The 55,884-nt window shown below is 65.6% G+C and carries 49 protein-coding genes, 1 tRNA gene and 1 pseudogene (1 of these 51 only partly in view); 20 read left to right on the plus strand and 31 right to left on the minus strand.

The genetic code is table 11. The features are described from left to right. Nucleotides 1-183, plus strand: a pseudogene (locus tag RTI28_RS26410) (IS110 family transposase); the annotation flags it as partial. A gap of 215 nt (nucleotides 184-398) precedes the next feature. Here the strand turns inward: RTI28_RS26410 and fusA are convergent. The 5 genes from fusA to RTI28_RS26435 all read right to left on the minus strand — a co-directional run bounded on the left by fusA (nucleotide 399) and on the right by RTI28_RS26435 (nucleotide 6,852). Next, nucleotides 399-2,504 carry an elongation factor G gene (fusA, locus tag RTI28_RS26415; protein ID WP_316923229.1) on the minus strand — a complete coding sequence of 702 codons (2,106 nt, stop codon included), beginning with the start codon at nucleotides 2,502-2,504 and terminating at the stop codon, nucleotides 399-401. A 160-nt stretch (nucleotides 2,505-2,664) separates the two neighbouring features. After that, nucleotides 2,665-3,831: a Gfo/Idh/MocA family oxidoreductase gene (locus RTI28_RS26420; RefSeq protein ID WP_316923230.1), complete on the minus strand. Its 1,167-nt coding sequence runs from the start codon at nucleotides 3,829-3,831 to the stop codon at nucleotides 2,665-2,667. Then, complete coding sequence (gene aroQ, locus RTI28_RS26425) at nucleotides 3,828-4,274, minus strand: type II 3-dehydroquinate dehydratase (RefSeq protein ID WP_316923231.1); 447 nt, start codon at nucleotides 4,272-4,274, stop codon at nucleotides 3,828-3,830. Before aroQ ends, RTI28_RS26420 begins: the two co-directional genes overlap by 4 nt. A gap of 15 nt (nucleotides 4,275-4,289) precedes the next feature. Next, the gene (locus RTI28_RS26430; protein ID WP_316923232.1) at nucleotides 4,290-5,666 is read right to left on the minus strand and encodes an MFS transporter; all 1,377 of its coding nucleotides are present in this window, start codon (nucleotides 5,664-5,666) and stop codon (nucleotides 4,290-4,292) included. Nucleotides 5,667-5,799: 133 nt separating this feature from the next. Continuing rightward, nucleotides 5,800-6,852 carry a Gfo/Idh/MocA family oxidoreductase gene (locus tag RTI28_RS26435; protein ID WP_316923233.1) on the minus strand — a complete coding sequence of 351 codons (1,053 nt, stop codon included), beginning with the start codon at nucleotides 6,850-6,852 and terminating at the stop codon, nucleotides 5,800-5,802. Nucleotides 6,853-6,943: 91 nt separating this feature from the next. Here RTI28_RS26435 and RTI28_RS26440 point away from each other — a divergent pair, with 91 nt between their 5' ends. Next, entirely contained in the window at nucleotides 6,944-7,888 is a 945-nt protein-coding gene (locus RTI28_RS26440) for a LysR family transcriptional regulator (protein ID WP_316923234.1), read from the plus strand. A gap of 161 nt (nucleotides 7,889-8,049) precedes the next feature. Here RTI28_RS26440 and RTI28_RS26445 read toward each other — a convergent pair whose 3' ends face one another. Together RTI28_RS26445 and RTI28_RS26450 are read right to left on the minus strand one after the other, a co-directional pair. Further along, a complete protein-coding gene (locus tag RTI28_RS26445) occupies nucleotides 8,050-8,694 on the minus strand; it encodes a TIGR04211 family SH3 domain-containing protein (RefSeq protein ID WP_316923235.1) in 645 nt (214 codons plus the stop codon). Between the two features lie 148 nt (nucleotides 8,695-8,842). Then, nucleotides 8,843-9,247, minus strand: a complete 405-nt coding sequence (locus RTI28_RS26450) for a hypothetical protein (RefSeq protein ID WP_316923236.1) — start codon at nucleotides 9,245-9,247, stop codon at nucleotides 8,843-8,845. A gap of 182 nt (nucleotides 9,248-9,429) precedes the next feature. Here RTI28_RS26450 and RTI28_RS26455 point away from each other — a divergent pair, with 182 nt between their 5' ends. From RTI28_RS26455 to RTI28_RS26475, 5 genes are all read left to right on the plus strand, one after another. After that, complete coding sequence (locus RTI28_RS26455; protein WP_316923237.1) at nucleotides 9,430-9,927, plus strand: PaaI family thioesterase; 498 nt, start codon at nucleotides 9,430-9,432, stop codon at nucleotides 9,925-9,927. 131 nt (nucleotides 9,928-10,058) lie between these two features. Then, nucleotides 10,059-11,561 carry an APC family permease gene (locus RTI28_RS26460; protein ID WP_316923238.1) on the plus strand — a complete coding sequence of 501 codons (1,503 nt, stop codon included), beginning with the start codon at nucleotides 10,059-10,061 and terminating at the stop codon, nucleotides 11,559-11,561. After that, entirely contained in the window at nucleotides 11,521-12,108 is a 588-nt protein-coding gene (locus RTI28_RS26465) for a DUF3156 family protein (RefSeq protein WP_316923239.1), read from the plus strand. The genes RTI28_RS26460 and RTI28_RS26465 overlap by 41 nt, the downstream gene beginning before the upstream one ends. A 243-nt stretch (nucleotides 12,109-12,351) precedes the next feature. Then, nucleotides 12,352-13,311: a transcriptional regulator FeaR gene (gene feaR / locus RTI28_RS26470; RefSeq protein ID WP_316923240.1), complete on the plus strand. Its 960-nt coding sequence runs from the start codon at nucleotides 12,352-12,354 to the stop codon at nucleotides 13,309-13,311. A 124-nt stretch (nucleotides 13,312-13,435) separates the two neighbouring features. Next, nucleotides 13,436-14,014 carry a helix-turn-helix domain-containing protein gene (locus RTI28_RS26475; RefSeq protein ID WP_316923241.1) on the plus strand — a complete coding sequence of 193 codons (579 nt, stop codon included), beginning with the start codon at nucleotides 13,436-13,438 and terminating at the stop codon, nucleotides 14,012-14,014. A gap of 111 nt (nucleotides 14,015-14,125) precedes the next feature. Here the strand turns inward: RTI28_RS26475 and RTI28_RS26480 are convergent, their stop codons facing one another. Then, entirely contained in the window at nucleotides 14,126-14,491 is a 366-nt protein-coding gene (locus RTI28_RS26480; RefSeq protein ID WP_316923242.1) for a cupin domain-containing protein, read from the minus strand. 209 nt (nucleotides 14,492-14,700) lie between these two features. On the opposite strand from RTI28_RS26480, the gene hpaR reads away from it, so the two are divergent. Further along, nucleotides 14,701-15,126, plus strand: coding sequence for a homoprotocatechuate degradation operon regulator HpaR (gene hpaR, locus RTI28_RS26485; protein WP_316923243.1), 426 nt, complete (start codon nucleotides 14,701-14,703; stop codon nucleotides 15,124-15,126). Between the two features lie 118 nt (nucleotides 15,127-15,244). Here hpaR and hpaI read toward each other — a convergent pair whose 3' ends face one another. From hpaI to RTI28_RS26525, 8 genes are all read right to left on the minus strand, one after another. Beyond that, on the minus strand, nucleotides 15,245-16,048 hold the full coding sequence (gene hpaI / locus RTI28_RS26490) for a 4-hydroxy-2-oxoheptanedioate aldolase (protein ID WP_316923244.1): 804 nt from the start codon (nucleotides 16,046-16,048) through the stop codon (nucleotides 15,245-15,247). Between the two features lie 14 nt (nucleotides 16,049-16,062). Continuing rightward, nucleotides 16,063-16,866: a 2-oxo-hept-4-ene-1,7-dioate hydratase gene (hpaH, locus tag RTI28_RS26495; protein ID WP_316923245.1), complete on the minus strand. Its 804-nt coding sequence runs from the start codon at nucleotides 16,864-16,866 to the stop codon at nucleotides 16,063-16,065. A gap of 12 nt (nucleotides 16,867-16,878) precedes the next feature. Then, a complete protein-coding gene (locus RTI28_RS26500) occupies nucleotides 16,879-18,183 on the minus strand; it encodes an MFS transporter (protein ID WP_316923246.1) in 1,305 nt (434 codons plus the stop codon). Between the two features lie 49 nt (nucleotides 18,184-18,232). Next, nucleotides 18,233-18,625, minus strand: coding sequence for a 5-carboxymethyl-2-hydroxymuconate isomerase (locus RTI28_RS26505; RefSeq protein ID WP_316923247.1), 393 nt, complete (start codon nucleotides 18,623-18,625; stop codon nucleotides 18,233-18,235). Between the two features lie 16 nt (nucleotides 18,626-18,641). Further along, nucleotides 18,642-19,499, minus strand: coding sequence for a 3,4-dihydroxyphenylacetate 2,3-dioxygenase (gene hpaD, locus RTI28_RS26510; RefSeq protein ID WP_316923248.1), 858 nt, complete (start codon nucleotides 19,497-19,499; stop codon nucleotides 18,642-18,644). Between the two features lie 143 nt (nucleotides 19,500-19,642). After that, on the minus strand, nucleotides 19,643-21,103 hold the full coding sequence (gene hpaE / locus RTI28_RS26515) for a 5-carboxymethyl-2-hydroxymuconate semialdehyde dehydrogenase (RefSeq protein ID WP_316923288.1): 1,461 nt from the start codon (nucleotides 21,101-21,103) through the stop codon (nucleotides 19,643-19,645). Nucleotides 21,104-21,108: 5 nt separating this feature from the next. Next, nucleotides 21,109-21,900, minus strand: coding sequence for a fumarylacetoacetate hydrolase family protein (locus RTI28_RS26520; RefSeq protein WP_316923249.1), 792 nt, complete (start codon nucleotides 21,898-21,900; stop codon nucleotides 21,109-21,111). Continuing rightward, entirely contained in the window at nucleotides 21,900-22,568 is a 669-nt protein-coding gene (locus tag RTI28_RS26525; RefSeq protein ID WP_316923250.1) for a fumarylacetoacetate hydrolase family protein, read from the minus strand. Before RTI28_RS26525 ends, RTI28_RS26520 begins: the two co-directional genes overlap by 1 nt. Nucleotides 22,569-22,731: 163 nt before the next feature. Between RTI28_RS26525 and hpaA the strand changes: the two genes are divergently transcribed. Beyond that, a complete protein-coding gene (gene hpaA, locus RTI28_RS26530; protein WP_316923251.1) occupies nucleotides 22,732-23,634 on the plus strand; it encodes a 4-hydroxyphenylacetate catabolism regulatory protein HpaA in 903 nt (300 codons plus the stop codon). Nucleotides 23,635-23,880: 246 nt separating this feature from the next. On the opposite strand, the gene RTI28_RS26535 is transcribed toward hpaA, so the two are convergent. Then, nucleotides 23,881-25,071, minus strand: a complete 1,191-nt coding sequence (locus RTI28_RS26535; protein WP_316923252.1) for an LLM class flavin-dependent oxidoreductase — start codon at nucleotides 25,069-25,071, stop codon at nucleotides 23,881-23,883. A 12-nt stretch (nucleotides 25,072-25,083) separates the two neighbouring features. Next, entirely contained in the window at nucleotides 25,084-26,307 is a 1,224-nt protein-coding gene (locus tag RTI28_RS26540; protein ID WP_316923253.1) for a lipase family protein, read from the minus strand. Between the two features lie 277 nt (nucleotides 26,308-26,584). Here RTI28_RS26540 and RTI28_RS26545 point away from each other — a divergent pair, with 277 nt between their 5' ends. Continuing rightward, nucleotides 26,585-27,655 carry a sigma-54 dependent transcriptional regulator gene (locus RTI28_RS26545; RefSeq protein WP_316923254.1) on the plus strand — a complete coding sequence of 357 codons (1,071 nt, stop codon included), beginning with the start codon at nucleotides 26,585-26,587 and terminating at the stop codon, nucleotides 27,653-27,655. On the opposite strand, the gene RTI28_RS26550 is transcribed toward RTI28_RS26545, so the two are convergent. Next, on the minus strand, nucleotides 27,652-29,265 hold the full coding sequence (locus RTI28_RS26550; RefSeq protein ID WP_316923255.1) for an inorganic phosphate transporter: 1,614 nt from the start codon (nucleotides 29,263-29,265) through the stop codon (nucleotides 27,652-27,654). The two genes, RTI28_RS26545 and RTI28_RS26550, sit on opposite strands and share 4 nt — an antisense overlap. A 135-nt stretch (nucleotides 29,266-29,400) precedes the next feature. Here RTI28_RS26550 and RTI28_RS26555 point away from each other — a divergent pair, with 135 nt between their 5' ends. From RTI28_RS26555 to RTI28_RS26585, 7 genes are all read left to right on the plus strand, one after another. Continuing rightward, complete coding sequence (locus RTI28_RS26555; RefSeq protein WP_316923256.1) at nucleotides 29,401-29,802, plus strand: DUF488 domain-containing protein; 402 nt, start codon at nucleotides 29,401-29,403, stop codon at nucleotides 29,800-29,802. Then, nucleotides 29,799-30,230 (plus strand): GNAT family N-acetyltransferase, encoded by a 432-nt coding sequence (locus RTI28_RS26560; protein ID WP_316923257.1) that lies wholly within the window; start codon nucleotides 29,799-29,801, stop codon nucleotides 30,228-30,230. The genes RTI28_RS26555 and RTI28_RS26560 overlap by 4 nt, the downstream gene beginning before the upstream one ends. Before the next feature lie 135 nt (nucleotides 30,231-30,365). Further along, nucleotides 30,366-30,719, plus strand: coding sequence for a helix-turn-helix domain-containing protein (locus tag RTI28_RS26565; protein ID WP_316923258.1), 354 nt, complete (start codon nucleotides 30,366-30,368; stop codon nucleotides 30,717-30,719). A gap of 134 nt (nucleotides 30,720-30,853) precedes the next feature. Then, nucleotides 30,854-31,495, plus strand: coding sequence for a UvrY/SirA/GacA family response regulator transcription factor (gene uvrY, locus RTI28_RS26570; protein ID WP_042125913.1), 642 nt, complete (start codon nucleotides 30,854-30,856; stop codon nucleotides 31,493-31,495). 2 nt (nucleotides 31,496-31,497) lie between these two features. Further along, entirely contained in the window at nucleotides 31,498-33,321 is a 1,824-nt protein-coding gene (gene uvrC / locus RTI28_RS26575; RefSeq protein ID WP_316923259.1) for an excinuclease ABC subunit UvrC, read from the plus strand. A gap of 33 nt (nucleotides 33,322-33,354) precedes the next feature. Continuing rightward, nucleotides 33,355-33,915 carry a CDP-diacylglycerol--glycerol-3-phosphate 3-phosphatidyltransferase gene (gene pgsA, locus RTI28_RS26580; RefSeq protein WP_316923260.1) on the plus strand — a complete coding sequence of 187 codons (561 nt, stop codon included), beginning with the start codon at nucleotides 33,355-33,357 and terminating at the stop codon, nucleotides 33,913-33,915. Nucleotides 33,916-33,981: 66 nt separating this feature from the next. Further along, nucleotides 33,982-34,057, plus strand: a tRNA-Gly gene (locus RTI28_RS26585). Between the two features lie 166 nt (nucleotides 34,058-34,223). On the opposite strand, the gene RTI28_RS26590 is transcribed toward RTI28_RS26585, so the two are convergent. The 7 genes from RTI28_RS26590 to RTI28_RS26620 all read right to left on the minus strand — a co-directional run bounded on the left by RTI28_RS26590 (nucleotide 34,224) and on the right by RTI28_RS26620 (nucleotide 46,105). Beyond that, a complete protein-coding gene (locus tag RTI28_RS26590) occupies nucleotides 34,224-35,006 on the minus strand; it encodes an SDR family NAD(P)-dependent oxidoreductase (RefSeq protein WP_316923261.1) in 783 nt (260 codons plus the stop codon). Then, nucleotides 35,006-36,190 (minus strand): acetyl-CoA C-acyltransferase, encoded by a 1,185-nt coding sequence (locus RTI28_RS26595; RefSeq protein ID WP_316923262.1) that lies wholly within the window; start codon nucleotides 36,188-36,190, stop codon nucleotides 35,006-35,008. Before RTI28_RS26595 ends, RTI28_RS26590 begins: the two co-directional genes overlap by 1 nt. 55 nt (nucleotides 36,191-36,245) lie before the next feature. Continuing rightward, a complete protein-coding gene (locus RTI28_RS26600) occupies nucleotides 36,246-38,357 on the minus strand; it encodes a 3-hydroxyacyl-CoA dehydrogenase NAD-binding domain-containing protein (protein ID WP_316923263.1) in 2,112 nt (703 codons plus the stop codon). Between the two features lie 27 nt (nucleotides 38,358-38,384). Further along, nucleotides 38,385-40,187 (minus strand): acyl-CoA dehydrogenase, encoded by a 1,803-nt coding sequence (locus RTI28_RS26605; protein WP_316923264.1) that lies wholly within the window; start codon nucleotides 40,185-40,187, stop codon nucleotides 38,385-38,387. 102 nt (nucleotides 40,188-40,289) lie between these two features. After that, a complete protein-coding gene (locus RTI28_RS26610) occupies nucleotides 40,290-42,077 on the minus strand; it encodes an acyl-CoA dehydrogenase C-terminal domain-containing protein (RefSeq protein ID WP_316923265.1) in 1,788 nt (595 codons plus the stop codon). 115 nt (nucleotides 42,078-42,192) lie between these two features. Next, nucleotides 42,193-44,844 carry a LuxR C-terminal-related transcriptional regulator gene (locus tag RTI28_RS26615; protein ID WP_316923266.1) on the minus strand — a complete coding sequence of 884 codons (2,652 nt, stop codon included), beginning with the start codon at nucleotides 44,842-44,844 and terminating at the stop codon, nucleotides 42,193-42,195. Nucleotides 44,845-45,016: 172 nt separating this feature from the next. After that, nucleotides 45,017-46,105, minus strand: coding sequence for a WYL domain-containing protein (locus RTI28_RS26620; RefSeq protein ID WP_316923267.1), 1,089 nt, complete (start codon nucleotides 46,103-46,105; stop codon nucleotides 45,017-45,019). Nucleotides 46,106-46,192: 87 nt separating this feature from the next. On the opposite strand from RTI28_RS26620, the gene RTI28_RS26625 reads away from it, so the two are divergent. Beyond that, nucleotides 46,193-47,071, plus strand: coding sequence for a hypothetical protein (locus RTI28_RS26625; RefSeq protein WP_316923268.1), 879 nt, complete (start codon nucleotides 46,193-46,195; stop codon nucleotides 47,069-47,071). Between the two features lie 39 nt (nucleotides 47,072-47,110). Here the strand turns inward: RTI28_RS26625 and RTI28_RS26630 are convergent, their stop codons facing one another. The 5 genes from RTI28_RS26630 to RTI28_RS26650 all read right to left on the minus strand — a co-directional run bounded on the left by RTI28_RS26630 (nucleotide 47,111) and on the right by RTI28_RS26650 (nucleotide 54,076). Then, nucleotides 47,111-47,359 (minus strand): hypothetical protein, encoded by a 249-nt coding sequence (locus RTI28_RS26630; RefSeq protein WP_316923269.1) that lies wholly within the window; start codon nucleotides 47,357-47,359, stop codon nucleotides 47,111-47,113. Between the two features lie 18 nt (nucleotides 47,360-47,377). Beyond that, the gene (locus RTI28_RS26635) at nucleotides 47,378-47,842 is read right to left on the minus strand and encodes a hemerythrin domain-containing protein (RefSeq protein ID WP_316923270.1); all 465 of its coding nucleotides are present in this window, start codon (nucleotides 47,840-47,842) and stop codon (nucleotides 47,378-47,380) included. A 96-nt stretch (nucleotides 47,843-47,938) separates the two neighbouring features. Further along, nucleotides 47,939-48,796 (minus strand): SDR family oxidoreductase, encoded by an 858-nt coding sequence (locus RTI28_RS26640; RefSeq protein ID WP_316923271.1) that lies wholly within the window; start codon nucleotides 48,794-48,796, stop codon nucleotides 47,939-47,941. A gap of 115 nt (nucleotides 48,797-48,911) precedes the next feature. Then, the gene (locus RTI28_RS26645) at nucleotides 48,912-49,829 is read right to left on the minus strand and encodes a DUF72 domain-containing protein (protein ID WP_316923272.1); all 918 of its coding nucleotides are present in this window, start codon (nucleotides 49,827-49,829) and stop codon (nucleotides 48,912-48,914) included. Between the two features lie 134 nt (nucleotides 49,830-49,963). After that, nucleotides 49,964-54,076: a CheR family methyltransferase gene (locus tag RTI28_RS26650; protein ID WP_316923273.1), complete on the minus strand. Its 4,113-nt coding sequence runs from the start codon at nucleotides 54,074-54,076 to the stop codon at nucleotides 49,964-49,966. Nucleotides 54,077-54,331: 255 nt separating this feature from the next. Here RTI28_RS26650 and RTI28_RS26655 point away from each other — a divergent pair, with 255 nt between their 5' ends. Together RTI28_RS26655 and RTI28_RS26660 are read left to right on the plus strand one after the other, a co-directional pair. Then, nucleotides 54,332-55,645, plus strand: coding sequence for an iron-containing redox enzyme family protein (locus tag RTI28_RS26655; protein WP_410479046.1), 1,314 nt, complete (start codon nucleotides 54,332-54,334; stop codon nucleotides 55,643-55,645). Then, nucleotides 55,645-55,884 carry the 5' end (the start) of a class I SAM-dependent methyltransferase gene (locus RTI28_RS26660; RefSeq protein ID WP_316923274.1) on the plus strand. The gene runs 714 nt beyond the window's last position, so the window shows 240 of its 954 coding nt (coding positions 1-240); its start codon is at nucleotides 55,645-55,647; the stop codon falls past the right edge of the window. The genes RTI28_RS26655 and RTI28_RS26660 overlap by 1 nt, the downstream gene beginning before the upstream one ends.

Below are 55,884 nucleotides of genomic sequence, written 5' to 3' on the forward strand. Positions count from 1 at the left end.
AGCGGCAGTCGGACCAGTACCTGGAAGCAGTTTTACGCGCACCATCTGGAGCGAGGCAAGAAGACGACTCAGGCGCTGGTAATCCTTTCAAGAAAGCTGGCTCGGCTGGCTTATGGCCTGATGAAGAGCCAAACGGACTGGAAACAGCAAATCTATACCGGAGGTGCAAAACCAGCTGGCTGACGGAGCTGCTGCGCAGCTCACAGCGATTAAATCTTTAAGACAGTCTTACACCTGGGAGCGCCCTCACAGGTGCGACAGCTCACGTCTTTGGAAAATGGGAAGGGCAGAAAAGGCCATCGGCAAAAAATTGCCTCCGGCCATAGAATCTCCCACAAGGCAATTGCAATCCTGTGCGAGCTTGCTCGCGAAGGGCTGCAAGGCAGCCCCAAAAAGTTCTACCCCTGCTTCTTGATGATCACATCGGCAATGCTCGCCGGCGCCTCGGCGTAGCGGGTGAACTCCATGGAGTAACTGGCCCGGCCCTGGGTCATCGAGCGCATCTCGGTGGAGTAGCCGAACATCTCGCCCAATGGCACTTCAGCCCGCACCACCTTGCCCGCCGGCGTGTCCTCGCTGCCCTGGATCAGCCCGCGACGGCGGCTCAGGTCGCCCATGATGTCGCCCATGAATTCCTCGGGCATCACCACTTCCACCTTCATCACCGGCTCCAGCAGCACCGCGCCGCCTTTCTGCGCCAGTTGCTTGGTGGCCATCGACGCGGCGATCTTGAACGCCATTTCGTTGGAGTCGACGTCGTGGTACGAGCCGTCGAACACCGCGGCCTTGAGGCTGATCAGCGGATAGCCGGCCACCACGCCGTTCTGCATCTGTTCCTCGATGCCTTTCTGGATCGCCGGAATGTACTCGCGCGGCACCACGCCGCCGACCACTTCGTTGATGAACTCCAGGCCTTCCTTGCCCTCGTCGCCCGGGGCGAAGCGGATCCAGCAATGCCCGTACTGGCCGCGACCGCCGGACTGGCGAACGAACTTGCCTTCGATCTCGCAGGTGTTGCGGATCTTCTCGCGGTAGGCCACCTGCGGCTTGCCGATATTGGCCTCGACGCTGAACTCGCGGCGCATGCGGTCGACGATGATGTCCAGGTGCAGCTCGCCCATCCCGGAGATGATGGTCTGCCCGGTTTCCTCGTCGGTCTTGACCCGGAATGACGGGTCTTCCTGGGCCAGCTTGCCGAGGGCGATGCCCATCTTTTCCTGGTCGGCCTTGGTCTTCGGCTCGACCGCTACGGAAATCACCGGATCGGGGAAGTCCATGCGCTCGAGGATGATCGGTTTGTTCAGGTCGCAGAGGGTGTCGCCGGTGGTGACGTCCTTCATGCCGATCAGCGCGGCGATATCGCCGGCGCACACCGCCTTGATCTCGGCACGCTGGTTGGCGTGCATCTGCACCATGCGCCCGACCCGTTCCTTCTTGCCCTTGACCGAGTTGAGCACGGCATCGCCGGAACTGAGCACGCCGGAGTAGACCCGGGCAAAAGTGAGGGTTCCCACAAAGGGATCGGTGGCGATCTTGAAGGCCAGGGCCGAGAACGGTTCGTTGTCGTCGGCGTGGCGTTCCAGGTGCTTGTCCTCGTGGTCCGGGTCGGTGCCATTGATCGACGGGATTTCCGAGGGGGCCGGCAGGTAGTCGATCACCGCGTCGAGCATCAGCGGCACGCCCTTGTTCTTGAAGGATGAGCCGAGGATCGCCGGGACGATCTCGTTGGCCAGGGTGCGCTGGCGCAGGCCGGCCTTGATCTGCTCGTTGCTCAGCTCGACGCCGTCGAGGTAGAGGGTCATGAACTCGTCGTTGGCCTCGGCGGCGGCCTCGATCATGTGCGCGCGCCACTCGCGGGCTTGTTCCAGCAGTTCGGCGGGGATCTCCTCCTCGCGGTAGCTGGTGCCCTGGTCGTCCTCGTTCCAGTAGATGGCCTTCATCTTCACCAGGTCGATCTGCCCGGCGAAGTGTTCCTCGGCGCCGATGGCCAGCTGGATCGGCACCGGATGGTGGCCGAGGCGCTGGTCGATCTGCCGGACCACGCGCAGGAAGTCGGCGCCCTGGCGGTCCATCTTGTTGACGTAGGCCAGGCGCGGCACATGGTACTTGTTGGCCTGGCGCCAGACCGTCTCGGATTGCGGCTCGACGCCGTCGGCGCCGCTGAACACCACCACCGCGCCGTCGAGCACGCGCAGCGAGCGTTCCACCTCGATGGTGAAGTCGACGTGGCCGGGGGTGTCGATGATGTTGAAGCGGTACTTGTCGGCGAACTGCTTGGTCGAGCCCTGCCAGAACGCCGTGGTCGCCGCCGAGGTGATGGTGATCCCGCGTTCCTGTTCCTGGGCCATCCAGTCCATGGTCGCGGCGCCGTCGTGGACCTCGCCCATCTTGTGGTTGACCCCGGTGTAGAACAGGATGCGCTCGGTGGTGGTGGTCTTGCCTGCGTCGACGTGGGCGACGATACCGATATTGCGATACAGCTCGATGGGAGTGGTGCGCGCCATGAGGGGTCACCTGTGCTGCGGTGTGGTAGGAGGTATTTCCACGGTAGCAGAGGCTGGGGGGATTGCCCGGGCTGGTGCCGGGCGGTGGGACTGCATTCTCGCAGGCCCTGGAGATCCCTGTGGGAAGCTGGCTTGCCAGCCCCACAGGGTTAGCGGTGGATCAGGCGACCTCTGTCCAGCGTCCCTGCGCCTGGTCGGATTTCACACAGGCATCGATAAAGCGCATCCCGCGCAAGCCATCCTCCGCCGTCGGGCACAGCAACGCCTGGGCCCCCGGCTCACGTTGCTCCCGGCGTGCGCGAATCCTTTCCGCCGCCTCGCTGTAGATAGTGGCGAACGCCTCCAGCAACCCCTCCGGCTGCCCCGCCTTGATCCGCGTCGACAGGCGCGCCGATTCGCTCAGCCAGGCCTCGCCACGGCGCAGGATCTGGTGCGGCTGGTCCTGGTAGCGCACTTCCAGGCGTTCCGGGTCCTCCTGGTGCCAGTACAGCGAACCCTTCGAGCCGAACACCCGCAACTGCAGGCCATGCCGATGCCCGGCGGCGACGAAGCTGGCCCAGAGCATGCCCCGCGCGCCGTTGCCCAGGCGCAGCTTGACGTGGGCGTTGTCGTCGCTGCCGCGACCCGGCACCAGGGTGCTGAGCTCCGCCGAGACTTCGCTGATCTCCTGCCCGGTGACGAAACGCAGCAACTGATGCGCATGCACGCCGACATCCGCCAGCACCGACGAAGCGCCGGCCTGGGCCGGGTCGGTGCGCCACATCAGGGCCTTGGCGCCCTGCTGCTCCAGGGCATGGGTGCCGAAGCCGGCGGCATGCTCGACCTGCACCAGGCGCACCTCGCCGATCACCCCCGCGGCGATCAACTCGCGGGCTTCGCGGATCAGCGGGTAACCGCTGTAGTTGTGCGTCAGCAGGTGCAGCGCCGGTCCCCTGCGCACGCGCTCCAGCAACTGCTCGGCCTCGGCCAGGCTGGCGGCCAGCGGCTTGTCGCTGATCACGTCGATGCCCTGGTCGAGAAAGGCCAGGCTGGCCGGCACATGCACGGCGTTCGGCGCCATGATCGCGGCGGCGTGGATACCGTCCGCGCGGGCCGCTTCGGCCGCCGCCATGCTCTGGTAGTCCGGGTAGACGCGGTCGGCGGTGATGCCGTAGGCCTCGCCGGCGGCGCGGTTGCGCGCCGGGTCGCGGGCGAAGACACCGGCCACCAGTTCGAAGTGGCCGTCCAGCTGTGCCGCGTAGCGGTGGGTGGAGCCGATCGACGACTCCAGGCCGCCGCCGACGAAGCCCAGGCGCAGGCGCTGGGTGGGATTACCGAGGGTTTTCATTCTTTGCTTCCTTGCAGTTGACGGGCGAAATGGCTGATCGCCAGGACGTAGCCGTGGGTGCCGAAACCGGCCAGCACCGACTGCGCCACCAGCGACACGTAGGAGTGATGGCGGAAGGCCTCGCGGCGGTGCACGTTGGAAATGTGCACCTCGATCACCGGCACTTCGGCAGCGATCAGGGCGTCGTGGATCGCCACCGAGGTGTGGGTCCAGGCGCCGGGGTTGATGACGATCCCGGCCACGCGGCCACGGGCCTGGTGAATCCAGTCGATCATCCGGCCTTCATGGTTGGTCTGCTGGAACTCGATGGCCAGGTCATGGCTGGCGCCGCTGGCGCGGCACAGCGCCTCGACGTCGGCGAGGGTCTCGCGGCCATACACCTCGGGCTGGCGCAGGCCGAGCATGTTGAGGTTGGGGCCGTTGAGGACGAGTACGGTCTGCATGGTCAGGGGTTCCGTTCAGGCGGTGGTGCGCAGGGCCTGGGCCCGCTGCGCGTCGTAGGTGGATTTGTCGAGGGCCACGGCGTCGGGCTTGCCCAACTGCTCCAGCGGCGTGCGGTAGGTTTCCGGGGCACTCCAGGCGGCGATGGCCGAGATCGCGGTGACCACGCAGGTGATCGCGCCGATCAGCAGCGGCACGTTGTCCGCGCCGGGCGGGGCGACAGCGGTGAACAGCGCCGGGAGCAGGGCGGTGATCATGTAGCCGATGTTCTGCGCCACGGCCATGGCCGAGACCCGGTAGTGGGTCTGGAACTGCTCGGGGAAGAAGCTCGGGAAGATTGCGTTGTAGCCCTGGTAGAGCGTGCCCCACATCAGCAGCGAGGCGGCGAAGGCCAGTGGCACGCTGTGGATGCTGATGGCGTACAGGTAGGCGAACGACATCAGCCCGCAACCGATGGCCGCGCCGATGATCAGCGGGCGCCGGCCGATGCGGTCGGAGAGGTTGCCGACGAAGGGAATCACCAGCACCGCGACGATATTGCCGACCACCGGGATCCACAGGTACACGCTCTTGTCGAAGCCCACGCCGTAGGCCGGCTGCACCGCGTAGGCGGCACCGAAGATGGTGGTGACCACCGGGATCACGTTCATCAGCGAGACGCCGAACACCACCAGCATGCCGCGCCAGCTGTACTTGAACGCTTCGCGGATCGGCGAGCGGCGGCGGCTGACGTTTTCCACCTTCTGCACGAAGGCTTCCGGCTCCTGAACCTCGCGGCGAATGATGAAGGCGGCGATCAGCACTGCGGCGCTGAGCAGGAACGGAATGCGCCAGCCCCAGCTGTTGAACGCCTCTTCCGGCATGAAGTACGCCAGCGGCAGGAAGATCGCCGCCGCCAGCACCTGGCCGGCCTGCACGCCTTGCAGGGTGAAGCTGGCGAAGAAGCCGCGGCGTCCGGGCGGCGCGTGTTCGAGGATCATCGAGCTGGCCCCGGCGATCTCGCCGGCCACGGCGAAGCCCTGGATCAGGCGCAGGACCACCAGCAGGGCCGGGGCCCAGTAGCCGATCTGGCTGAAGGTCGGCAGCAGGCCAACGGCGAAGGTGGCGATGCCCATGAGGAACATGCACAGCAGCAGGACATGCTTGCGTCCGCGGGTGTCGCCCCAGTGGCCGAGGACGAAGGCGCCCACGGGCCGTGCCAGGTAGCCGACGCCGTAGGTGGCGAGGGAGGCGATGATCGCCAGTTTCGGGTCGCCGGCGGGGAAGAAGATCTGCGGGAAGATCAGCGCGGCGGCCTGGGCGTAGATGAAGAAGTCGTAGTATTCGAGGGCGGATCCGACCCAGCCGCTGGCGGTGGCCTTGCGGGTCTGGCGGGTGTTGTCGTGGGTGCTCATGGTGTTTTCTCTTGTTGTTTTTATGGTGTTCTCTCGGGCCTCATCGCGGGCAACGCCCGCTCCCACAGGGTCAGTGGTGTGCACGCGATCCTTGTGGGAGCGGGCGTGGCCCGCGATGAGGCCCGAGAGGTCTCTACAACTGCTCGGTCGAAACGATCTGCCCGGTCCGCGCCGCCTCGCTGATCGCCTCGACGATCTGCAGATTGCGCAAGCCGTCGCGCACGCTCACCCGCGGCTCGACCTCGCCACGGATCACCTGGCAGAAATGCGCCAGCTGCCGCGCCAGTGGATCGGCCTCTTCGAGGCTGGCGACGCCGGTCTCGAACGGCTTCCACCACGAGCGCTGCTCGCCCGGCGCGTAGTACTTCAGGCGCATGCTCGGGATCGCCAGCGAACCCTGGGTGCCGGCCAGCACGTAGCAGTCCTCGTCGGCGTAGCTGGGGTAGTCGTGGTTTTCCCGCGCGGTCTGCTCCCAGCTGCGGGCGCAGGCGGCGGTGTCGGAGAGCAGGAAGGTGCCGAGTGCGCCGCTGGCGAAGCGCAGGCTGATCGACACCGTGTCCTCCACGGCGAAACCGCGGGTGGCACTGGAGGCCTGGGCCTGCACGGCGACGATCTCGCCGCACAGCGAACGCAGGTTGCCGATCTCGTGGATCATGTTGATCAGCACCGGGCCGCCGCCGGCCTCGCGGCGCCAGGGCGCGGCGTCGAAGTAGTCGTCGGGCTTGTAGAACAGGGCGCTGCCCATCACCGCCACCAGCTTGCCGAGCATGCCCTCGGCCAGCACTTCCCGGGCTTTCTCGAGGATCGCGCTATGGGCGCGGTGATGGCCGACCAGCAGTTTCGCCCCGGCCCGTTCGGCCACCGCCAGCAGGCGCTTGCCTTCGTCCAGGGTGTGCGCCACCGGCTTTTCGATCAGCGCGGGAACGCCGTGGGCGACGCAGGCGAGGGCGCCTTCGACATGCAGGTGATTGGGCGTGGCGAGGATCACGCCATCCGGCCGCTGTTCGCCGAGCAGGGTTTCCAGGTCGCCGTACAGCGGCACACCGAGGCTTTCGGCAAAGGCGGCGGTGGCCGGCAGCGGGTCGACGATGGCGGCCAGCTCGCACTCGGCGCTGGCCTGGAGCAGTTCGATATGGCGGCGGCCGATCAGCCCGGCACCGGCCACGGCAATGCGGATCTTCTTCATAGGGCTCTCTTGTTCTTTTGATGTCCTGCTTCAAGGCAAGGCAGGTTGTATGAGAGGCTAAATAAAAAGTCCCAGGAGATAATCGGGCGTAATGAAGAATCAGAATGTGCTCTCAGCGAATAATGAGCCGCTGCTGCGCGACCTGCAGCTGTTCTGCGAGGTGGCCCGGCGCTCCAGCTTCATCGCCGCGGCCAGCGAGACCGGGTTGTCGCCGGCGCATGTCAGCAAGCGCATCGCCACCCTGGAGGAGCAGCTCGGGGTCAAGCTGTTCAACCGCACCACGCGGCGGGTCAACATCACCAGCGATGGCGAGGCGGCCTTTGTCTGGGCGCAGAAGATCCTCGAGGACGTCGGTGCCATGGTCGATGCGCTGTCCGGTCGGCAGCGCGAGCCGCAGGGCACGCTGCGCCTGTGCACCAGCCTGCGCCTGGGCCGCGAACATATCGCGCCGATCCTCTCGCTGCTGCGCCGCCAGTACCCGGCGCTGGAGGTGTGGCTGGAGTTGCTCGACCGGCGCGCGGACCTGATCGCCGACAACTTCGATATCGATATCCGCGTCGGCGAGGTCCAGGAAAAGCACCTGATCGCCCACCGCATCGCCGAGAGCACACGGGTGCTGGCGGCGGCGCCGGAGTACCTGGCCCGGCGCGGTGCGCCCAAGGTGGCGGCGGACCTGGCGCAGCACGACTGCCTGCTGTTTCGCAGTCGCGACGATCGTTTCGGGGTCTGGCGCCTGGCCGGGCCGAACGGCGCGGAGACGGTGAAGGTCACCGGTCCCATGGCTTCCAACCACAGCGATATCGTTCGCCAGTGGGCCCATGACGGCCACGGCATCATCATGGCCTCGGCCTGGGACATCGCCGGCAGCCTGGCCAGTGGCGCGCTGGTGCGGGTGTTGCCGGGCTGGTACCAGTCGGCGGATATCTGGGCGGTGACGGCGGTACGCTCGTCGAGTTCGGCGAAGGTGCGGGCCTGTGTGGCGTTTCTCAGGGAGCAGCTGGCGAGCGGGCCCTATGCGTTGAACAGCGGGGGGTAGGAGTGATGCCAATGGGGCTGCGTTGCAGCCCTTTCGCGACGGTTCGGCGCCCCGACAAGCTCGCTCCTACAGTGGTTCGGTGCATGCGAATCCCTCGTAGGAGCGAGCTTGTCGGGGCGCCGAACCGTCGCGAAAGGGCCGCAAAGCGGCCCCAATGGATGTCAGGCCCAGCCGCTATTGCGCTTGCGGCCGCGGGTCAGCGCCGGCAGGATCAGCCCGACCAGCAGACCGGCCCCGGCAATGCCGCCGCCATAGACCATGTAGCGCATCAGCACCTGCTTGTTCTCGTCGCCCAGGCGCGCCTGGGTGTCACGCAGTTGCGACTGGGCCTGGGTCAGTTCTTCATTGAGGGCCTGGTTGCGCGCCTGCAGTTCGTCGACCAGGTTCTTGCGCGCGTCGAGGGTTTCCTGCATGCCCTGGACCCGGGTCTTCCAACTGTCGTCGATGCCTTTCAACTGTTCTTCCAGTTGCGTGACGCGCTGGGTCAAATGCGGCAGGCGCTCGGTCTGGCCGGGCACGCTCTGCAGGTCGCTGCTGGCGATCCACACGGTGTCGCCGGATTCGCCGCGGACCTGGCTGTAGTTGCCCTGGGTGGTCAGCAGCTTGACCTTCTGCCCGGATTTCAGGGTGCCGACCAGACGATGGCCGTCGGTAGGGCCGCTGCGCACGTAGGTGCTGAGGCTGTCGCTGACCCAGCGCTCGTCGCTGGCAGGTTCCTCGGCGTGGGCGAGGGTGTGCAGGAACAGGCTGGCGAACAGCGCGGGAAGCACGGCGGAGCGTGCGCGGAGAGGGCGAAGCAGGCGCATGGTTATCTTCCCCGAGAAGAAAAAATGAACACCGCCGACCGCATGCCTGCCGTCAGCGCAATGAAAAAAAGGGGATAACCGTTGGACGTCCCCGGTGGCTCGTCTTGAGCAAGCCACCAGCGCAAAGACCGTTTTTATCGCCTGGGGTTCACTGTCCGGCCTGCCATTGGGCAAACCGTTGGTCGAGGCGCGGGGCCAGCAGGTCATAGTGCTCCCAGCTGGCGCCGGGCTCGTCGATGCCGACGACACCGAGCAGTTGGGTGAGATCGTCGGGCAGCGACGGCGTGCGCTGGCCGAGGTAGTGCGCGGCGAAGGCGTTGCCCTGGCGGGTGAGGTCTTCGTCCACCAGCAGGCTGTCGCAGCACAGCTGGAAGAAGCGTGCGGGGGTCAGGCGGCGTTCGCCCAGGGCCTGGATCTCGGCGTCGTAGTCGGCCTTGAAGTCGCCGCTGAGCAGGTCGTGGGTCGCGCTCCAGGCGAGGAACAGCCCGGTGTAGGGGGCGTGGCGTGGGGAACCATCATCGGCGTAATGCCAGCTGGCAGCTTGAGCAATCATCGCAGCAGTCCTTGTTCTGATGTGGGGCCTTGCTGGCGGCTACTTTACTCCTTCCGTTCATGGCCGCTAGCCATCTGAGACTGAATGCCGCACACGACGACTGGTTCTTTGGTCGGATTTGGTATCGGATGGGCGGGGGCGTTAACATCTGAACTTTCCTACAAAAACACAAAAGGCATCCTATGAACTCCCTCGCTGTGTCCCTTCAGGACGAGGCAGCGCCCGAAGGCGTCTGCTACGGCTGCGGCTCGGCTCACCCGAGCGGCCTGCATCTGAAAAGCCACTGGGCCGATGACGGCATCCACGTCATCTGCAGCCATTCCCCCGACAGCACCTTCTGCGGCTGGCCCGGCCTGGTCTACGGCGGCCTGCTGGCGATGCTGGTGGATTGCCATTCCAACTGGACCGCGATGGCCTATCACTACCGTGCCGAAGGCCGCGAGCCGGGCTCGTTGCCGCGCATCGACTGCGTGACCGGGCACCTCGGCCTGACCTACCTGAAGCCGACGCCGATGGGCGTGGAGCTGACCCTCAAGGCCCGGGTCGAGGGCGAAGTGGGGCGCAAGACCCGGGTGATCTGCGAGGTCTGGGCCGGCGATGTGCTGACGGTGACGGCGGATTCGGTGTTCGTGCGGGTGGACACCGAGAAGCTGAAGCAGCAGGCGCACGGGCAGGGCTGATCGACGCGGGGACATGGACGGACACCCTGGCAGCCAGCAACAAGATCCCCGGCAGCCAGGGGCAAGACGGGACAATGGGGTGCGGCGCAGAGTGACGCACAACCATAACAACGGCACTTGAGGTCTTCACCATGTCGCTCAACGACACACTCAGCGCGCACCTGAACCGGGGCACGATCGGGTTCCCCACCGCCCTTGCCAGTACCATCGGCCTGATCATGGCCAGCCCTGTCATCCTGACCGCGACCATGGGCTTCGGCATCGGCGGCAGTGCCTTCGCCGTGGCGATGCTGATCGCGGTGCTGTTGATGCTGGCGCAATCGACCACCTTCGCCGAAGCCGCGGCGATCCTGCCGACCACCGGCTCCGTGTACGACTACATCAACTGCGGCATGGGCCGCTTCTTCGCCATCACCGGCACCCTGTCGGCCTACCTGATCGTCCATGTTTTCGCCGGCACCGCGGAAACCATCCTCTCCGGGGTGATGGCCCTGGTGAACTTCGAGCACCTCAACACCCTGGCCGAATCCGCCGGCGGCTCCTGGCTGCTCGGCGTCGGCTTCGTGGTGGTGTTCGCCATCCTCAATGCCTTCGGCGTCAGCGTCTTCGGCAAGGCCGAGATCATCCTCACCTTCGGCATGTGGACCACCCTGATGGTGTTCGGCGTGCTCGGCCTGATCGCCGCGCCGGCGGTGCAGCTGGACGGCTGGTTCGGCGAGTCGATGGTCGGCACCGACCTGGTCACCGTGCTGTCGCTGGTAGGCATGGCGATGTTCATGTTCGTCGGCTGCGAGTTCGTCACCCCGCTGGCCCCGGACCTGCGCCGCTCGGCGCGGACCATGCCGCGAGCCATGGCCCTCGGCCTGCTCGGCGTGGCCAGCTGCATGTTCATCTATGGCGCGGCGATGAAACGCCAGGTCGAGAACGTGGTGCTGGATGCTGCCACTGGCGTGCACCTGCTGGACACGCCGATGGCCATCCCGAAATTCGCCGAGCAGGTGATGGGTGACATCGGCCCGCTGTGGCTGGGTATCGGCTTCCTGTTCGCCGGTGCCGCGACCATCAACACCCTGATGGCCGGCGTTCCGCGGATTCTCTACGGCATGGCCGTGGACGGCGCGCTGCCGAAGGTCTTCACCTACCTGCACCCGCGCTTCAAGACGCCGCTGGTGTGCATTCTCGTGGCCATGCTGATCCCGTGCCTGCACGCCCTGTACCTGGGTGGCAACACCGACAACATCATGCACCTGGTGCTGGCCGCGGTCTGCGCCTGGAGCACCGCCTACCTGCTGGTGACCCTCTCGGTGGTGATCCTGCGCATCCGCCGTCCGGACCTGCCGCGGGCCTACCGCTCGCCGTTTTTCCCGCTGCCGCAGCTGCTGTCCAGCGTCGGCATCCTGCTGGGCATGTGGTTCATCACCCCGCCGGGCATGAACCCTGCCGACGTCTATGTGCCGTTCGCCTGGATGCTCGGCGGTACCGCGGCCTACGCGCTGTTCTGGACGTTGGTCGTGCAGCGGGTCAACCCGTTCAAGCCGGCGGTGGTCGAAGAAGTCCTGGCCAAGGAGTTCGCCAACGAACCTGGAGTCCATCATGGCAACCACTACGCCGAACCTGTGGCAAAGACTGTTTGATCGCGCACCCTCGGGCTATCGCCCGGGGGTGACCCTGGAACACCTGCGGCGCAATCTGGGCCTGGCCGGGTGCCAGGTCCTGGAGCCCGGCCGGGCGCGTTTCAGCCTGGCCGGCGGGGTCGAGTTCGAGGTGCGCGAGCGCACCGAATCGCAGCTGTTGATGCATATCGTGGTCTGCGAGTTTCGCTTGCAGTGCCGTGCCGCTTCAGAGGGCGCTGCGACCCTGGAGCTGCACCACACCGGGGCGATTCGCCGCAGTGGCCTGGGGTGGAAACAGAAGGGCGGCGAAGCGGGGTTGCTGGAGAGCGTCCGCCGGCGTCTGGAGCAGGACGACGCGCTATCCCGGGCGCTGATGCCGCTGGACTTCAAGCGCCTGCGCCTGGAGCGCGGCGAAGGGCAGTGGACGGTGCTCCTGGAGCATATGGGCGGTAGTGAAGTTGTTAACAGGATGCCGGCGTTTCGGCGCTATATCCGCCTGGATTCGCAGCAGAGGGAGTTGTTGCTGACTGCTTTGATCGGGTTGAAAAAACTGCTGCAAGACCTCTAGGCGCAACCCCCTCGTAGGAGCGTGGCTTGCCCGCGAAAGGACCGCAAAGCGGTCCCAGATACCGATGCAGATTGGGACCGCTTTGCGGTCCTTTCGCGGGCAAGCCGCGCTCCTACAGGGAGGGCGTTCGCCGGGTTGGCACTCAATATGCTTTCACACACGGGCTTACAGAATTGTTGCGCGCATATAGATAACATGTTAACTATTGCCCGACAAAAACAAGATGCCACTGTGGAGGTACCTATGAGTATCCATCCGGCTACCGGCTCGGCCCTGGATCGCTGGAACGCGGCGATGCAGGCAACCTGCGGGTATTTCGAAACCGAACTTGCGTTCAACCGCTCGCTGTTCATCGGCGAGATTTCCACCTGGTCGCGGGGAGGCCTGGGCATGGCCAACCTGCGCACCAATGCCGGGGTGATTCGGCGCAACGGCCTCAAGGCCGATCGCGACAACGACCAGCATTGCTTCCTGGTCAGCCAGCGCACCGGTTTTTCCCAGATCACCCAGAACGGCATCAGCCTGCAACTGGCCCCCGGCGAGATGCTGCTGATGGACGCGGTGGGCGCCTGCGAGATCATGCCGTTCGGCCTGATCGAGCACGCCTCGCTGTCGCTGTCGCGGGACCAGGTCTGTCGCCAGCTGGGCGGCGACCAGAAGATCTTCGGCAAGATCTCCCAGAGCAAGGCCTGCGGGCGCATGCTTCATCTGCTGATGGACCAGCTGTGCAAGGAGACCGCCGCCGGCGAAGGCGAGCACGCCGAGGGCGACGCCCTGCACAGTGCCTTCCTCTCGCTGCTGGGCTCGGCGCTCGAAGGCAGCGAGCAGGATGCGCGCCTGCCGGCGTCGTTGCAGGGCGCCGACCTGCGCAGCTATGTGCAGAAGGTCATCGACGAGTCCCTCGGCCAGCCCGGCCTGACCCCGGTCAGCCTGGCCAATCGCCTGAATATCTCGGTGCGGCATCTGTACCGCCTGTTCGAGGAGCAGGGCGACAGCGTCTGCCGCTATATCCAGCGCGCGCGCCTGCAGCGCAGCGCCGATGATCTGTCCAACCCGATCCACAAGACCGAGTCGATCACCACCATTGCCTACAAGTGGGGCTTCACCGATTCGGCGCATTTCAGTCGTTCGTTCAAGAAGCAGTTCGAGCAGTCGCCCAAGGACTTCCGCAGCAGCAGCCTCGCGGGTCTGGTCCTGAGCTGAGAAAAGCAGTGTGCGTGGCGTGATGGCTTGACCCGAGCAGGGCTTGCCCCTAGTCTCGCAAAAATTGTCTACCTATCGGTCGGTAGCGTTTCTTGGACGCCATCGGCACCTGGAGAAGTGTTGCATGAGAGTCCTGTCGCCTTCGGCGGAGAAGATTTGCGTGGTGGCGGTCGAGCAGTTCGCCGAATCCGGCTACGACGCCGCCTCGCTCAACGACATCGCGGTGGCGGTGGGCATGCGCAAGCCGTCGCTGTATGCGCATTTCAGCAGCAAGGTGGACCTGTTCGAGGCGGTGTTCGAGCGCGCCCTCGAAGCCGAGCGGCTGCATGTCGAAGGTTGCTTCGCCGCCGATGCCGGCTTGCCGGGGGCGCTCTACGGACAGCGGCTGGCGGAGCGTTTCCAGGAGTCGGCGCACCTGCGGTTCCTGCTGCGCGCGGCGTTCTTTCCGCCGGCGGATCTGCGCGGGATGATTTCCTCGGGGTTCGAGGCCTACCTGGCGCGGATGGGCGAGATTTTCGGCAAGGCGCTGGCGCAGCAGTTTCCGCAGTTGGGCACGGAACGCCGGCAGCTGTTCGTCGATGCCTACCTGGGGGTGGTCGACAGCCTGACGGTGGAGTTGATCTATGCCGGGCAGGCGGCGTATGAGCGGCGGCTGAAGGCGATGTGGACGATCTTTGCGGTTTCGCTGGAAGCGGCGGTGTGAGCTTTTGGGCCCGCGTTGCGGGCCTTCGCGGGCAAGCCACGCTCCTACGGTAGGAGCTGGCTTGTCGTGTGATGAACCACTGCGAAGGCCCGCAACGCGGGCCCAAAATTCTCAGGCCACCGCGAAGTAATGTTTCACGAAGCTCTCGCTGAGGATCTCCCACAGCACCGGCGTGCCCTTGGTCACGAACCAGCTGTCACCGACCTTGTACTCGGTCACCTGGCCGGTGCTCTCGTCGGTCAGGCGCACCGCGCCGGTGACCACCACGGCCTGTTCGTTGAACGGGTAGACCATGCGGAACTTGCCCTGGGTGGTGCCGAAGTAGGCGCTGCTGACCGCGTCGGTTGGGGCGCCGAAGGTCATCTTGCCGAAGGCGCGCACCTCGCCTTCGAGAATCTCCGAACCCAGGTCGGCAACGGTGCCCCAGGCGTCGAGGTCGCTGAGCTGGATGTTCTGCTGGCTGGCAATAAGGGTCATGGCAGTGGTTCCTTGAACGATGGAATGAAGAGGCGACGGCAGCCACGAAGCGGGCCGCTCATGCCGCCATTAAGGCCTTTTGGCGCAAATGAAGTCTTGATCGCCCGTGCCGCGGCATTTGTTCCGGGTTGCCAGGGCGGTCGAGGCACTGTTGCGTGGTACGGTTTTTGTTAAAGTATTAACAAATAGCCTGAGAACCTTGATTGTTCATGTCCAGTCGTCCTCGTCAGTCCTTGACCCTGACCCTTCTGCAAGCCCGTGAAGCCGCCATGCGCTTCTTCCGTCCCTCCCTCAACGAACACGGCCTGACCGAACAGCAGTGGCGGGTGATCCGCATCCTGCGCCAGCAGGGCGAGATGGAGATCTATCGCCTGGCCGAGCAGGCCTGCATTCTCAAGCCGAGCATGACCGGTGTGCTGGTGCGCATGGAGGCCGCCGGGCTGGTGAAACGGCGCAAGGCCGAGAATGACCAGCGTCGGGTGCTGGTGGAGCTGGCGGAGAAGGGCGAGGAGAGCTTTGCCTCGATGAGCCAGTGCATGGAGGCCAACTACCAGAAGCTGCAGGGGCAGTTTGGCGAGGAGAAGTTGCAGCAGTTGCTGGGGTTGCTGGATGAGCTGAAGCAGGTTCGGCGGTGACTTGGATTGGGGCTGCTTCGCAGCCCTTCGCGGGCAAGCCACGCTCCTACGAGGAGCACGCGATCCTGCCGTAGGAGCGTGGCTTGCCCGCGAAGGGCCGCAAAGCGGCCCCAAAAAATCAATAGACACCGCCGCTGGCAGGTTGAACCACCGACCCTTCCTTGAACTTCGCCGCCAACCCCTGCAACCCGCGCATCAGCACCGTGGTATCGACACCGACGGCAACGAACTTCGCCCCCAGCTCGATATAGCGCCGCGCCAGCTTCTCGTCGGCGCTGAGGATCCCCGCCGCCTTGCCGGCCTTGTTGATCCGCGCGATGGCATCCTCGATCGCCGCCTGCACGTCGGGATGCCCCGGATTGCCGCGATGGCCCATGGACGCACTCAAGTCCGCCGGCCCGATGAACACGCCGTCGACACCCTCGACCGCGGCAATCGCGTCCAGGTTGGCCAGGCCTTCCTGGTTCTCGATCTGCACCAGCAGGCACATCTGCGCATCGGCGTGATCCAGGTACCCCGGGATGCTGTTCCAGCGCGACGCCCGCGCCAGCGCACTGCCCACCCCGCGCACACCCTGCGGCGGATAGTGCACGGCACGCACCAGCTGGCGAGCCTGCTCGGCGCTTTCCACCATCGGCACCAGCAAGGTCTGCGCACCGATATCGAGGATCTGCTTGATCAGCGCGGTATCGCCGATCACCGGGCGGATGATTGCTTCGCTGGCATAGGGCGCCACGGCCTGCAGCTGGGCAAGCATGCCGCGCAGGTCGTTGGGCGCGTGTTCGCCGTCGATCAGCAGCCAGTCGAAGCCGGCGTTGGCCGCCAGCTCCGCGCAGTAGGCATCGGCCAGGCCGAGCCACAGGCCGATCTGCGCCGGGTCCTGTTGCAGGCGTTGTTTGAAGCGGTTGACGGGCATGTCCATGGAAAATCTCCTGATCAGACGAAACGGCAGGCGATGGAGCCGAGCATGTCGTAGTCGACATGGAAGGTGTCGCCCGGACGCGCCGCCACCGGACGGGTGAACGAACCGCCGAGGATGATCTGCCCGGCTTCCAGGGTGACGTCGTACGGCGCCAGCTTGTTGGCCAGCCACGCCACGCCCTTGGCCGGGTGGTTGAGCACGGCGGCGGAGACGCCGGATTCCTCGATCACGCCATTGCGGTAGAGCACCGCCGGGACCTTGCGCAGGTCGATCTCGGTCGGCCGCACCGGACGCCCGCCCATGACCACGCCGGCGTTGGCGGCGTTGTCCGAGATGGTGTCGAAGACCTTGCGGGTGACCTGGGTCTGCGGATCGACCTGCTGGATGCGCGCGTCGATGATTTCCAGCGCCGGGATCACCCACTCGGTGGCGTCGAGCACATCGAACACAGTGACGTTGGGGCCTTTCAGCGGTTTGCCGAGAATGAACGCCAGCTCGACCTCGACCCGCGGCACGATGAAGCGCTCGAACGGGATGTCGCTGCCTTCCTCGAACAGCATGTCGTCGAGCAGCGCACCGTAGTCCGGCTCGGTGATGTTCGACGACACCTGCATGGCGCGGGAGGTCAGGCCGATCTTGTGGCCGACCAGCTTGCGTCCGTCCTGGATCTTCTGCGCCACCCAGGCGCGCTGGATGGCGTAGGCGTCCTCGATGGTGATGCCGGGATGCTCCAGGGAGAACTGGCGCACCTGTTCACGGCTGCGTTCGGCGCGGTCCAGTTGGGCCGCGGCGGCGAGGATCTGGCTGTGGTCGAGCATGGGGAAATTCTCTTACTGAGGGTTGACGGTGGCGGCCTGGGTGCGCAGCACCAGCAGGCCGCCGAGCGTGATGAAGAAGGCCAGCACGTACAGGGCCAGGCTGGCGCTGTGGGTGGTGTCGCGCATCCAGCCGATCAGGTACGGCGCGGCGAACGAGGCGATGCTGCCCAGCGAGCTGATCAGGCCGATACCGGCGGCCTGGGTGGTGTTGGAGAGGAACGCCGGCGGCAGTTGCCAGAACATCGGCAGGGCAGCGCTGGCGCCCATCCCGGCGATCACCAGGCCGCTCATGACCAGGGTCGCGCTGTCCGGTGCAATACCGGCCACGGCGATGCCGGCGGCCGACATCAGCAGCGGCACGCAGAGGTGCCAGCGGCGTTCGCGGCGCCGGTCCGAGGAACGTCCGCAGGCGATCATGAAGAAGCAGCCGGCCAGGTAGGGCACGGCGCTGAGCAGGCCGACGCGGCCGTCGCTGCCGATGCCGGCGCCGTGGATCAGGGTCGGCATCCAGAAGGCCAGGGTGTTCACCGCCAGCATCACCGCGCAGTACACCGCCACCAGCAGCCAGACCCGGGCATCACCGAGAATGCCGCCGAAGGAATTGATCGGCTTGCGGGTTTCTTCCTGCGCCAGTTGCTCGCGCAGGTCGCGTTTCTGCTCGGTGCTCAGCCAGTCGACGCTGTCGAAGCTGTCCGGCAGGCACTTGAGCACCACCAGGCCCAACACGATGACCGGAGCACCCTCCAGGAGAAACATCCACTGCCAGCCGCGCAGGCCGGCGGCGTCGTGGAACAGTTCGAGGATGCCGCCGGACAGCGGTCCGCCGACCACCCCGGCCATCGGCACGGCGATGGCGAACAGCGCGGTGATGCCGGCGCGGCGACGGGCCGGGTACCAGCGATTGAGGTAGACCAGGATGCCCGGGAAGAAACCGGCTTCGGCCACGCCCAGGAGGAAGCGCAGCACGTAGAAACCGCTGGCGCTTTCCACCAGCAGCATGCTGGTCGACAACGCGCCCCAGACCACCATCAGGGTGGCGATCCAGCGCCGCGGGCCGACGCGGTCCAGGGCCATGTTGCTGGGCACGCCGAACAGCGCGTAGGCGATGAAGAACAGACCGGCGCCCAGGCCGTACACCGTGTCGCTGAAGTGCAGGTCGGTGCTCATCTGCATCTTGGCGAAGCCGATGTTGATGCGGTCGAGGTGGGCGAACAGGTAACACACCAGCAACAGCGGCATGAGCCGCCAGGTCACGGTGGAGTGGGTCGAATCCTGACGGCTGAGGGTGACGCTATCTGCGGTATTGGCTGTGCTCATGATCTTGTACTTTTTTTGTCAGAGTGCCGTGGGTGTTTCAGGGGGGAGGTCAGCCCGCCTGGTTGCTCAGAAACGCATGGACGTTGTTCTGCTTGAAGTTCAGTTGCGGGTGCAGCTCGATCATCTCGAACGACAGCGCCAGCAGGCGCTCGGCCTGCAGCGCGGCGAAGTGCTCGGTGATCACCGCGAACAGCTGCTCGGCGACCTGGGTGCGGGTTTCCAGGTCGCGGCCGTGGCCGACCTTGAGGGTCATGTGGACGAAGGCGTAGTCGTGCTTGCCGTCGGCCATGCGCCAGGTGTCCAGGCGCACCGCGCGGCTGCGGATGCCGCCGAGGGGGAACACGCCGCTGGCGCCGAGGGTGGCGTGGACCTTGTCGAACAGGCCGGGCAGGTCGGCCTGCTGTTCGATGTTGTCGGTGATTTCAGCGATGAAATGGGGCATGGGGACTCCTGGGGAATCAGAGCGGGAAGATCGCGTTGATCTGGCCGGTGCCGGAGCTGCCGAACGGTTCGGTGAGGACTTCCACCGGCTTGTCGTAGTCGGCGCCGCCGAGCAGGCCGAGGAGCATCGCGGTGTCGTGCATGCCACCTTCGCCGTAGCAGTGCACGGCGTAGTCCGGGAGCATCGCGCAGAACTCCTTGAAGCGACCCTGCTTCCACAGCTCGACCACGCGCATGTCCACTTGCTTGTCGAACTCGCGGGTCCAGTTGTGGATGTTGGCTTCGGCGTTGCGATCGTCGGAGAACCGGTGGGAGAGGGAGCCGGAGGCCAGCACCAGGACCTTGCGGTCGCTCTGCTCGATGGCCCGGCGTACTGCGGCGCCGAAGGCCAGGCTGTCTTCCAGGCGATGCCAGGCGCACCAGGCGGCGATGGAGACGACCTGCAGTTTTTCGTCCTCCGGCACGCCCATGTGCATGTAGCGCATCGGTACCAGGGTGCCGTATTCCAGCTCCAGGCTCGGGATGTTGTGGGCCTGGGTGCGTACGCCGGCGGCGTTGGCTTGCTCGGCGATCAGCTGGCCCAGTTCGGGGCAGCCGGGGTATTCGAATTCCATGTCGCGGATGAAATGCGGCAGTTCGTTGCTGGTGTAGACACCCTTGAAGTGCTCGCCGCAGTTGATGTGGTAGGCGCTGTTGACCAGCCAGTGCACGTCGAACACCACCGCGGTGTCGGCGCCCAGCTCGCGGGCGCGGCGGCCGATTTCCTTGTGGCCGGCGATGGCTGCTTCACGGCAGCCGTGGTGCTTGCCCGGCAGCTCGGACAGGTACATCGAGGGGACGTGGCAGACTTTGGCTGCCAGGACGACTTCGCCCATGGAGGAACTCCTGGTTTCGTTGTTCTTGGAGATTTTGGGACCGCTGCGCGGTCCTTCGCGGGCGAGCCACGCTCCTACGGGGGATCTCGGTACTCTCGTAGGAGCGTGGCTTGCCCGCGAAGGGGCCTACGCGGTCTTGCCGGTCACACGCCCCAGCGCGGGATGTGATGGCTACCCATCGAGATGCACACGTTCTTGATCTCGGCGAACACTTCGAAGCTGTACTGACCGCCTTCGCGACCGGTGCCCGAACCCTTCACTCCGCCGAACGGCTGGCGCAGGTCGCGCACGTTCTGGCTGTTGATGAAGACCATGCCGGCCTCGATGCCACGGGCCAGGCGATGGGCCTTGCCGATGTCCTGGGTCCAGATGTACGAGGCCAGGCCGTACTCGGTGTCGTTGGCCAGTTGCAGCGCTTCGGCCTCGTCCTTGAACGGGATCAGGCAGACCACCGGGCCGAAGATCTCTTCCTGGGCGATGCGCATCTTGTTGTTCACGTCGGCGAACACGGTCGGCTGGATGAACTGGCCCTTGGACAGGTGCGCCGGCAGGTTGGCCGGGCGCTCCAGGCCACCAGCGAGCAGGGTGGCGCCTTCCTCGATGCCGATGCGGATGTAGCCGGTGACCTTGTCGTAGTGGGCCTGGGTGATCATCGAGCCGACCTGGGTTTTCGGATCGGTCGGATCACCAACAATGAGCCGCTTGGCGCGCGCGGCGAACTCGGCGACGAACTGCGGGTACACGCTCTCCTGGATGAAGATCCGGCTGCCGGCGGTGCAGCGCTCGCCGTTCAGCGAGAAGATGGTGAACAGCGCGGCGTCCAGGGCGCGTTCCAGGTCGGCGTCCTCGAAGATCAGCACCGGCGACTTGCCGCCCAGTTCCATCGAGTACTTCTTCAGGCCGGCGGTCTGCATGATCTTGCGGCCGGTGGCGGTGCCGCCGGTGAAGGAGATCGCGCGCACGTCCGGGTGACGCACCAGGGCGTCGCCGGCGGTGGCGCCGTAACCCTGGATGACGTTGAGTACGCCGTTCGGAATGCCGGCCTCGACGGCCAGGCGACCCAGCTCGTTGGCGGTCAGCGGCGACAGTTCGCTCATCTTCAGTACCGCGGTGTTGCCCAGGGCCAGGCACGGCGCGGTCTTCCAGGTGGCGGTCATGAACGGCACGTTCCACGGCGATACCAGGCCACACACACCGACCGGCTGGTACAGGGTGTAGTTGAGCATCTGGTCGTCGACCGGGTAGGTGTGGCCGTCCATGCGCGTGCAGACTTCGGCGAAGAAGTCGAAGTTGTGCGAGGCACGCGGAATCAGCACGTTCTTGGTCTGGTGGATCGGCAGGCCGGTGTCCAGGGTCTCCAGCTCGGCCAGCTTCGGCACGTTCTGGTCGATCAGCTCACCCAGCTTGCGCATCAGGCGGGCACGTTCCTTGGCCGGGGTGTTGGCCCACTTCGGGAAGGCTTCCTTCGCCGCGGCGACCGCCTGGGCGACTTCCTCGGCACCGCCGCTGGCGACTTCACCGATGGCTTCGCCGGTGGCCGGGTTGTAGTTGACGAAGGTGTCCTTGCTCTCGACCTCGCGGCCGTTGATCCAGTGCTTGATCATGCTGCTCATGCCTCGGTTTTGTTGTGCTCTTCGTTTCTAGGGGCAGCGAAGAACTCGGCTTCGCTGACGATGCGGTTGACCAGGCGGCCGACACCTTCCACTTCCACCACCACTTCATCGCCCGGGACCACGTCGGCCAGGCCTTCCGGGGTGCCGGTGGCGATCATGTCTCCGGGTTGCAGGGTCATGAAGCTGGACAGGTATTCGATCAGGTAGGGGATGTCGAAGATCATGTCGCGGGTAGTGCCTTCCTGCTTCAGCTCACCGTTGATCCAGGTGCGCAGGGTCAGGTTGGACGGGTCCGGCACATCGGCCACGTCGACGATCCACGGACCGACCGGGGTGGTGCAGTCGCGGTTCTTCACCCGCAGGTTGGGCCGGTAGTAGTTCTCCAGGTAGTCGCGGATGGCGTAGTCGTTGCAGACCGTGTAGCCCGCCAGGTACTCCAGGGCGTCCTCGCGCTTGACGTTGCGCGCCGGCTTGCCGATCACCGCCACCAGCTCGCACTCGTAGTGCATGTACTTGATGTTGTCCGGACGCCAGGTGATCGCGTTGTGGCCGGTGTAGGTGCCCGGCGACTTGACGAACGCCAGTGGCTCGGTCGGCGGCGCGAAGGCCAGTTCGGCGGCGTGGTCGGCGTAGTTCAGGCCGAGGGCGAACATGCTGCCGTTGGCCGGTGGCAGCCACTCGACCTGGTCTTCCGCCAGCAGGCGGCCGTCGGCCAGGCGTACGGCGTTGTCGGCTTCCACGGTCACCGCGTGGACTTCACCCTGGAAACGGATACGAGCGTGTTTCATCAGTGGGCCTCCTCGGCGACGATCGGGTTGGCCAGACGGCCGAGCCCGGTGATTTCGATTTCGACCTGGTCGCCCGGCTGGACGTCGACGCGGCCTTCCGGGGTGCCGGTGATCAGCACGTCGCCTTCATGCAGGGTCATGAACTCGGTGATTTCCGCGATCAGTTGCGGGATGCCGCGCACCAGGTTGGCGGTGCTGTTCTGCTGGCGGACTTCACCGTTGATGAACAGGCGGATGTCCAGGGCGTGCGGGTCGGCGACCTGCGCGACGGGCACCAGCTCCGGGCCGATCACGCAGAAGCCGTCACGGCACTTGGCCTTGACCGCCGGGCGGTAGTAGCTCTCTTCCGGCAGGCTGAATTCGTTGACGATGGTGAAACCGGCGACGTGTTCCAGGGCCTGTTCGGCGCTGACCCGGCTGGCGCGCTTGCCGATCACCACACCCAGGGCGGGACCTGCCTGCAGGCGCTCGATGCCGTGCGGATAGACCACCGGCTGGCCGTGGCCATTGCGGGTGTTGGGGGTCTTGATGAACAGCACCGGCTTGACCGGTGGCTTCTGGTACGGCGCCTGTTCGAATTCGGCGAGACGCTGTTCCAGCAGCCCCTTGTAGTTCAGCGCGACGCCGAACAGGGTGCCGGTGGCAGCGTCATGCAGGGCACGGCTCATGCTCTTCTCCTGACAGTGGGCGGGACGACACAGGGTGCCCCGCGGGGATAATTGTTAATGTGTTAACGTTATAATTAAGATGTTAACGAAATGCAAGCTGCCGTGCGTTCGACGGGGCGCTAAGCTGGCGGGCAGAACCACAAGCGGTACGAGGTAGACGGACATGAGCGATCGCACGCCGATCCCCAACATCAACATCGGCCAGGTCTACGACCAGCGCTACAGCGATTCGGAAGTGCACTACGACAAGCTCGGCAACCTCGCCGGGTTCTTCGGCCGCAACATGCCGGTGCACCGCCACGACCGCTTCTTCCAGGTGCACTACGTCAAGTCGGGGACGGTGCGGGTCTATCTGGACGACCAGCAGTACGTCGAATCCGGGCCGATGTTCTTCCTCACGCCACCGACCATCCCGCATTCCTTCGTCACCGAGGCGGATGCCGACGGGCATGTGCTGACCGTGCGTCAGCAACTGGTCTGGCAGTTGCTCGAGGCCGATCCGGGGCTCGCCCCGGGACCGCAGGTGGCGCCGGCCTGCGTGGCGCTGAGCGGACTGGAAGGGCACTTCGCGGCGGAAGCGCAGCGCCTGGAGCTGCTCTTCGATCTGCTGCGCGGGGAAGTGGAGGGGGGCGAAGCGGGACGGGAGCCGGCGCTGCACAGCCTGACCCGGCTGCTGATGATCAGCCTGCTGCGCCTGTGCGCCCGCTCATTGCCGGCGCGGAGCACGCGGCATGAGGACCTGCAGATCTTCCATCGCTTCAACGAACTGATCGAGGCGCATTACCTGGAGCATTGGCCGTTGTCGCGTTATGCCGAGGGGATCGGCGTGACCGAGGCGCGGCTGAACGACGTGTGCCGGCGCATCGCCGACCTGCCGTCCAAGCGCCTGGTGCTGGAACGGGTGATGCAGGAAGCCAAGCGCCTGCTGCTGTTCACCGGCAGTTCGGCGAACGAGATCTGCTACAGCCTGGGGTTCAAGGATCCCGCGTATTTCAGCCGGTTTTTCCTGCGGTATGCGCAGGTGACGCCGGGGGAGTACCGGCAGAGGCAGGGAGGTTTGCGCTGATCTCCCGGGCCTCATCGCGGGCTACGCCCGCTCCCACAGGGACCGCGCTGTTCTCAAGGGCAGCGGAGAACCTGTGGGAGCTGGCGAAGCCTGCGATGAGGCCGGCACTGGCAAAGATGTTGTCCGGGCGGGCGCCATCGCGGGCTACGCCCGCTCCCACAGGGACCGCGCTGTTCTCAAGGGCGGCGGAGAACCTGTGGGAGCTGGCGAAGCCTGCGATGAGGCCCGAAGGAGGAGCGGATTTCTTCAGCCAGCCACTTTAAGCGCAGGCGACCCGATCCGTTTCAACCCCTCCCGCTCCCCGCGAAAATGCGGAAGGATATGCTCCCCAAGCCGATACGCCTCCTCCAGATGCGGATACCCCGCCAGGAAGAACACATCGATCCCCAGGTCGTTGTACTCGCGAATCCGCGCCACCACGTTTTCGTAGCTCCCCACCAGCGCCAGCCCCGGCGGAATCCCGATATAGCCGAACCCGGCCCAGACGTTCGGGTAGATGAAGAAGTCATCGAAGCGCTTGCTCGCCTCGCGGTCGCCGTACTCCTCCTCGTAGCTCAGCTTGCGCGCGGTCCGCAGCCCGGCATGGGCCGCGGCGGCCTTGATGGTGTTCTTCGCCACGCCTTCGTCGAAGAAGCGCTTGGCCTCGGCCAGCGCCAGTTCCTCGGTCTCGCGGGTGATCACGTCGATGGACAGGCCGAAGCGAATCACCTCGCTGCGCCCATGCTTCAAGGCCCGCTCGCGGATATCGGCGATCAGCTCGCGGATCTTGTCCGGGTGCTCGGCGCGCATCAGGTAGAAGTCCGCGTGCCTGGCGGCGAACTCCCGCGCCGCAATCGACGAGCCGGCGGTGCAGATCAGCGGCAGCTCGGCCTTCTTCTGCGGCCCGCGCAGGCCACCGCCCTCGGCCTTGAAGAAACGCCCGTCGTAATGGAAGTTCTCCGACCCCCAGTAGCCGCGCACCACATCCATGAACTCGGTGGCGCGCTCGTAGCGCTCGTCATGTTCGAAGAAGTCGCCGACCTGGCGCTGCACCGCGTCCGAACCGCCGTTGATGATGTTCCAGATCAGCCGGTTGCCAGTGGCGCGCTGGTAGGTCGCGGCCTGCTGCACCGCCACCCATGGCGTGTAGTGATAGGGCTGGAACGCCGCCACGTAGTTGAGCGTGCGGGTTTCCCGGGCGAGCAGCGAGCACACCGTCCAGGGCTCCTCGCCATAGGGCGCGTTGACCATCAGCACACCGCCGAAACCGTTGATCTCGGCGGCCCTGGCGATCTGCCCGAGGTAGTCGATGTAGGTGAAATGGTCGCCGACACGAAAGCCCGAGACGGCGCCGGTGCTGTCGCCACCCGCATGCCAGTCGCCACGGTTGCGCGGATCGCCGGGGAGGAACTGGGTTTCGCCGTGCAGCGGCAGGCGGGTGAAGAATTCGATGCTCATGGGGCGAGGTCCTTATTGCACGGTGGGGTTGCAGATCGGCGCGACGGTCTGACCGGCGAAGACCTTGCGGGCGAACGGCAGGGAGTCCGTGAGCGAGGCGTTGACCGTCTCGCTGTGGCCGAGGCCCTTGTACAGGTGGCCTTCCACTACCGAGCCGGCCTTGCAGGCGTCCTGCATCAGCGCCACCTGGGTCGCGGCGGCGGGGGTTTTGTCTTCCGCGCCGGTGCCGATGAAGATCGGCTGCGCGAGTTTCAGCGTCGGGTAGCTGACCTGGGCCTGCCAGGCCTTCAGCTGTTCGCCGTCGTTGGCCTTGCGGGTGTTGGCCGGGGTCAGGCCGGTGCCGATGACGTCGGCGGTCAGCGCCGCCAGGCAACTGGTACGGGCCTGCTCGAACAGCGGCAGGGCCTTGTCGGTGTAGTAGTCGCGCGGGTCGATCGCCGGGTTGTACTGCTGCGCGGCGAGCAGGGTGTAGAAGCCGTAGGCGAGGGACGCATCGACTTTGTTCGGGTCCTGTTCGCCGACGTTCTTGCTGCCCACGGTGTAGATCACCCCGGTGCCGACGCTACCTTTGAGGCCCAGGTCCGGGGCGTAGCTCGGCGCGTAGGCGGCCGAGGCGAAGGCGCCGGCACCACCTTGCGACTGACCGAGCACCAGCACCTTGTTGGCCAGGCCCGGCACGCCGCCGATCACTGCGCGCGCGGCATCGAGGATGCCGTAGGCGGCCATGCGGTTGTTCAGCAGCGGATGGCCACCGGGGGTGCCGAGGCCCTGGTAGTCGGTGGCGACGATGGCATAGCCCTCGTTCAGCCAGCGCGCCAGGTACTGCACGTCGCGATAGGAGCGCCCGGCCCAGGACGGCGCGCAGACATCCGCCACGCCGACGGTGCCATGGCCCCAGGTGACCACCGGCCAGCCGCCTTCCGGCGCCTTGCCCTTGGGAATGAACAGCGCACCGGACACCGCGATCGGGGTCTTGCCGTCGATGCCGTCGGTGGAGCTGTAGAGGATGCGCACCTGCGAGGCGGCGCCGGGCAGGCTCAGGGTCTGCTCCAGGGGTTCGCTGCGCAACAGCTTGCCCGGAGTGGCAGGGATGGCTGTTTCCCAGGTGTAGAAGGCCGAGACCCGGCCGTCGCCTTGCAGAGGCTGGGGTTTCGGTGCGTAGGTTTCCGCGGCCAGGGCCGTGATGGAAAGGGTCAGCAGGCTCAGGCCGACGGCGAGGGAGCGAGGCAGTTTCATGAAGGGTCCTTGAACGAAACGACAGTCCGCAGCCCTTGAGCGAAAGCCATGCCAATTGTACGGAAAAGCGCTACAGGCCTTTCATTGCGCGGCTTACAGCAAAGTCAGTGATCTCCTGCAGGAATTGCGCGTGCTGATGCTCGCGCAGCGGTTGTTGCCCGGTTGCTGCTGGAGCAGCAGTGAGCGTTTTGGAATATACAAATGCAAATTAATAATTATTTGTTCTAATTTGTTTCGTGCACTATGAAGGCGCGCCACCAATGCCAGGAATGCCCTCATGTCGCTGATTACCCATCCCCATGCTCGTGAATTGACCAAATCGGTTCGCGCCACTGTCCTGGTGTTCAAGGACCCGCGGTCCCAGGAACTGCTCAGCCGTATCGAGCGCCTGGCGCCCAGCGAAGCCAATACGCTGATCATCGGCGAGACCGGCACCGGCAAGGAGCTGGTGGCGCGGCATATCCATCAGCTCAGCCGGCGTGGCCGCGAGCCGTTCGTCGCAGTGAACTGCGGCGCCTTCGCCGAGACCCTGGTGGAGAGCGAGCTGTTCGGTCACGAGAAGGGCGCCTTCACCGGCGCCACCAACGCCAAGGCCGGCTGGTTCGAGGCGGCCAACGGCGGCACGCTGTTCCTCGACGAGATCGGTGACCTGCCGCTGAGCATGCAGGTCAAGCTGCTGCGGGTGCTGCAGGAGCGCGAGGTGGTGCGCCTCGGTTCGCGCACGCCGATCCCGATCAACGTGCGCCTGGTGGCGGCAACCAACGTCAACCTGGCCGACGCCGTGGTCGCCGGGAATTTCCGCGAGGACCTGTTCTATCGCCTGCATGTGGCGACCATCCGCCTGCCGCCGCTGCGCGAACGGCCGGGGGATATCCTGCCGCTGGCCGAGTTCTTCCTCGAAGAGCACTGCCAGCGCCTCGGTTACAACCGCGCCAGCCTCAGCCCGGAAAGCGAACGCAAGCTGCTCGCGCACAGCTGGCCGGGGAACATCCGCGAACTGGAAAACGCCATCCACCACGCGCTGCTGGTGTGCCGCCAGCAGTTGGTGCAGCCCGGCGACCTGCATCTGGTGGACATGCGCCCGATGGGCGTGCGCCAGGACGAGCCGGTCTTCGCCCCGCAACGCCTGCCGGCCGCGCCGCCGGACCTGGAGGCGGCGCTGACCGCGCTGTTCGAACAGAACATTCCCGACCTTTACGAACACATCGAGGAAACCGTGTTCCGCACTGCCTATCGCTTCTGCCACGGCAACCAGCTGCAGACCGGGCGCCTGCTGAACATCAGCCGCAACATCGTGCGTGCGCGGCTGGAGAAGATTGGCGAGCTGCGCAGCAGCAACAGCGCCTAGATGAACAGCGTCAGGAACCAGTAGAGCCCGCCCGCCAGCAGGATCGACATCGGCAGGGTCAGCACCCAGGCCAGCGCCAGGTTGCAGATGGTCCGGCCTTGCAGGCCGGAGCCGTTGGCGACCATGGTCCCGGCCACACCCGAGGACAGCACGTGGGTGGTGGATACCGGCAGGCCGAAATGATCCGCCGCGCCGATGGTGCACATCGCCACCAGCTCGGCGGAGGCGCCCTGGGCGTAGGTCAGGTGGGTCTTGCCGATCTTCTCGCCGACGGTGACGACGATGCGCTTCCAGCCGACCATGGTGCCCAGGCCCAGCGCCAGGGCCACCGCGACCTTGACCCAGACCGGAATGAAGCGCGTGGCGTTGTCGATCTCCTGTTTGAACAACTGCAGCGTCTGCCGCGTGTCGGCATCGACGGCGAGCAACTGGTGCTTGTCCAGCAGGCGGATCGCCTCGCTGGTCAGGTACATGTCGTTGCGCACGTTGCCCACCGCTTCGGCGGGGATCGCCGCCAGCGAGCTGTAGCTGCCCACCTGCTGGCCGATGTTGCCGACCAGTTCGGTCAGCGCCGGGAGCAGCAGCGGATCGGCTTCGGGGGCGCGGATGAAGTCGGTCAGCACCGCGCGCGGCTCGGCCCCCAATAGCGGCTGGGTGGCGTAGGCCGACAGGGCCGCGCGGGTGTCCTCGGCAATCACGGCGAACTGCTGGGTGTGGTCGGCCGGCATGGTCCGGTTGAGTGCGTAGGCCATGGGCAGGGTGCCGACCAGGATCAGCATGATCAGGCCCATGCCTTTCTGGCCGTCGTTGGAGCCGTGGGCGAACGACACCCCGGTGCAGGTGACGATCAGCAGGCCGCGAATCCACAGCGGTGGCGGCCTGTTGCCCTGCGGTGCCTGGTACAGCGCGCGGTTCTTCACCAGCTTGCGCAAACCGAGCAGCAGCAGCGCGGCGCAGGCGAAACCGAGCAGCGGCGAGAACAGCAGGGCATAGCCGACCTTGCTGGCCTGGGCCCAGTCCACCCCGGAGGTGCCGTCGCGCCCGTGCATCAGGGCATTGGCCACGCCGACGCCGATGATCGAGCCGATCAGGGTATGCGAGGACGACGCCGGCAGGCCCAGCCACCAGGTGCCGAGGTTCCAGAGGATGGCCGCCAGCAGCAGGGCGAAGACCATGGCGAAACCGGCGGACGAACCGACCTGGAGGATCAGCTCCACCGGCAGCAGGGCAATGATGCCGAAGGCCACCGCGCCACTGGAAAACAGCACGCCGAGAAAATTCCACAGCCCCGACCAGACCACCGCGAAACGCGCCGGCAGCGAGTGGGTATAGATCACCGTGGCCACGGCGTTGGCGGTGTCGTGGAAGCCGTTGACGAACTCGAAGCCGAGGGCGATCAGCAGGGCCAGGCCGAGCAGCAGGAAGGGCGTCCAGGTGGTGATCGGCGTGCCGCTGGCATTGATGTCGCGCATCAGGCTCCAGGCGGTGTAGAGCAGCGCACCGATCAGCAGGGCACAGAACAGCACGGCGGGAGTCCGGCTCGCGCGCGGGCCGGAGGAGGGGGTTGCAAGCGCGCCCGCGGGGGGACGGGCGCTGGTCTGGGTAGTCATGAACGGGTCCGGGTGTGACATTTCAGGCTCCTGCCTGTACCAGGGCAGCGTACTAGTGTAGGCAGGCCCGACCATGACGCCAGTCAATGAATCCGGGTGGTAAGCTCGATTCATCGTGCGTTGGGAGGGGCTGAAATGATTCGGTGCAAGCGGGCCTACGAGGCGCCGGCGAAGGAAGATGGCCAGCGTGTGCTGGTCGATCGGTTGTGGCCACGCAACCGGCGCAAGGAGCAATTGGCGCTGTTGCAATGGCTGCCCGAGGTGGCGCCATCCACCGAGCTGCGCAAGGCGTTTCACGCGGGCGAGGTGGATTTTTCCGCCTTCGCCCAACGTTACCGGCAACAGCTGACCGCCCATCCCGAGCATTGGTGGCCGCTGCTGGACCTGGCGCGCCGCGGCGACCTGACCCTGGTGTACGCCGGCAAGAACACCGAGCAGAACAACGCCACCGTCCTGGCCGAGTGGCTCGAGGACGAACTGGAGCGGCAGGGGCCGGGCAGCTCGCCGGTGTGCTACGCCGATCAGGTGAAGCCGTGACGCCGCGACTGGTCGCCGCCAGCGAGCGGGATCTGCCCTTCGCCCGCGACCTGACCCGCCGCGGCATGCTGCGCTACTACTGCCAGTTCGACCTGCTGTGGCTGGATGAAGCCTTCGACCAGGCCTGGGGTTGGCGCGAGCAATGGCTGGTGCTGGACGACGAGCGCTGCGTGGGTTTTTGCAGCCTGAGCCAGGACAGTCGTGCGTTGTATATCCGCGAACTGCATATAACCGAGGATGCCCGCGGCCGGGGGATCGGCACCTGGGTGTTGCGTGAAATGAACACCTGGGCGGCGCAGCGACGCTTGTCATGGCTGCGTCTGATGGTTTTCAAAAGCAATCCGGCGCGTCAGCTTTATCGACGTGAAGGATTCCACGAAGAAGGCGAGGAGGAGTGCTTCATCCGCATGCAGCGATCCGTGTCCTGAGACCCTGCGAAAGGCGTAGGGCGTCTTGTGCTGCAATTCGCATCGCAGGCATAGTTCGGGGTTGTTGACGGCGCAGTGGATGTGCCGGTTTTTCCTACCCCCTAGTGGGTATTTAGCAAAGGAATATGTATTCAAATGAAGGGTATCGGACTACGTCTCAGGGAAGAACGCGAACGCCTTGGCCTGACTCAGCGGGCCTTTGGCGACATCGGCGGGGTCGAGCCCAACGCTCAGGGCAAGTACGAAAGCGGGGAGCGCACACCGCGGGCCGACTACCTCGCGGCGGTCGCCGCCAGTGGGGTCGATGCCCTGTATGTGCTGAGCGGGGTACCGACCCCGGCGATGCTCGACGACCTGCGCCCGGGCGAGAATCATTTGCTCGACTGCTACCGGCGGCTGCAGCCTGCCGACCAGCAGGCTGTAAGACATCTCCTGGAGAGTCTGGCGGGTGTTGCCGCAGGGCCTGTAGGGAAAGTGGCATCGGGTTGATCCGACATAGCGAAATAGAATTGTCGAAAAAATGAAATCTGACGTCATATCGATGACGCATTCTGCTAGGTTCACCACGCAATTTTTTGATAAGGTGGCCGGATCCAATTCAGACCGTAAGGCGAGGTGTCTGCTTGATCAGGGTTCTGGTGGTCGACGATCACGATCTGGTACGTACCGGTATAACCCGCATGCTGGCCGACATCGACGGTCTGCAGGTGGTGGGCGAGGCCGACTCCGGTGAGGCGGCGCTGAAGGTGACCCGCGAGCTCAAGCCCGACGTGGTCCTGATGGACGTGAAAATGCCCGGTATCGGCGGCCTGGAAGCCACCCGCAAGCTGTTGCGCAGTCACCCCGACATCAAGGTGGTGGCGGTCACCGTCTGCGAAGAAGATCCGTTTCCCACGCGCCTGCTGCAGGCTGGCGCCGCCGGCTACCTGACCAAGGGCGCGGGCCTCGACGAGATGGTCCAGGCCATTCGTCTGGTCTTCGCCGGCCAGCGCTACATCAGCCCGCAGATTGCCCAGCAACTGGCGCTGAAATCCTTCGAGCCGAAGAACGCCTCGCCGTTCGACAGCCTGTCGGAACGGGAAATCCAGATTGCCCTGATGATCGTCGGCTGTCAGAAGGTGCAGATCATTTCCGACAAGCTGTGCTTGTCGCCGAAAACCGTTAACACGTACCGTTACCGCATCTTCGAAAAACTCTCGGTCACCAGCGATGTGGAACTCACCCTGCTGGCGGTCCGCCATGGCATGGTCGACGCCAACCTCTGAACATGACCCCCGCGTTTGATTCAAGTGCCTTTCTGGCGACCTGCAGCGGCCGTCCGGGTGTCTACCGGATGTTCGACGCTGGCGGTCGCCTGCTCTATGTAGGCAAGGCCAAGAACCTCAAGAAGCGCCTGGCCAGCTACTTCCGCAAGACCGGTCTGGCGCCCAAGACCGCCGCGCTGGTCGGGCATATCGCCCAGGTCGAGACCACCATCGTCGCCAGCGAGACCGAGGCGCTGCTGCTGGAGCAGACGCTGATCAAGGAATGGCGGCCGCCCTACAACATCCTGCTGCGTGACGATAAGTCCTACCCCTACGTATTTCTGTCCGACGGTGAATTCCCGCGGCTGGGCATCCACCGTGGTGCCAAGAAACAGAAGGGCAGGTATTTCGGGCCGTACCCCAGCGCTGGGGCGATTCGCGAAAGCCTGAGCCTGCTGCAGAAGACCTTTCATGTCCGCCAGTGCGAAGACAGCTATTACGCCAACCGCACGCGACCCTGCCTGCAGTACCAGATCAAGCGCTGCAAGGGCCCCTGCGTCGGCCTGGTGGAGCCGGCCGAGTACGCCGACGACGTGCGCCACTCGGTGATGTTCCTCGAAGGCCGCAGCCATCAGCTGACCAACGAACTGAATGCCGACATGGAAAAGGCCGCCATGGCCCTGGAGTTCGAGAAGGCCGCCGAGCTGCGCGACCAGATCGCCCTGCTGCGCCGGGTCCAGGACCAGCAGAGCATGGAAGGCGGCAGCGGCGACGTCGATGTCGTCGCGGCTTTCGTCAACCCGGGCGGCGCCTGCGTGCACCTGATCAGCGTGCGCGGCGGGCGGGTGCTGGGCAGCAAGAACTTCTTTCCCCAGGTGGGTATCGAGGAGGAGGTGGCCGAGGTCATGTCGGCCTTCCTCGCCCAGTACTACCTGGGCAACGCCGAGCGCGAGCTGCCGGCGGAACTGATCGTCAACGTCGTGCACGAGGACTTCGACGCCCTGCGTGACGCGGTGGAGACCCTGCGCGGTCGCGAGCTCAGCATCAGTCACCGGGTGCGCGGTACCCGCGCGCGCTGGCAGCAACTGGCGGTGACCAACGCCGAGCAGGCGCTGATGGCCCGGCTCGCCAACCGCCAGCACATGGCCCAGCGCTTCGAGGCCCTGGCCGAAGTGCTCGGCCTGCCGGAAGTGCCGCAGCGCCTGGAGTGCTACGACATCAGCCATTCCAGTGGCGAGGCCACCGTGGCGTCCTGCGTGGTGTTCGGCCCGGAAGGCCCGCTGAAATCCGACTATCGCCGCTTCAATATCGAAGGTGTCACCGCCGGCGACGACTATGCCGCCATGCAACAGGCCCTGACCCGGCGCTACGGGCGGATCAAGGACGGCGAGGGCAAGCTGCCCGACGTGCTGCTGGTGGACGGCGGCAAGGGCCAGCTGAACATGGCCCGGGAAGTGATGCAGGCCTTGCAGGTCCCGGACCTGACCCTGCTCGGCGTGGCCAAGGGCGTGACCCGCAAGGCCGGCTTCGAAACCCTGTACCTGAACGACGTGCACAACGAGTTCACCCTCAAGGGCGACTCCCCGGCGCTGCACCTGATCCAGCAGATCCGCGACGAGGCGCACCGCTTCGCCATCACCGGCCACCGCGCGCGGCGCGGCAAGGCGCGGCGCACCTCGAGCCTGGAGGAAGTGGCCGGGGTCGGACCGAAACGCCGTCGCGACCTGCTGAAACATTTCGGTGGCTTGCAGGAATTATCCCGCGCCAGTGCGGAAGAAATCGCCAAAGCACCTGGAATCAGCAAAAAGCTCGCCGAGTCGATTTATGACAGCCTGCATAGCGAGTAGAATGCCCCGCTCACCTCGCAGCCAGTTGTCCCGATGAATATCCCGAATCTTCTTACCGTTCTTCGTGTACTGCTCATCCCGATCTTCATTCTGCTGTTCTACGTGCCGTATCACTGGAGTTACCTGGCCGCCAGCAGCGTCTTCGCCATCGCCGCCGCCACCGACTGGCTCGACGGCTACCTGGCGCGTCGCCTGCAGCAGAGCACGCCGTTCGGTGCCTTCCTCGATCCGGTGGCGGACAAGCTGATGGTCGCGGTGGCCCTGGTCCTGCTGGTGCAGGTCCACGCCAACTTCTGGCTGACCCTGCCGGCGGCGGTGATCATCGGTCGCGAGATCGTGGTTTCGGCACTGCGCGAGTGGATGGCCGAGCTGGGGGCGAGGGCGCATGTGGCGGTGTCGAACCTGGGCAAATGGAAGACCGCGGCGCAGATGCTGGCGCTGGTGATCCTGCTGGCCAACCCGGCGACCCTGACCGCCTGGGTGGTACTGGGTTATGCCTTGCTGATGATCGCTGCGGGCCTGACCCTGTGGTCCATGGTGCAGTACCTGCGCGCCGCCTGGCCGCACCTGCGCGAAGGCACGGAGCAGAAATAAAAGTTTTTTGAATCAAGGGGTTGACGAATTATTTCAACTCTATACAATGGCCACCATCAAGACGACGCGGGAATAGCTCAGTTGGTAGAGCACGACCTTGCCAAGGTCGGGGTCGCGAGTTCGAGTCTCGTTTCCCGCTCCAGATATGGCTCTTCAGATCTCCATCGAGGTCTGAAGGGATAGAAAGAAGGGCCCTCAGCAGGGCCCTTTTTTCGTTCCGCCGAAATCTGCGGGTATCCGCTTGTTTCAGACTGGGCAGGGGCAGGCAGAAGTGTCTGCCTGCCACGCTGGTGCACGGACAGGTGCACTCAAAGGCTTCCTACAAGCTGCCCTCCATCTACCGCCAACACAGCACCGGACATGTAGGATCCCGCTTCGCTGGCCAGTAACAGGAAGGGGCCTTCGAGCTCTTCCAGCCGACCCAGGCGCCGCATGGGCACGGCGTTGCGCAGGTAGGCTTGGCCCTTCTCGCTGTCGAAGTAGCCATCGGTCATTTCAGTCGCAACGTATCCGGGAGCGATGGCGTTGACGCGGATCCGATAGCGGGCGAGTTCCAGGGCAAGCGATTTGGTCAGCTGTATTACCCCGGCCTTGGCCGTGCAGTAATGGCTATAGCCATTGCCAACCCGCAGTCCGAGCATGGACGCGATGTTGACGATGCTTCCGGGGCGTTCGGCCTTGACCAGGCGCTGGGCGGCGCACTGCGCGACCCGCCACACGCCATCGAGGTTGGTCGCCAGCATGGCTCGCCACTCTTCCTCGGTAATCTCCAGTGGGCGCAGGCCATTGCCGATGCCGGCATTGTTGAGCACGACGTCAACCACGCCAAAGGCCGCTTCAGCGCTATCGAAAGCGGCTTCCACGCTCGCCCGGTCGGTGACGTCGAGGCTCACGCCAAGCGCCTTGCCGCCTTCCCACTCGATATCCTCGGCGACCTGCTGCAATCGTTCCACACGGCGCGCGGCCAGTATCACGCGGGCGCCGGCGCGACCGGCGACACGCGCCAGATGCGCACCAATGCCGCTCGACGCGCCGGTGACCAGCACGGTCCGGCCCGCCAGGGAAAACTGTTCGGCGATTTCAGTACTCATCAGAACACCTCGAACAGGCCGGCGGCGCCCATGCCGCCGCCTACGCACATGGTGACCACTACGTACCTGACGCCACGACGTTTGCCTTCGAGCAGGGCGTGGCCGACCATGCGCGCTCCGCTCATGCCGTATGGATGTCCGATGGCGATGGCGCCGCCATTGACGTTGTAGCGCTCATTGTCGATGCCCAGTGTGTCGCGACAATAGAGTGCCTGGCAGGCGAAGGCCTCATTGAGTTCCCAGAGGCCGATGTCGTCGACCTTCAGGCCGTGGCGCTTGAGCAGTTTCGGCACAGCCAGTACCGGGCCGATACCCATCTCTTCCGGGGCCAGGCCGACGACCGCGATGCCGCGGTAAGCGCCCAGTGGCGTCAGGTTGCGCTGCTCGGCCAGGCGCCCGTCCATCAGCACGCAGGCGCTGGCACCATCGGAAAGCTGGCTGGCATTGCCGGCGGTGACGCAGCCACCTTCAACCACCGGTCGCAGGCTTGCCAGGTCCTCCAGCGAGGTCTGCGGGCGATTGCCTTCGTCGCAACGCAAGGTGACTTCTTCCAGGCGCAGCGCTCCAGTGGCTTTGTCGGTCACCTGCTTGATCGTGGTGACGGGAACGATCTCGCCCTCGAACAATCCAGCGCGCTGCGCGGCGGCGGTCCGCTGCTGCGACTGCAATGAATAGAGATCCTGCGCTTCACGACTGATGGCATAGCGCTGGGCCACGAGTTCAGCGGTGTGCAGCATTGGCATATAGGCATGCCTGGCATGGCGTACTACCTGCTCATCGCGTTCGGCGAGCGACCACTGCATATGGGTGTCCTGCACCAGGCTGATCTGTTCCTGCCCGGCGCCGAGGGTGATGTGCATGCCGTCCACCATGATCTGCTTGGCGGCCGTGGCGATGGCCATCAAGCCAGACGCACATTGACGATCGAGGGTCTGCCCGCTGACGGACAGTGGCAGGCCCGAAGCCAGCGCGGCCATGCGCCCCAGATTCCAGCCCGCGGTTCCGCCGGGCATCGATGTGCCCATCACCAGGTCTTCGATTTCAGCGCGCTCGATGCCGGCGCGCTCGATGGCGGCATTGATGGCGAAGCTGGCCATGCTGGGTGACTTGAGCAGGTTGAAGGCACCGCGGAACGCCTTGGCGATCGGCGTTCGGGCGGTGGAGAGAATGACGGCTTCTTTCATGGTGACTCCTGTAGGGGGAGGTGATCAGGCGGTCGACGTGGTCGCCCAGGGTCGATCAGCAGCGTTCGATGCGTTGATGGCCGGCGGCGACCAGGCGTTCCAGCAGCGGCGCCGGTCGCAGCCAGGTCTCGCCGTAGACGCCAAGCGTCTCGCGGTAGTTGCGGATGCCGGAAAGCACCCGTTGCAGACCGAGTTGCTCGGCATAGTAGAGCGGGCCGCCGCGCCACGCCGGGAAGCCGTAGCCGTTGACCCAGACCAGGTCGATATCGGCGCTGCGCAGGGCAATGCCTTCATCGAGCAACTGGATGCCTTCGTTGATCAGCATGAACAGGCAGCGGTCGTGGATTTCCTGGTCGCTGATGACACGCCGCTGAATCCCCAGGGTGCCGGCAAGCTGTTCGGCCAGCGCGATCACCTCGCCATCTTCCAGGCGCTCGCGGCCTGCGTAGCGGTAGAAGCCGCTGCCGCTCTTCTGCCCGTAGCGGCCGCGCTCGTACAGCGCGTCGGCCAGCTTGCAGTAGCTTGGGTCATGGGCGATGGCCGCGCGCCGCGACTCGCGAACCAGGTAACCGACGTCGATACCGGCCAGGTCGTACATGGCGAATACCCCCATGGCCAGGCCAAGGTTGGTCAGGACCCGATCGACCTGCGCCGGGCTGGCACCCTCCAGCACCAGGCGGTGGGCCTCGCGGGCATAGGGTTCGAGCATGCGGTTGCCGATGAAGCCGAAGCACACCCCGGAAACCACCGGGATCTTGCCGATCTTCCGGGCCAGCTGGAGGGTGGTGGCCAGCGCGTCCGGCGCGGTCGCCGCGCCCCGCACGATTTCCAGCAAGCGCATGACGTTGGCCGGGCTGAAGAAGTGCAGGCCGATGACGTCCTGTGGACGGCGGGTCACCGCGGCGATCCTGTCGACATCCAGCGTCGAGGTGTTGCTGGCCAGGATGGCGCCGGGCTTGCAGACCTCGTCCAGGGTGCGGAACACCTGCTGCTTGATCTCCAGGTTCTCGAACACCGCTTCGATCACCAGGTCGGCGTCGGCCAGGTCGGCATAGTCCAGGGTGGTGCAGAACAGCGCCATGCGCTGCTGCAGTTGCACCTCGTCGAGCTTGCCGCGCTGGACACTGATCTCGTAGTTCTTGCGGATCTGCGCCAGGCCGCGGTCCAGCGCCTCGCGCTTGAGTTCCAGGAGCACCACCGGGATGCCGGCGTTGACGAAGTTCATGGCGATCCCGCCGCCCATGGTCCCGGCACCGATCACCGCGACCTTGCCAATGGGGCGCAGGGCTGTGTCACGGGTCACGCCGGGAATCTTCAGCGCCTCGCGCTCGGCGAAGAACAGGTGGCGCAGGGCCGCCGATTGCGCAGAGGCCAGGGCTTGCTGGAACAGCTCCTGCTCAAGCGCCAGGCCCGCGGCCAGAGGCAGCTGGCCGGCACTCTGCACCGCGGCCAGGGCCAGTTGCGGGGCCACCTGACCGTGCCAGCGGCTGACCTGCCGGGCGGCATAGGCGTCAAAGTAGTGGTCGTCGAGGCCTGCCGCCGGTTCGGCGTGTGGCCAGGCCGGCCGGGCCGGCGCAGCGTCGGCGAGCAGCTCGCGGGCAAAGGCGCAGGCGCGCTCGAGCAGGTCGTCCCGGTTGTCGGCCAGACGGTCGACCAGCCCCAGCTCGTGGGCTTTGCCGGCACCCAGCCGCTGTCCGGAGAGGATCAGCTGCAAGGCCTGCTCGGCGCCGACCAGGCGCGGCAGCCGCTGGGTACCGCCGGCGCCGGGAATCAGGCCGAGAAGGATCTCCGGCAGCCCCAGCTGGGCGCTCGCCTCGGCCACGCGGTAACCGCAGGCCATGGCCAGTTCCAGGCCACCCCCCAGCGCTACGCCTGCGATGGCGGCGACTACCGGTTTGTCGAGGCTCTCCAGTTGTTCGAGCAAGGCGGGCAGGGAGGGTTCGGCCCAGGTGAAGTCGCTGCCGAACTCGCCGATATCAGCTCCGGCGCTGAAGGGCAGATCCTGGCCATGCAGCACCAGTGCCTTGACCGCGGGATCGGCGGCGGCCTGGCGGCAGGCCTCGGCCAGTTCCCGGCGCAGGGCATGGCCAAGAGCGTTGACCGGTGCTTGATGGAGACCGATCAGGGCCAGTTCGTTGTCGCGGCTGTAGTGGATCAGGCTGTACATCCAGGGGACCTCATAGTCGATGGTGGGTCAGAACCAGGCGTCTTGCATGTCGAAACAGGTGCGGTTGGCGGCGCCGAGCAGGCGCGCCTGGGCTTGCAGCGGAGCCAGTTCCCACTCCATGCAATAGCGCGAGGCCTGCAGCTTGCCGTGGTAGAAATCACGCTCGCTGCCGTCGGCACCGGCTGCCAGGGCCTGGCTGGCCACCAGCGCCTGGCGCAGCCAGATCCAGCCGACCAGCACACGGCCGAACAGGTCCAGATAGACGGTGGCGTTGGCCAGGCCCGGGTCAGGGTCGGCGGCTACCTGGGCCTGCAGTTCGAGGGTCACCTGGCGCAGGATGCCGAGGGCGTCACCCAGGGCCGCAGCCTGGGCGGCGCAGTTGGCCAGACCACGGGCGCTGGCCAGGCTGCGTTCCACGTCGGCGACGAACAGGGTGAACCCTTCGCCACCGCGCGGGCCCAGCTTGCGGGCCAGCAGGTCGAGGCCATGAATGCCTTCGGTACCTTCGTGGATGGGGTTCAGGCGGTTGTCGCGGTAGTACTGCTCCAGCGGGTATTCGCGGGTATAACCGGCGCCGCCGAGCACCTGGATGGCCAGGTCCGAGGCAATCACCCCGTAGCGCGACGGCCAGCTCTTGACCATCGGGGTGATCAGGTCGAGCAACTCGGCGGCCCGCTGGCGTTGCCCGGGCTCGGGCGCGCTGTGGCTGTCTTCCACCAGGCTGCTGGCATACAGGCACAGGGCCAGGCTGCCCTCGGCGTAGACCTTCTGCATCAGCAGCATGCGGCGCACATCGGCATGCTCGACGATGCGTACCTGCGGTGTCTGCGGGTCCTTGCAGGAGGCCAGGCGTCCCTGTGGCCGTTCGCGGGCATAGGCGAGGGCGTGGATATAACTCTGGTAGGCCAGGCACGCCGCGCCCAGGCCGACGCCGATACGCGCCTCGTTCATCATCTGGAACATGTAGGCCAGGCCTTGGTTGGCCTCGCCGACCAGATAGCCGACCGCGCCCTCGCGCTCGCCGAAAGCGAGCACGGTGGAGGTGGTGTTGCGATAGCCCAGCTTGTGCAGCAGGCCGGCCAGGACCACGTCGTTGCGCGCGCCGGGCTGGCCGTTTTCGTCCAGCAGGACCTTGGGCACCAGAAACAGCGAGATGCCCCTGGCGCCGGCCGGCGCGCCTTCGATGCGGGCCAGCACCATGTGCACGATGTTCTCGGTCAGCGCATGGTCGCCGCCGGAGATGAACATCTTCTGTCCGAACAGGCGGTAGCTGCCGTCGGCGGCGGGTCGCGCCAGGGTCCGCAGGTCACCCAGGGCCGAACCCTGGCCCGGTTCGGTGAGGGCCATGGTGCCGCTGAAGCGGCCGGCCAGCATCGGTGGCAGGAAACGCGCGCGCAGTTCGGCAGCGGCGAAGCTCTTGATCAGGTTGGCGGCCCCAATGCTCAGGAAGGGGTAGGCGGTGGTCGCGATATTGGCCGCATTGAAATAGGCCATGCAGGCGCGCAGCAGCACTTCCGGCAACTGCAGGCCGCCGTCGCTGAAATCATGATGGGCGGCGAGGAAGCCCGCCTCGGCAAAGGCGTTCCAGGCGACCTGGGTCTCCGGGATGAGGGTGACCCGCTGGCCGTCGAAGGTCGGCTCGTTGGCATCGCCTTTCTGGTTGTGTGGGGCGAAGTACTGCGCGGCGATTTCCCGGGCGGTGTTCAAGGTAGCGTCGAACACCTCGCGGTCATGCTCGGCATACCGCGGGCGCTGCAGCAACGCTTCGCTGTCGAGGACTTCATAGAGCTGAAAGCGCAACTCGCGTTCGCTGAGCAACAGGTTGGTCATGGTGCCTCTCGCTGGGTCGGCATTGAAGAAAAAAGGCCGCGGTGAAACGGCCAGGGACACTTCGCAGGAGCCATGCGAAGTGTCGGAGCGCGTGGGTCGGGATCAGCGGGCGAAGGCGCCGTCGGCAATGTCCATCAGGTTGGCGCTGCCACTCTCGATGACTTCGCGGTGCAGCGTCGCCCTGGGCAGCAGGCGCTGCAGGTAGAACCGTGCGGTTTCGCGCTTGCCCAGGTAGAACTCGTCTTCGCTGCTGCCAGCCGCCAGCTGGCGTTTGGCCAGGGCGGCGGCGCGCAGCCAGTAGTAGCCGAGCAGGCAGTAGCCGGCGAGCATCAGGTAATCGAAGGCGCTTGCGCCAATCAGGTTGAGGTCGTCAGCCTGCTGCCGGCTCAACCACAGGCTGACCTGGCGCCAGGCGTCGACCTGGCGGATCAGCAACTGCGCCAGGGCGGTGGGGGCCTGGTCGCCGTTGCAGAATGTCTCGATTTCCGTCAGCAGCTCATCCAGCGCTTCGCCGTTGTCGGCCAGCACCTTGCGGCTCAGCAGATCGAGGCCCTGGATGCCGTTGGTACCTTCGTAGATCGAGGTGATGCGCACATCGCGCGCGATCTGCTCCATGCCCCATTCGCGGATGTAGCCATGACCACCGAACACCTGGATGCCCAGTTGTGCGGCCTCGTTCCCGGCCTCGGTGAGGAAGCCCTTGGCGATGGGCGTGAGCAATGCCAGGCGGCGTTCGGCCGCGACGCGATCGGCGGCGTCGGCCGCGTGATGCGCCAGGTCGACCAGTTGCGCGCAGGCATAGGTGAGCATGCGTCCACCCTCGGCATAGGCCTTCTGGGTCAGGAGCATGCGCCGTACATCCGGGTGGACGATGATCGGGTCGGCGGGCTGTTCGGGGTTTTGACGCGGTGTGGCACGCATCTGCAGGCGTTCACGGGCATAGCGCAGGGCGCCCTGGAAGGCCGCCTCGGCGTGGCCCTGGCCTTGTTGAGCCACGGCCAGGCGGGATTCGTTGATGAAGGTGAACATGGCATTCAGGCCACGATTGGCCTCGCCCAGCAGATAGCCCCTGGCATTGTCGAAGTTCAGCACGCAGGTGGCGTTGCCGTGGATGCCGAGCTTGTGTTCGATCGAACCACAACCGACCCCGTTGCTCGCACCCAGGCTGCCATCGGCCTCGACCGCGATCTTCGGCACCAGGAACAGGGAAATGCCCTTCACACCGGCTGGGGCGCCGTCGATGCGCGCCAGGACCAGATGAAGGATGTTCTCCGTGAGGTCATGCTCGCCGGCGGAGATGAACATCTTGCTGCCGCTGATGGCGTAGCTGCCGTCAGCCTGGGGCTGGGCACGGGTGCGCAACAGGCCCAGGTCGGAGCCGCAGTGTGCTTCGGTCAGGCACATGGTGCCGCTCCAGCGACCGGCGATCAGGGGTGGCAGAAAACGCTGCTTCAGCGCTTGCGCGCCATGCTGGCCGAGGGTGCCGATGGCGCCGCCACTGAGATTGCCGTACATGGTCCAGGCGTGGTTGGCGCTGAACAGCATTTCGTTGATCACGCTGCCAAGGGAGGGTGGCAGGCCCTGGCCCCCATAGGCCGGATCCTTGTCCAGGGCCAGCCAGCCGTTGTCGGCATACTGCCGATAGGCCTCGGCGAAACCGGGTGGAGTGCTGACCCGGCCGTCCTGCCACTGGCAGCCGTGTCGGTCGCCCACCGGGTTGAGAGGGGCCAGCACGTGCTCGGCGAACCTGGCGCCTTCCTCGACGATGGCATCCAGCGTCTCGCGCTCGACGGCTTCGCAGCCGTGCAGTCGCTGGTAGTGGCCGGGCAGGTCGAGCAACTCGTGGACGACAAAGCGGATGTCACGTCGAGGCGGGCTGTAGGTGGGCATGGGGCAATCCTGGAATCGGCAAGGGCAGGTCCGGATTGTCGACGTGATGAGCCGCGGCGCGCGTCCAACCGAGGATGGATTTGCGGGTGGAAAATGCCAGGTCGGCGGGTGGAGTTCACTCCAGCAGTCTGAGCCCGCGCGCCGCGCGCAAGGCCGCGTCGCGATCGCCGACATCGAGTTTGCGGAACAGGTTGTTGATGTGGGTCTTGACGGTGCTCAGGCTGATGAACAGCGCCTCGGCGATCTGCTGATTGTTCTGACCCCGGGCCATGCGTTTCAGCACGTCCTGTTCGCGACGGGTCAGGGGCTCGATCAGGCTGGACGCACCGCCCTCGCCGTAGAGGCCGCGCAGCAGTGGCGCGAGGCGTTCGCGAGGTGGCAGCGGGTCGAGGCCGAGCTGTTGGCGGGTCTGCGGCAGCAATAACTGGCGCAAGGGTTCGGCCAGTTCCTGGCCTTCATGATGCAGCAACTGGCCGAAACCGTGCCGCTCTGCCAGTTGCAGGGCGCGATCGAGGCTGCGCAGGGCCGCTGGTGCATGCTCCAGGTCCTGGTTCAGCGCAGCCTCCAGCAGGCGCAGTTCCAGCTGCAGGCGCAGGTTGCGCTCGACCTCTGCCTGTTCGTCCAGCCTGGCGATGATCTGCCGGGCGGTGTCATGCTGGCCCAGGTGGCGCTGGACCCAGGCATAGGCCAGCCACTCCTCGGGGTGCAGGTTTTCTCCGTAGCGGCGATGGCAGCCTTGCCATTCCTCCAGCCAGAGGCGGATGAAGTCCTGATCCTGTACCCGCAGGGCCAGGCGCACCCGGCCGGCGCCCGCCAGGCGGTAGAGGGCGAACAGCTGGTACTGACGGGCCAGGCGACGCGCCTCGTCCCAGCGGTCCAGGGCCTGCTCATGCTCGCCTCGGGCTGCGTGCAGGCCGGCCTGGTGGTGGAACACCCAGGGCAGTCCGGCGCAGTGGGGGAAATCCAGGGCCACCGCTTCGGCCTGGCTCAGGCAATGCCGGGCCTGGTCCAGCTGGTTCTGCTGCAACAGCAGCAGCCCCTGGCCGAGGTGACGGAACAGTTCGTAGAAGTTGCGCGAGGTGGTCGCCGATTGCGGGTTGTCCAGGCCGTTCAGGCGCCGGCTGGCGACGTCCAGTTGCCCCTGGGCCAGCTCGATCTGGCCGAGCAGCAGGTGCAGCAGATTGGTGTATCCGCTGAACCCGAAGCCTTGCAGTTCCTCCAGGGCCTGGGCGCCTTCATGGTGCGCCGCGTGCAGTTGGCCGAGGGCGAACAGGCAACTGGCGCGGTTGAAGTGCAGCACCGAGCCGGCCGCGTTGTGCTGGGGATAGTGCTGCAGCGCCTGGCTCGCCAGCGCCAGACCGTGTACCAGGTTGCCGCCGAGAAAGGCCAGGCGGCTGCGCAGGAACGCAACCGTCTGGTGAATGCGTTCGGGATGGCGGGTCACGCCCTGCTGGCGCCGCAAGCCCTGCAGGCGTTGCAGGCAGATGCGCGAGCGGGCGATATCGTTGGTGACGATGACGGTGGAGGCTTCGGTGACGGCCAGGGTGAAATGGTCGCCGCCGCTCTGTCCGGACTGCTCGGCGAGAAAGTCGACGATGGCGTTGACCTGTCCTTCGCGCAGCAGGTCGAAGCCATGACGTTCGACGGTCGCCAGCATCGCGTTGAAATCCTTGGCCCGGCCGAACTGGTGGATCGCCTCCGCGTAACGCTGGTGCTCCAGCAGCCAGTTGGCGGCGCGCAGATGCAATTCGCGCAACCTGCGTGGGTCACGCTGGCGCAGCCGCTGGTAGAGGCTGTTGCGCAGCGCCGGATGGTAGCGGTACTCCAGGGTTTCGCCGGGACAGTGCTCGATGAACAGGTCGGCACGCTGCAATTGCCGGATCGACTGGCCAGCCTCGGTGTGGGCACTGAGCGTGCGTGCCAGGTGCGTGTCGAAGGCCTGAACCACCGAGGTGCATTCGATGAACCCCAGCAGCGCCGGCGGCAGTTGGCGCAGCAGCTCCTCTTCGAGGAACTGCGCCACGTGGGCATAGGCCTTGCGGGTGATCGGGCGCAGCGCGTGGAGATTGACCGGGAGCGCTTGTTCGCGGCAGGCGGCGAGCCAGAACAGCACGCCGCTGATCCAGCCTTCGCTGCCGGCGCGCAGTTGGTAGATGGCGTCGGCGTTCAGCTGGATATCGCGGGCGCTGGCCAGTTGGCGGGTTTCTTCGCTGTCCAGGGCCAGGTCGCGGGCATCCAGCAGCCACAGCCGCTCGTCCCGGCGCAGATGGGTCAGTGCCAGGCAGGGAAGACCTTCGCTGGCGCCCAGCAGGTGCAGGCCCGCGGGGGCGAATCGCAGCAGTTGGTCGAGATACTGGCAGGCGCGCCTGGCGCGCAGCACCTGCAGGTCGTCGAGAATCAGGGTGAACGAGTCGGCGCTTCGCTCCAGGTGATCGAGGATGGCACTCCACAGCAGCTTTTCCTGGAGATCGCAGGCGCTTGCATCGAGCGGCCCCAGGCCCAGGGCGGCGTGCAGGTGCAGAAGCAGGCTCAGCGGCTGGTTGTCGGCCTGGGTCAGGCGCAGCCAGGCCCAGCGGCTCGACAGGCTGTGCGCGTACTGGCTGAGCAGGCAGCTCTTGCCATAACCGAGTGGCGCGCACAGCAGGACCAGTCGCCCCGCCTGCGCATCGGCCTCGGCCAGGCGGCGGATCAGGCGTGGACGTGCCAGGACTCTGGCCGGCAGGGGCAATGGACGCAGTTGGCCTGCATTGATCTGAGCGATGTTCATGGTCTGCGAACGGTCTGGCTGGGCGAGGGGCGGGTGAGGAGTCCAGGGAGCGGCAGGACAATATACGGGCAAGAAAACATCCGGGTGTCGATTTGTCCAGCGCGACCAGGCTGTCGATTCGCTTTGAACGAGGCCTGCGGCGGTGCGCAGCGCGGATGCATTTCGTACAGACCTAGCCGCTCGCGTTGCCCTTCTCGTACATGCCCAGCGCCTTCTTCAGCCTTCCACGGATGTGCTCGCGCAGATAGCCCGGCGCCAGGACTTCGATCTCATCGGCATTGCTCTGCAGAAACAGGCGCAGCCCCTGGGTGTCCTGCACCGAGCAGCTCAGGATCGCGCCGCTTTCGGTGGGCTCGATGTGCTGTGTTTCGCTCAGGCGATTTTCCGTGAGCCGGTTCAACAGGTTCGGCTCCAGTCGCAGGGTCAGCGCTATTTCCTCTTTGTCGTGGAGGGTCATGAGGTCTTTCTGCACCTCGAATGACTCGACGCTGTAGTTGTCCGGCTCGGGTAGGTCGAGGAAGTCCGTGCGCACGCTGAGCACGCGATGAAGCATCAGCACGCAGGTCGTGCCGGGGCCGTTGCTGCTGTACTTGCCCCGTGCGGTGCCGGGCTCGGGTGTCGCGCCGTTCGACCATTGCTCCGAGTGGACGTAGGCAGAAAGGTAGATGTTCGAGTCCTGGAACGACAGCGCGAGGGGTTTCAACACGTAGGTGCATTCAGCGTCCGCGGCATCGCGCGGCTTGTACCGCATGCGCAGGCTTTCGCCGTTGAGCATTGCGCTCTGGACGATCTCCAGGTGAGCCGGGTCGTAGCGGCCGGGGAGGAGGGTCATGAAGCGGGTGCCGGAGGTGATCCGGCCTTGCGCCACCAGATCCTGCTGGGCGTTCCGGGTGATCACCCCCTGCGCATAGTCACGCAGCTCGACCAGTTGCTCCGTCACCAGCTTGAAGCCGAAGCGTTCGGAATGCTGCAGGACCGCGAGCAGGGTCATCGACTCGGTGGGTGTCAGCACCAGGTCGAGTCTGACCTGCTTGTGCAGCTTCCACCGATGGGACTTCTGGCCCTGCGGTTTTTCACCCGTGACCTGGCGCTCCAGGACCAGGGCCTTGAGGTCGCGCAAGGTGGTCTTGATATGGGGGCTGTGGCCGGTCCATTCACGCAGCAGGTCATGCAGTGCCTCTGTCGTCAGCGCGGTTCCGGCGCGGTGCAGAATCCTGGTCAGGGTTCTGCGACGCTCGTCCTTCGATGTTTTTTCACTCACGGGGTGTACTCAGGGACAAAAACTGTCCCTATTGTCCTGCAGTATCGCTTTGCCAGCAACGAACCCGGATTTTTCCCAGGAGTGCCCATGAGCGCCAAAGCAACCCGTCGTATCCATCCTGCCTACAAGCAATGTGCGCAGGTGCAAGCCTTCGTCGAATGGCTCGCCCGGCACCTCGGTGCGAACCAGCCGCTCCAGCATGAATACCGCAACCGCCAGACGGGCAAGCACTGGCAGTTCACCGACCTCTACGATGCCTTCACCCAGTACCAATGGCAGCACCCGGGTGTCCCGCACCTGCAGGTCAGCGCCGGCAGCTGCGCCACCAGCAACACCCAGGCACTGAATGCGCTGAGCGTCGATCTCGGTGCGGCCCGCTGCGATGCCACGATGCTCCGGGGAGCCAAGGCCACCATGGCCTGGGGCGGTGTGGCGGCGCGCAACAACCAGTGGCTCGAGGACAACCAGAACGGCCTGGCGACGATGGTCGAACAGGTTGCCCGGGTGCTGCGAACGGGCGATCTGGACAACCCGCGTTTCGCAAAGGATCTGCGCTTCAACGCGGGCATGACCAAGGTGTATTCGCTGATCTGCCAGGACTTCATCATCTATGACAGCCGCGTGGCGGCAGCCCTGGGCATGCTGGTGGTCATGCATTGCGAGGAAACGGGTCTCGGCGTTCTTCCGCAGGGTCTGCGTTTCCCCTGGGCGCCGGCGAAGGAAGGGCAGAACACCGCCGTGCCCAAGCGTCGCAATCCAGGCCGCAGCGCGTTCAAGTTTCCCGGCTTGCGCCGCGGACGCCATCACGCGCTGTGGAACATGCGTGCGAGCTGGGTCCTGAGCCAGGCGTTGGCGCATCCGCTGGCCGCCAACAGCCCGTTCCATGGCGGCGGTGGCAATGCGCTGCGCCGGCTGGAGATGGCGCTCTTCATGATCGGCTACGATCTCCCTGGCCCGGCGGTGTGAACACGGCGGGGGCATGCAATCCCGAGAGGGTGGTGTCGATCACGAGTGAAGGCGTGCTGCCGTGTTCTTCTTCCACCCTCTCAGGTTCATCAGGCACAGCACCACCTGCAGGACGATCAGCGCCCAGGCCTCGGCGTGCCAGCCCCAGAGGGTCCAGAGCAGGTTGCTGGCGATGAAGCAGGAGAAACCCGCCTTGCGCCGTCCGGGGCGGTGCGATCCGATGCACCAGGCGGCCAGCACCGTTATCGCCATCGCGGGCCATTCCAGCAGTTCGATCCAGGTCTCCATCGCAAGCGTTCACCCGCCTCAAGCGGCTCGACGCTCGCCCTTGAGCAGCTTCTTGTGCGCTTCCATGGCATGACCCAGCTCTTCGAGCCGGGTTTTTCCCAGGAGCTTCTTCGCGGTGGGAAACAGCTCGCCTTCCTCTTCCTCGATATGGTGTTCCAGCAGTTCCTTCATGACCTTGACCCGGCCGGCAAACTCGATGGTGCCGGTTGCGGTATGAAGCAGATCGGGCAGCACCAGTGAGTCGACGGTGCGGTGTTCCTCCTTGGCTTCGTAGTACATCTTCGCTTCCTCCTTGCCCCCGGCCTGCTTGATGGCGGGATAGAGGATCTGCTCTTCCAGGGCCGTGTGGATCTGCAGCTCCTGCTCGATCCGGTGCAGCAGCTCGGCGCGTTTCTTGATGGCGCGCTCGGTGGTCGACGACAGTTCTTCCAGCAGCTTCCTGACCCGTTTGTGGTCTTGAACCAGCAGTTCGATGGCATTCATGGCGAGGCCTCTTTGCGGATGGTCGAGCGTGGGCGGTGCATGGGCGGTGCATGGGCGGTAGAGTCGCCGCCCTGCGCCGGGGTTCCAAAAGGACGATCAGAGGATCGGCTTGCCGCCGGTGACGGCGTAACGTGACCCACTGATGTAGCTGGCCTCGTCGGAACCCAGCAGCACGTAGATCGGCGCGACCTCGACCGGTTGCCCGGGACGGCCCATGGGGTAGCCGGAACCGAAGTGTTTCACCGCCTCGTCGGGCATGCTGGCCGGGATCAAGGGCGTCCAGATCGGGCCAGGTGCCACGCTGTTGACGCGGATGCCTTTGTCGGCCAGCAACTGCGCCAGGCCGGCAGTGAAGTTGGCAATGGCGCCTTTGGTCGCGGCATAGGCCAGCAGCCTGGGCGAAGGGTCATCGGAGTTGACCGAGCTGGTGTTGATGATCGAACTGCCCCTGGGCATCGACGGGAGCGCCCGCTGGCAAATGCGGAAGATCGCGGTGATGTTGACGTCGAAGGTCATCAGCCACTCGTCATCGTCGATTTCCTCCAGGGTTTCGTGGGCCATCTGGAACGCCGCGTTGTTGACCAGGATATCGATGCGACCGAACTGCTCGACGGTCCGGTCGACGATGTCGTGGCAGTGCTGCTTCTGTCCCAGGTCGCCGGGCAGGAGCAGGCACTGGCGCCCCGCGGCCTCGACCCAGCGTGCCGTTTCCTGGGCATCCTCGTGCTCATCGAGGTAGGCGATGGCGACGTCCGCACCTTCGCGGGCATAGGCGATCGCCACGGCACGCCCGATGCCGCTGTCGGCCCCGGTGATCAGGGCGATCTTGCCTTCCAGGCGGCCGTGGCCCTCGTAGGTCTGCTCGCCACAGTCGGGACAGGGCTCCATCCTGCGTTGTGAGCCCGGCATGTTCTGCGCCTGCGAGGGGAAGGGGGGAGTCGGGTAGTCGCGCATGGTGGTACTCCTGCTGTCGAGAACACTGATACCCGTTGGAAAGATGGCCGGGCCGAGTATTGGACTGGATCCGGGATTTCCACGACGGACGGCCATTCGCCAGGCAGCAGCCGGCTCAGCGTTGTGCCTGCGGTGCGACCCCGGGCTCGGTGACCAGCTCGCCGTCCAGTCCGAGCTTGTCGAGCAGACGGCGCGCATCGTACGGGGCGTGCACTTTCTGGTCGTTGTCGAAGTAGCAGTACACATCGCGCCCAGCGCGCCTTGCCGGGGCGCGCCGCAGCACCCGCTGGGCGTCCTCCGGCTGGCCGCCCGCGGCCCAGGCCTGGATGCGCAGGCGCCAGCGCCGCAGCGCGCTGGCGGTGTAGCCGCTGCTGTAGAGCTCGACATCGCCATGCAGGCGCAGATAGACGAAGTCGGCGGTGACGTCCTCGACATACGGCCATTTCCCCGCACTGTCGGCCACCACCAGCGCCACCTTGTGCTTGCGCAGCAGGTTGATGAAGGTGGCGCAGAGAAAGCTCGGGTGACGGATCTCCACGGCATGGCGCAGGCGCGCGTTGCCGCCAATGGCGCTGCCGCCGTTGTCCTGCAGGCGCTCGGCTGCCCGCGCAGCCAGGGCGCGGGCAGCCTTGCGGTCGCGGGGCAGCTTGGCCAGGAAGTCGCTGAAGCGCTGCTCGTCGAATTTCAGGCTCGGGGGAAACTGCCAGAGAAAGGGGCCCAGCTTGTCGCCCAGCAGCAGCGGGCCGGAGGCGAAGAAATTGGCCAGCGCCTCATCGATCTCGCGCAGCCTGCGCACATGGGTGATATAGCGCGGCGCCTTGACCGAAAACACGAAGCCCTGCGGTGTGTCGTCACGCCACTGGCAATAGCGTTGAGGTGTCTGCAGCGCGTAGAACGAGCCATTGATCTCGATGCTGTTGACCGCCCGCGAGGCGAACGCCAGTTCATCGTCCTGGCGCAGGCCCTTGGGATAGAAGTCCTTGCGCCATGGGCCATAGCGCCAGCCGGAAATACCGATGCGGATTTCGCTCATGAGGGCCCCCCAGCATTTGTGCACTCATCACTGGCGACCGATATCCGGACGGCAGGGTTCAGGGAGAGTGACGAATGGGTTGCCCGGTCGTCATGACCTGGAGCGCCTGGCTCGATACCGAACCAGGCGCGTTGTCAGAGGGTTTGCCCCACGTTCAGGCGTTCGATCGTGTCGACGAGGTCTTCATAACTCACCGGCTTGTTCAGGTGGCGGTCGAAGCCGGACTGGCGCGACTTGTGCCGGTCGGCGCTGGCGCCGTAGCCGGTCAGGGCGATGGCCGGGATGTAGCGCAGATGTTCAAAGCCCCGCAGTGCCTTGATCAGCGCATGGCCATCCATGCCTGGCAGGCCGATATCGGAAATGATCACGTCATACTGCGCAGCTGCTGCCGAGTCCAGCGCCAGCCGAGGATCGCTGAAGGCATCGACGTCGGCGCCTTCCATCAACAGCAGTTGCTCCATCACTTCCAGGACTTCGACGGAATCGTCCACCAGCAGTATCCGCACACCGGTCAGGCGTCCCTCTGGCTGCGCATCGCCGCTCTGTTGCTGCGGCTGCTGGGTGTGTTCGCACAACGGCAACAGGATCGTGAAGTTGCAGCCCTGGCCCAGCCCGGGAGACTGCACGCTGACCTCGCCACCATGGGCCTCGACCAGTTGACGGACCAGCGAAAGGCCAATGCCCAGCCCCTCGCGGCCATGGCCGGAGGGGGCGGCCTGGCTGAACAGTTCGAAGATGTTTTCCAGGGACTCCGCGGCCAGCCCGATCCCCTGGTCGATCACTTCCAGCCGGGCCTGCTCGTCCTGCCGGGTGAGCACCAGCTGCACCTCGCCGTCCGCAGCGCTGAACTTCAGGGCGTTGTTCAGCAGGTTCCAGATGATCTGCTCCAGGCGTGTGCTGTCACCGTCGACATACACCGGCGCGGCATCGGCCGGCAGGGTCAGGCGCACGTTGCCGCCATGCTGCCCGCTGCGCACCACCGAATGAATGCCCAGCAGCACGGCACACAGGTCGACCGGCTGGGTGTTGAGCTTGAGCTTGCCGGTGCGGATGCGCGCGACGTCGAGCAAGTCATCGATGATCCGCGCCTGGCTGGCGACCGCCTCGCAGATGGTGCCGACCGCCTTGCTCGCGGTGTTGGCGTTCTTGACCGAGGGCAGGCGTCGCAGGATATCGGCGTTGAGCTGGATGAGGTTCAGCGGGTGCTTGAGTTCGTGGGACATCACGGCGAAGAACTCGTCCTTCATGTGGCTGGTGCTTTGCGACTCGGCCAGGCGCTTGCTTTGTTCGTCGTGCAGGCGCTTGTGGCCGGTCAGGTCACGGGCGATCTTCACGTAGCCGCGCAAGCTGCTGCCCTTGAGACGGGACACTTCACCACTGCAGTAGAAGCGGCTGCCGTCCTTGCGCACATGCCAGCGTTCGTCCTGACCCCGACCGTGCAGGCGCGCGGCGTGCAGCTCGCGCTCCGGCTCCCCGCTCTCGCGGTCCTGCTCGGTGAAGATCAGGGCATAGTGCTGGCCCAGCACTTCGTCCTTGGCGTAGCCGAAAATCAGCGCGGCGCCGGTGTTCCAGTCGATGATCAGGCCTTGTTCGTCCAGCAGGATGATGGCGAAGTCATGGGTGCTTTCGGCGACCAGGCGCATGCGTTCTTCGCCCTGGCGCAGGCGCTCCTCCGCGGCGCGGCTCTTGGTGATGTCGATGAAGGTCAGCACCGTGCCGTCGACGTTCTGCTCGCTGGCCCGGTAGGGCAGCAGGCGCGCCAGGTACCAATGCTGATCATGGCCGATCACTTCGCGTTCGAGGGTGGTTTCGCGTTCGATCACGGCGCGGGCATCGTCGGCCAGCGCGGGGTAGTCGAGGCGGTGGGTGATGTCGAGCAGCGAGCGGCCGGTATCGACCGGCAGCATGCTGAAGATGTCGGTGGCCCTGGGGGTGAACCAGCGAATGTGCAGATTGCGATCGACGAACACCGTGGCGATCTGGGTGGAGGCGATCAGGTTGCTCAGGTAGTCGTTGATCTTGTCGGTTTCGTCGACCTTGGTCTTGAGCTCGTAGTTGACCGTCAGCAATTCCTCGTTGATGGATTGCAGCTCTTCCTTGCTGGTTTCCAGCTCTTCGCTGGCCAGGCGCAGTTCCTCGTTTATCGCCTGCATTTCCTCGTTCGAGGCGGTCAGCTCCTGGCTGGAGATCTCCGACTGTTCGATGGTTTCCTGCAACTGCTGGCGGGTACGCTGCAGTTCGCGCTCCAGGGTGTTGAGGACCATGCCGTCAGTCTGCTGGACCGCGCTCGGGCCGTGCTGGGCGGCTTCGCGCACCTGGAACACCACCAGCAGGCAATCGCTGCCGCTGGGTTCGTCCTGGTGCGGCTGGACCTGTACCAGGACTTCGACGCGCTGCTCGTCGACGGTGACGATCACCGCGGCCGACGTGACCGGCTGGCCGGAGTTCTGCGCTTGCAGCAAGGTGCTGCGCAGGGTGGGGCGCAGCGGCACCAGCACCAGGCTCAGCAGGTTGTGGCTGAGTTCTCCGCCGGCATGGCGAAGAAAGCGGCCTACGCCTTCGCTCATGTGCAGGATGTTGCCATCGTTGTCGACGATCAGGCTGGGCGGCGTGCGCCGGGCCAGGGCGCGGTGATGGATCTCGGCATAGGACAGCTTGCGCGGCGGCCTGGCCCTCGCCGGGGCCGCCTTTGAATCGGGCGCCTGCAGCCGGCCGGGACGACGCGCCGGTTCCACCTCGCGGGCGCGGAAGATGCGATGGCGCTTGTCCACGGCGATGAACAGGTCCGCCGCCACATCGGCCGACTCCGAGCAGCCGAGGAACAGGTAGCCGCCCTTGCGCAGGGCGAAGTGGAACAGCCGCAGGATTTCCCGTTGTACCTCCCGGTCCAGATAGATGAGCAGGTTGCGGCACACGACGAGGTCAAGCTGGGAGAACGGCGGGTCGGAGAGCAAATTGTGCCGGGCGAACAGGACCTTCTCGCGGATGTCCTTGCGTACCCGGTAGTGCTGGTCCTCCCTGATGAAGAACTGCCGCAGCCGGGTCATCGGCACATCGGTCGCGATGGCCTCGGGATAGATGCCCAGGCGGCCTGCATTGATCGCCCGCTCGTCGAGGTCGGTGGCGAACACCTGAATCCTCGCACTGCGCTGCTCCAGTGCCAGCTGCTCGGTGGCCAGCATGGCCAGGCTGTAGGCCTCCTCGCCGGTGGAGCAGCCTGCCGACCAGATGCGCACCTCGCGCTGGTTGCCTTCGCTGCCGTCGTCACTGGCAAGGCCCGGCATGACATGCTGCTGCAGCGCCTCGAAGGCGTCACGATCACGAAAGAAGTTGGTCACCCCGATCAGCATGTCCGCGAGCAGGGCGCGGCATTCCTCGGGGTGCTGTTCGAGGTAGTCGCGGTAGCCGGCCAGGTCTGTCCGGGCGGTGACATGCAGGCGCCGTTCGAGTCGGCGCAGCACGGTCGCGCGCTTGTAGTGCTGGAAATCGTGGCCGGTGCTGGCGAGCAGGCGGGCCAGGATGTCGTCGAGCAACGGGTCGCACTGCGCCGGGTCGCCCTCCCGCTCACCCAGGGCCGGCGGAAGGCTGTCGTCGTCGATTTCCGGGAGCCTGACCTTGCGCGCCGAGCGCCACAGCTCCACCAGCCTGGCGGGAATCTCGGCCACCGGCAGGATCAGATCGACCATGCCGGTGGCGATGGCGGCCTTGGGCATGTCGGGGTACTGGGCATCGGCAGGCGCCTGGACCAGGGTCACGCCGCCCTGTTCCTTGATGCGCGACAGCCCCACCGCGCCATCGCTGCCGCTGCCCGACAGGATCACGCAGAAAGCGTGATCCTTGTGCACGTCGGCCAGATCCCTGAAGAACAGGTCGATGGCGACATGGTCGCCGCGGTTGCGCCTGGCCGGGCTGACCCGCAGGTAGCCATCATTGGTCGACAGGCGGTTGGCCGGGGAGATCACGTAGACATGGTTGCGCTCGATCGGTATGGGCTCGCTCACCTGGCACACCGGCATGCGCGTGACGCGCTGGATCAGGCGATCGGCCTGGCTCTGGTGATCCGGCGACAGGTGCAGGACCAGGACGAACGCCATGCCGCTGTCCGCCGGGGCGTGCTGGAAAAACGTCTGGATTGCCTCCAGTCCGCCGGCCGAGGCACCGATGCCGACGACGGGAAAGTCCAGATGGCTAGGGCTGAGCGCAGGGTTCTGCGGCGATGCCAGTGAGGACTTGCTGGACGACTTCATGAGCGAGCCTTGTAGGGATCGGTAGGGTGCGGTGGCACGGATTATAGGCTCGCCGTCACGCAGTCGACGAGCGGTGGTCTCAGGTATGACCTGCGCGGCAAATCAAAAGTGCTATCAAGGCCCGATACTGGCCGGCCTTGCCCGGTCGTCCCGGCATTTAGCGCCGCTCATCTGCCGGGCGCCAATGAAAACGAATCCTCGCGGGTGCGCTGGACTCGCTAGTGGTGAGCCCTCACAAAATCAGCGGGACCGCTCATGCAGAAGAACGCGACCTGTCCAGCGCGGGATGACCCGCAGCCGCTTTATTCGGCAATGCTGCGCGACAGTGGCCATGACGCACGGGAATGGCTCGCCGCCCAGCTTCGCCGAACCGCGTCCCTGCCTGACGATCTGCCGGACGATTTCGCGCAACTGGAGGCCTGGGCGCGCGCGCATGCCGCACAGGTGTCCGCCGAGCACGCGGGTTATCTCGAGCAGCGCCGCCAGGGCGCGCCACGGCGCTTCTTCGCCAATCGCTCGCAGGCCCTGTGGTTTCTGCAACAGGTCGCGCCGACCAAGGCAGTGGACGGGGCCTGGCTGCACGGAACGCTCAGGCACTGGCGAGACCCGCGCTTTCACGGGCTGGTGCGGACCTTTCTCGAAGAGCTCGGCGATGGCGATCCGCGCTGCAACCATGTGCTGATCTTCCAGCGACTGCTCAGCCGCCTGGGCTGCGATCAAGGTCTGCCCCTGCATCCGCAGCGCTACCTGCAGGGCGCGGTGCAGCTGGCGCTGGGGAGGCATGTGGAGCACTTCCTGGCGGAGGTGATCGGTTACAACCTGGGCTATGAACAGCCGCCCCTGCATCTGCTGATCACCACCCATGAACTGGCCGAACTGGGTATCGATGCGCATTACTTCCAGTTGCACGTCACCATCGACAACGCCGCCAGCGGCCATGCCCGCCGCGCCCTGCACAGCCTGCGCCTGCTGATGCCGGAGACGTCCGCCGCAACCTTCCATGCGCGCGTTCGCCGCGGCTATCGCCTCAACGACCTGGGCCTGGACACCGCGAAGCTGATCGCCTCCTTCAACCTGGAGGACGAACTGCTGGCGGCTCTGCAACGCAAGCGGGTCTACGGGCAGTTCATGCACAGCGACCGCTGCCGGCTGCAGGGCCGGACCATCAACCAGTGGCTGGCCGATGCCGATTCGATGCCAGGTTTTCTGCGCGCCCTGGAAAAACAACAGTGGGTGCACCACGGGCAGGATCCGTTGCGCAGCCGTTTCTGGGCCTTGATCGACGGGCCCCATGCGGCGATGTTCGGGGTGTTCAGCGCCTATGAGAAGCAGCTCTGGCGCGACTGGATCGCCGCTGACTGGGCAGGCGAGAAATACCGGCGCGTCACGCCCGGCCAGTGGGAGCAGGCGCTGGCCCTCGAAGACCACGCGCCGCGGACGCAGGGTGCGGCGTGCATCGAGCGCATGATCGAAGCGATGGCGGGCAACCGCCATGCCGAGCCCGATGGCCTGCGTGCGACGCGCGACTTCATCCGGGCTACGGGCCTGGCCGGCGGAGGGCAATACTGATGCACCTCGACAAGAACCTGGTTTGCGCCGACCAGGCGCTTCTGCAACTGGGCCGGCGTTTGAGCGCCGACGGCTACCGTTTCACCTGTGTGACCCCGGCCACCCACGCGCGCAACAATGACCGTCCCGTTGCCGACAAGGCCCATGACCTGCGTGACGTCTTTGGCTGGAGCCGGCCCTTCCCGCCAGCGCTGATCAGCCCTGACGAACTGGCCCAGTTGAAACGGGCCGGGCTGGTC

The sequence above is a fragment of the Pseudomonas sp. zfem002 genome (genome assembly GCF_032621685.1).
GTDB lineage: Bacteria > Pseudomonadota > Gammaproteobacteria > Pseudomonadales > Pseudomonadaceae > Aquipseudomonas > Aquipseudomonas japonica.

Bases quoted from the DNA above. Each gene is read 5' to 3' on its own strand.
- RTI28_RS26445 (WP_316923235.1), bottom strand. From the start codon at position 8,694: ATGCGCCTGCTTCGCCCTCTCCGCGCACGCTCCGCCGTGCTTCCCGCG.
- RTI28_RS26595 (WP_316923262.1), bottom strand. From the start codon at position 36,190: ATGAAAGAAGCCGTCATTCTCTCCACCGCCCGAACGCCGATCGCCAAG.
- RTI28_RS26615 (WP_316923266.1), bottom strand. From the start codon at position 44,844: ATGAACATCGCTCAGATCAATGCAGGCCAACTGCGTCCATTGCCCCTG.
- RTI28_RS26505 (WP_316923247.1), bottom strand. From the start codon at position 18,625: ATGCCCCATTTCATCGCTGAAATCACCGACAACATCGAACAGCAGGCC.
- hpaE (WP_316923288.1), bottom strand. From the start codon at position 21,103: ATGATCAAGCACTGGATCAACGGCCGCGAGGTCGAGAGCAAGGACACC.
- RTI28_RS26455 (WP_316923237.1), top strand. From the start codon at position 9,430: ATGAACTCCCTCGCTGTGTCCCTTCAGGACGAGGCAGCGCCCGAAGGC.
- RTI28_RS26550 (WP_316923255.1), bottom strand. From the start codon at position 29,265: ATGACTACCCAGACCAGCGCCCGTCCCCCCGCGGGCGCGCTTGCAACC.
- hpaI (WP_316923244.1), bottom strand. From the start codon at position 16,048: ATGGACATGCCCGTCAACCGCTTCAAACAACGCCTGCAACAGGACCCG.
- RTI28_RS26430 (WP_316923232.1), bottom strand. From the start codon at position 5,666: ATGAGCACCCACGACAACACCCGCCAGACCCGCAAGGCCACCGCCAGC.
- RTI28_RS26475 (WP_316923241.1), top strand. From the start codon at position 13,436: ATGAGAGTCCTGTCGCCTTCGGCGGAGAAGATTTGCGTGGTGGCGGTC.
- RTI28_RS26480 (WP_316923242.1), bottom strand. From the start codon at position 14,491: ATGACCCTTATTGCCAGCCAGCAGAACATCCAGCTCAGCGACCTCGAC.
- RTI28_RS26525 (WP_316923250.1), bottom strand. From the start codon at position 22,568: ATGAGCCGTGCCCTGCATGACGCTGCCACCGGCACCCTGTTCGGCGTC.
- hpaA (WP_316923251.1), top strand. From the start codon at position 22,732: ATGAGCGATCGCACGCCGATCCCCAACATCAACATCGGCCAGGTCTAC.
- RTI28_RS26460 (WP_316923238.1), top strand. From the start codon at position 10,059: ATGTCGCTCAACGACACACTCAGCGCGCACCTGAACCGGGGCACGATC.
- RTI28_RS26645 (WP_316923272.1), bottom strand. From the start codon at position 49,829: ATGAGCGAAATCCGCATCGGTATTTCCGGCTGGCGCTATGGCCCATGG.
- uvrC (WP_316923259.1), top strand. From the start codon at position 31,498: ATGACCCCCGCGTTTGATTCAAGTGCCTTTCTGGCGACCTGCAGCGGC.
- RTI28_RS26500 (WP_316923246.1), bottom strand. From the start codon at position 18,183: ATGAGCACAGCCAATACCGCAGATAGCGTCACCCTCAGCCGTCAGGAT.
- RTI28_RS26600 (WP_316923263.1), bottom strand. From the start codon at position 38,357: ATGTACAGCCTGATCCACTACAGCCGCGACAACGAACTGGCCCTGATC.
- RTI28_RS26650 (WP_316923273.1), bottom strand. From the start codon at position 54,076: ATGAAGTCGTCCAGCAAGTCCTCACTGGCATCGCCGCAGAACCCTGCG.
- RTI28_RS26640 (WP_316923271.1), bottom strand. From the start codon at position 48,796: ATGCGCGACTACCCGACTCCCCCCTTCCCCTCGCAGGCGCAGAACATG.
- feaR (WP_316923240.1), top strand. From the start codon at position 12,352: ATGAGTATCCATCCGGCTACCGGCTCGGCCCTGGATCGCTGGAACGCG.
- RTI28_RS26450 (WP_316923236.1), bottom strand. From the start codon at position 9,247: ATGATTGCTCAAGCTGCCAGCTGGCATTACGCCGATGATGGTTCCCCA.
- hpaD (WP_316923248.1), bottom strand. From the start codon at position 19,499: ATGGGCGAAGTCGTCCTGGCAGCCAAAGTCTGCCACGTCCCCTCGATG.
- RTI28_RS26440 (WP_316923234.1), top strand. From the start codon at position 6,944: ATGAAGAATCAGAATGTGCTCTCAGCGAATAATGAGCCGCTGCTGCGC.
- fusA (WP_316923229.1), bottom strand. From the start codon at position 2,504: ATGGCGCGCACCACTCCCATCGAGCTGTATCGCAATATCGGTATCGTC.
- hpaH (WP_316923245.1), bottom strand. From the start codon at position 16,866: ATGCTCGACCACAGCCAGATCCTCGCCGCCGCGGCCCAACTGGACCGC.
- RTI28_RS26635 (WP_316923270.1), bottom strand. From the start codon at position 47,842: ATGAATGCCATCGAACTGCTGGTTCAAGACCACAAACGGGTCAGGAAG.
- hpaR (WP_316923243.1), top strand. From the start codon at position 14,701: ATGTCCAGTCGTCCTCGTCAGTCCTTGACCCTGACCCTTCTGCAAGCC.
- RTI28_RS26565 (WP_316923258.1), top strand. From the start codon at position 30,366: ATGAAGGGTATCGGACTACGTCTCAGGGAAGAACGCGAACGCCTTGGC.
- RTI28_RS26605 (WP_316923264.1), bottom strand. From the start codon at position 40,187: ATGACCAACCTGTTGCTCAGCGAACGCGAGTTGCGCTTTCAGCTCTAT.
- RTI28_RS26420 (WP_316923230.1), bottom strand. From the start codon at position 3,831: ATGAAAACCCTCGGTAATCCCACCCAGCGCCTGCGCCTGGGCTTCGTC.
- aroQ (WP_316923231.1), bottom strand. From the start codon at position 4,274: ATGCAGACCGTACTCGTCCTCAACGGCCCCAACCTCAACATGCTCGGC.
- RTI28_RS26435 (WP_316923233.1), bottom strand. From the start codon at position 6,852: ATGAAGAAGATCCGCATTGCCGTGGCCGGTGCCGGGCTGATCGGCCGC.
- RTI28_RS26540 (WP_316923253.1), bottom strand. From the start codon at position 26,307: ATGAAACTGCCTCGCTCCCTCGCCGTCGGCCTGAGCCTGCTGACCCTT.
- RTI28_RS26555 (WP_316923256.1), top strand. From the start codon at position 29,401: ATGATTCGGTGCAAGCGGGCCTACGAGGCGCCGGCGAAGGAAGATGGC.
- pgsA (WP_316923260.1), top strand. From the start codon at position 33,355: ATGAATATCCCGAATCTTCTTACCGTTCTTCGTGTACTGCTCATCCCG.
- RTI28_RS26535 (WP_316923252.1), bottom strand. From the start codon at position 25,071: ATGAGCATCGAATTCTTCACCCGCCTGCCGCTGCACGGCGAAACCCAG.
- RTI28_RS26625 (WP_316923268.1), top strand. From the start codon at position 46,193: ATGAGCGCCAAAGCAACCCGTCGTATCCATCCTGCCTACAAGCAATGT.
- RTI28_RS26655 (WP_410479046.1), top strand. From the start codon at position 54,332: ATGCAGAAGAACGCGACCTGTCCAGCGCGGGATGACCCGCAGCCGCTT.
- RTI28_RS26545 (WP_316923254.1), top strand. From the start codon at position 26,585: ATGTCGCTGATTACCCATCCCCATGCTCGTGAATTGACCAAATCGGTT.
- RTI28_RS26610 (WP_316923265.1), bottom strand. From the start codon at position 42,077: ATGCCCACCTACAGCCCGCCTCGACGTGACATCCGCTTTGTCGTCCAC.
- RTI28_RS26465 (WP_316923239.1), top strand. From the start codon at position 11,521: ATGGCAACCACTACGCCGAACCTGTGGCAAAGACTGTTTGATCGCGCA.
- RTI28_RS26590 (WP_316923261.1), bottom strand. From the start codon at position 35,006: ATGAGTACTGAAATCGCCGAACAGTTTTCCCTGGCGGGCCGGACCGTG.
- RTI28_RS26520 (WP_316923249.1), bottom strand. From the start codon at position 21,900: ATGAAACACGCTCGTATCCGTTTCCAGGGTGAAGTCCACGCGGTGACC.
- RTI28_RS26630 (WP_316923269.1), bottom strand. From the start codon at position 47,359: ATGGAGACCTGGATCGAACTGCTGGAATGGCCCGCGATGGCGATAACG.